The organism is Mesoplasma entomophilum (genome assembly GCF_002804125.1).
Classification (GTDB): Bacteria; Bacillota_I; Bacilli_A; order Mycoplasmatales; family Mycoplasmataceae; genus Mesoplasma; species Mesoplasma entomophilum.
In genome coordinates this window covers 1-57,671 of record NZ_CP024966.1, presented here as the reverse complement: position 1 = coordinate 57,671, position 57,671 = coordinate 1, and the positions used below count along the sequence as shown (strand labels likewise).

The following is a 57,671-nucleotide window of genomic DNA, read 5'->3' as shown; positions in this document are numbered from 1 at the left end:
TAAGTCTGAAACTAAAATTCTTCCATGTGGACCTGTTCCTTTGATTGTTGATAAATCAATTTTTTTGTCTGCTGCAATTTTTCTTGCTAATGGTGTTGCCTTAACTCCACTATTTGAAACTTCTACAATATTATTTGTTGTTGTTCTTGAAGCAATAACATCATTTGAAACTGGTGTAGAACCTACTACTGATGCATTTTCTTCAATTGGTTCATTTTTTGTTTTAACTTCAGCAACAGGTGTTGCTTCAGCTGCTCCAGATCCGTCATCGATTTCAATAACTACATCACCAACTTTAATTTCTTGTCCTTCAGAAATTAAAATATTTGCAATCTTTCCACCAACAGGTGCTGGAATTTCAGAATTAACTTTATCTGTTTCAACAAAAAATAAAGCATCTCCTTCTTTTATTTCTTGCCCCATTTTTACAAGAACCTCTGCAACTTTTCCTTCAGTAAGCCCTTCTCCAATATCAGCAAATTTTACTTTAAACATATTATTCTAATTCCTCTCTACTAAAATTTGTAGTCAAGCACTTTTTTAATTGCTTCTACAACTTTCTGTGGGTTCACTTGGTGGAATCCTTCTCCTCTGTCATAAGGAATAACAACATCATATCCAGTACATCTTGCTAAAGGTGCTTTTAATGAATCAAAACAGTTTTCATTAACTGTAGCAATAATTTCAGCTGGCACACCAAATGATCTAACAGCTTCACTAACAACTAATAATCTTCCTGTTTTTTTAACTGATTCAATAACCATTTTTTTATCTCATGGTTGAATTGAACGTAAATCAATTAATTCGATTGAAGCAGTTGGGTGTGTAGATTTAATCATTTCAACAGCTTTCATGCAATCTACTGTTTGTGCTCCATAAGTAACAATTGTTAAATCATTTCCTTCTTGGATTTTGTAACCTTCACCAATAGCTACTGTATAGTATCCATCTGGTACTTCTTGTTTGAATGCACGATATAACTTAGTTGGTTCTAAAACAATAACTGGATCTGGTGATTCAATTGCTGCTAATAATAAACCTTTTGTATCATAAGGAGTTGAAGGCATAACTGTTTTAATACCAGGAATGTGAGCAAAGATAGCTTCTAAAGCTTCTGAGTGGTGTTCTAAGGCTCTAATACCTCCACCCATTGGCATTCTTATAACCATAGGTGCTGTTCATTTACCACGACTTCTATTTCTCATACGTGAAATATTTGCAATAACATTTTGTAATGCTGGTAAACCTAATCCTTGAAATTGTAATTCAACAACTGGCTTCATACCATTCATTGCCATCCCTAGTCCAACACCAGCAAACATTGCTTCTGAAATAGGAGCATTAAAACTTCTTTCAATTCCATATTTTTGTTGTAATCCTTGAGTAGCTCTGAAAACTCCACCCTCTAATCCAACGTCCTCACCAAAAACAATAACGTTTTTATCACGGTCCATTGCAACATCAAGAGCTTCAGTAACTGCTTTAATATTATTAATAACTGCCATTAGTGGTGTCCTCCGTCTTTAGTTTCTGGGTATTTAGCAAAGAATTCTTTTGCTTCTGTTAATTGATTTTTTAAATCTTCTGTTAATTCTGCATATTGGTAGTTGAAAATATCTTCGATTGGGTAGTTTTTATTTTGTTCTACTCAAGCAAATTCAGCTGCAATATGTTTGTCTTGTTCCTCATTTAAAGCAGTTTGCTTTTCTTCACTTCAAATTCCTTTTTCTATCATATAAGCTTTTAATCTTATCAATGGTTCATAAGGAACTCTATCTTCAAATTCACCTTTTGGACGATATACATCTGGTGCATCTGATGAAGAGTGGGCTCCAAGTCTATATGTATCAAATTCAATTAATACTGGACCATTTCCGCTTCTTGCAAATTCAACAGCTTCTTTTGCAACTGCATAACTTGCTAAAAAGTCATTTCCATCAACTTTAATTGATGGCATTCCTGTTGCAATTGCTTTAACTGCAATATTTAATGATTTTGTTTGTTGAACAGTTGGAGTTGAAATAGCTCACTTATTGTTTTCACAAACGAACACAACTGGTAATTCATGTAACTTAGCAAAGTTCATAGCTTCATAAGTTTCTCCTTCACTCATTCCACCGTCTCCAGTTGTAGTAACTGCAACACCTTTTTTACCTTGGTATTTTTCAGCAAAAGCAATACCTGTTGCTTGAGAGTATTGTGAACCAATGATAATGTTTGGTGGTAATGAATTAACACCTTCTGGTGCTTTTGCTCCAGCTTCATTTCCTGCTCAGTATAGCATTATGTTTCTAACAGTTTGACCCATTGTTAATCATGCTGCATTGTTTCTATATCCTGAAACAAAAAAGTCATTTTTTGGGTCAATTACCATTGTGTATGCAACCTCACAAGCTTCTTGTCCTGTTGAGCTTAAGAAAGATAATAATCTTCCTTGTCTTTGCATTTTATTTTGGTAGTCATCTTGTCTTCTTGAAAGATTCATGATTGAATACGCTTTAATTAATTCTTCATCTGAAATAGATGGTGCTAATTTAGGATTGATGATTTTACCATCTTTATCCATTACGCGAACAACTTCATCTTTTTGCGGATCAAATTTTCCGATATATTTCATATATTTTTCCTTTCTTAATTGAATAATAAATTTAAAATATCTTCAGCTTCAAAGTTATCACCAAAAATTTCTTTTAACGAAAACTTATCTAAAATATTTTTTACTGCATGATAATCATAATCAGTATTTATTAGTGCAAATTCTAGTGCTTCTGTACCTGTATAACCAAGAAAATCACCATAAATTTTAATGTTAGTAATTTTACCTTTATCAACATTTGTTTTTATTTCAATTAATCCTTTTGTTTCTAGATACTTTTTATTTGAAATTTCAAAATCTTCATTTTTAGCAAATGTTCATTCTCTTGAACAATATTTTTCTTCGAATAATTCATTAATACTTTCTTTTTCTGAATCGTTAAATTCAATTCATTTAACCTCATCATTTTTGGTATAGCTATTAATTACATTTTCTATAAAATCATTTAATTCTATTTCTTTTTCATTTTCAGTCAGAATTGCTTTTATGTTAGCAACTCTAGCTGGTTTTGATTTAACTTTTTGATGCTTAATTTTTTCTGGATCCACATTTAAATATTTTAAAATTCTTGGTAATTCAACATCAAATAATAATGTTCCATGCTGAAGAATTTTTGTTATAGTTTTTAATTGTGCATTTCCTGAAATTTTATATCCATCAATTTCAATATCATTTCTTCCTGAGAAATTAGCATTTAACCCTTCACTTCTTAAATACTGAATGATTGGTTGTAGTGCAATTTCAAAGTTAGATTGAGAGTTTTTATCATTATTAACAATAAGTGAATAACATACGTTTCCCATGTCATGAAAAACTGTTCCTCCACCTGTATTTCTTCTTATAATTTTTACTTCGTCTTTCATTGCTTCAGCAATGTTAATTTCAGCATAAGTATTTTGATTTCTACCAACAACAATTGTATTACTATTTTGTCATATGTACAAAATAGGATCATTAGTTACATATTGGTAAGTTAAATACTCTTCAACAGCTAAGTTGTAAGCTGGATCATTTGACTTTGAAATAAATAGATTAATCATTTTATTTTTTAAAGTAATTTAACCCTAATACTTCTAAACCTGCCAATGTAACAAAATTATATGGCTTATTGAAGTGAGGTAAGAAGAAAATATCAACTAATGGTAATTCATCAATAGTTAATTCTTTTTGAATTCCTAATGAAAGCATGTACATGATTTCTGTATGGTTATTTTCACTACCTATTTGAGCTCCAATAATTTTTCTTGTTTTTTTGTCTCATACTAATTTAATTCAAGCTTCTTTGTAAGTTGACATAAATTCAGGACGATCTGAATCAGATAATAAAATTGCTTCATAATCTAATCCCATTTTTTTAGCACTTGTTTCGCTTACACCAGCTGAAGCCATTTTAAATCCAAATACTTCAATACCGTTTGCTCCTGTAAAGCCTGGTGATGCAAGTTTATTTCCATTAACAATATTTGCTGCTGCAAGAATTCCTGTTCTAACTGCAGTTGTTGCTAATTGAATTGGCATTTCCATATTTAATGCTTTATTGAAAACTGTTGAACAATCTCCAATTGCATAAATATCTGGGTTTGATGATTGACAGTATTCATTTGTTAAAATTGCTTTTCTGTCATTTAACTCAACTACACCTTCCAATTGTTTAGTTTGAGCAACTACACCAACTGAGAATATTACATAATCAGTTGCGATTTCTTCTTTGTCAGTCACAACGTGAGTAACTTTTCCATCAGCACCTTTAAATTCTTTAACACCTTGTCCTAAAGCCAATTTAACTCCAGCTTTTTCCATTCTGTCTTCAACATGCTTAGTAAATTCTGCATCATAGTAAACAGGCATAATTCTGTCAGCAAAATCTACTAATGTAACTTCTTTACCATGAGCAACAAAAGCATCAACTAATTCAACTCCAATATAACCAGCTCCTACAACTGTAACTTTTTTGATTGAATCATCTAAGTTTGCTTGTTGTATTTTTTTAGCATGGTCATAGTTTTTACAAATTTGTACACCTTTTAAGTCTAATCCCGGGATTGGTGGTAATAAAGGTCATGTACCTGTAGCTACGATAACTTTATCGTAGCTATCTTCAAATGTTTCACCTGTTTCTAAATTTTTAATTAAAACAGTTTTTTTATCAGCGTCAATTGAAACTCATTCGTGTTTCATTTTTACATTGATTCCTTCTGATTCTAAAATTTCTGGTGTTGCGTAAAATAATCCATTTGGATCTTTAACTTCACCTTTAACCCATAATGCAATTCCGCATCCTAAAAATGAAATAACATCGTTTCTGTCGTATGTTGTTACTTCAATTTCTGGGTTAAGTCTTTTTAATGTTCTAACTGCAGTTGTTCCTGCATGGTTAGTACCTAAAACAATAACTTTCATATTTATAACTCCTCTTAATAGTTTTATTAATATTGGAATAAATATCCAATAATTAATGTAAATTTATAAAAATTTGGAAAATTTTTCAAAAATAACATAAAAAAATAAAAAATATTCCTATGTTTATTATACTCTTAATGCCATAATAAAAAAGACTTATAAGGATTTAAGTATTAAAAAAATGGCTGAAAAAGCCATTAATTTACTCTTTTAAAGATGATTTTTTTATCACCTAATTTTTTAAAGCTAATTTCTTGTCAATTAATTAGTTTGTCAAAAGATAATTCAACATTTTTTAATCCGATCTGCTCAATCATATCTTCATAATTTTCTACTAAAATAGGTTTCAATAAAAAAATCATAATAGCTATATTGCGTTGCAGTGTTGCCATAACATTTTTTAGTTCCGAAAAATTTTCTTCTTTAGCTAAATTTCAGGGCATTTTTTCTTCAATATATTTATTACAAATATTACCTAGGTCTAAAATATTTCTAATAGCATCACTAATTTTATATTGATTCATATTTTCTATGTATGAATTAATTGTTTCAACACCCTTAACTGTTAATACTTCATCATACTTAATTTCTGAAACATTAACAAAACCATCAAAGTATTTTGTAATCATTTGATTAGTTCTTGAAATCAAATTACCAACATTGTTTGCTAAATGAGCATTGAATGATTCAATAAATAATTCATCTGTGAAGTTTCCATCTTTTTCAGTTGGCAATTCATACCCTATATAAAATCTCAAAGCATCAGCGCCATATTTTTCAATCATATCAATTGGATCAATAACATTCCCTAATGATTTACTCATTTTTGTATCCTTGCTTAAAATTCATCCGTGCCCTAACAAATGAGTTGGTTGACGTAGATCTAATGCTTTTAAAATTATAGGTCAATAGATTGAGTGAAAACGAATAATTTCTTTTCCAGCTAATTGTAAAATTTCAGTATTTTGATCTTCTCAGAATTTTTTAAAGTTAGAATCATCATTTTGTAAATATCCTAATGCTGTTATATAGTTTGTAAGTGCATCTAATCAAACATAAACAACATGCTTTGGATTTTGTTTAACTGGAATTCCTCATGTAAATGATGTTCTAGTAACTGATAAATCTTTAAGCTCTGGTTTAACAAATGAATTCAACATTTCATTTCTTCTGTAAACTGGGATTAAAAATTCACTACCTAAAACTTCTTTTTCCATAAACTCTTGAAACAATGAAGTTTTTAAAAAATAAGTTTCTTCCTTAACTAATTCTAATTTCGTGTTAGAAATTTTACACATATTATTTTCATCAATTTGATCTGCATTTAAAAACTCTTCACAACTTACACAATAAAGTCCTTCATAATTTCCTTCATAAATGAAACCTTTTTCTAACAGCATTGTGAAAATTTTTTGAACTGTTTCTTCATGATAAGAATCTGTTGTTCTAATGAATTTTGTGTAATCTATTTTTAAGGCTTTTCAAAGCGCTTTAAAACTTTCAACTTTTTCTTCAAGATATTCCATTGGAGAAAGTCCAGCTTCATTTGCTTTTTGTTCTATTTTTTGACCATGTTCATCACTTCCTGTTAAGAAAAATGTTTCATAACCTTGCATATCTTTATATCTTTTTAAAATATCTGCAAGAGTTGTTGTATAAGCATGTCCAATATGCAATTTACCACTTGGATAATAAATTGGGGTTGTTACGTAAAATTTTTTAGGCATATATGATACCTCTTTCTATAATCTCAATTAATTATAATTTTACCAAAAACAATGCTAAATAAAATTGCTTTTTATTTTATTTAAATGATACTATTAACTTGTAAGAAGGCAGAGGTAGCGAAAGCTTGAGAAATACTCTTAGAACCTGATCTAGTTAATACTAGCGTAGGAAGTCCTAAAATATTTTTTCTGTCTTTTTATGTAGGAGGTTCTTTTACATGAAAAGATATTTTTATTTGAAAGTTAAAAAGATTAATACTAAAGACATTGTTGTAATGGGATTAATGCTTTCTTTATACTTAATCTTGAATTTAATGACAGCATATTCATTTAGTCAGTTTTATTTATCGTTAAACATAAAATTAATTTCTATATTTGTTTTAGCAACATATACTGACTGACTAAGAACATTAATTGTTGCAATACTAGGAGGGATTATTGGTTTCTTTCTTCCAACAAATGCAGATGCAGGTATACCTTTAGCATATGTATTTGATTATTGAATACCATTACTTTTGGTAGCAATTTGTAGTATATTTTTACCAAGAAATTTTAGAAACAAAAAAGAGAAAGTTTCTAAAAATAAAAAACTATTAATGTCTAAAAGAGAAAAAAATAAATTGTGATTTGAAGAAAAAAAAGATTGATTTAAATGAATGGGTATTTGAATTATTGTTATCTCAATTTATGCTTTCTTAGGGTTTTGATCAAAAACATTTGCAGGTGTTTTATTTTACTCTGCTGGTGCTGTTGAAAAAAATCAAAATGTTTGAATATTTTCAATGAGTGTAAACAGTGTCAATTCAGTTTTTGATTGGGCCATTTATTTAGCAACAATACCTGTTGTTTGTTATACTATTTATCCTGTTGCTAAAAATATTTACTAAATATAAAAAAACAGCTGTGCTGTTTTTTTTATTGTATAAAAGCTGTTGCTACAAAATAAAGTATAAATAACACATCTAGCGCTCAAATTACAGGTTTTACTTCTTTTGTTTTTCCAACTCCAATAGATGTGACTGTATATGCTATTATTCCAACGGCAATACCATTTGCTATATTGTAAGTTATAACCATAAACAAAATACTAAAGAACGCTGATACTCCAATTTCTGGTTTTTTTCATTCTATTTCAGTAATTGATGAAATCATTATTGTTCCGATAAATGCTGTCGCTGCTCCTGAAATACAGTTTGGCATCATTTTAAAAAGTGGGAATAGCGGAATACTTAGTAAAAATAATAAACCTGTTATTATGTTTGCAAATCCAGTTCTTGCACCTTGTGAAATACCAACACAACTTTCACTGTAGCAAGCCATATGAGAAACTCCTAAAGCTGATCCTATAATTGTTGCACCTGCATCAATAATTAATGCTTTTTGAGGTATTTGTTTTTCTTCTCCAAGTGCTTTATTTAATTCAATGTTGATTGATGTCAAAGTACCTGTTGCGTCAAAGAAATTTAAAATAACTAAAACAAAAATTGAAACATACATGGTTGGCTTATTTCAAATTTCAGAATTTCCTATTTCTGCTAATGAATTTTTAATGTTTAAAGCAAATCCATTAAATAAGTGCCCAAAGTTTCATTCACTTCCTGATCATTTAGCATTTCCTAGTGAGTGTTTTATTGCTTCATTATCAACTGTATTTGCTAAAATTAATGCAACAATGAATCCACCAACCATCATTACAGCAACTGGCGCAAAGAATTTTTTATAAAACAATATAATTGAACCAAATAAAACAATTGAACCAATTATCATACCAGGATAATTTAATTTAAAATTTGATAAATCTGCAATTGGTAAATTTGAGTCTGTTTTTGAAACAAAACCTATGTTTGATATGCCAACATAAGCTATAAAGAAACCAATTGATACACCAATAATTAAATGAAGTGAATGCGGTAGAGCATTGATCATTAATGCTCTTAATTTTGTTATAGATATAATACAAAAAATAATTGATGAAATCATAGCGGCAATTAATGCACCTTCATATCCTATTTTTCCTGTTTTAGCTATGTTAAAAGCAAAAAGTGCATTTAATCCCATGCTTGGTGCTAATGCAATAGGAACGTTTGCACTCATACCCATAACAATAGTTGCAATAGCTGCAACTAGAGCTGTTGCCAAGAAAACGCCGTTACTATCCATTGTCCCATTTCCAGTAATACTTGGTGCACTTCCTAATATTGCTGGCTCTACTGATAAAATGTACATCATTGAAAGGAATGTACTTATTCCACCAATAATCTCTTTTTTAAATGTTGTATTTAAATTACTAAAGTTAAAATATTTAGCAATTGAATTTGTTGATTTTAAATAATTAAGTTTTTTATCTTTAACTTTAAAATTATCAATTTTTGATTTTTTCATTTTAAAACCTATTCTTCCTCTAAAGTATAAATTTCTGGAAGTTGTCTATAAAGATCATCAATTTCAAATCCATAACCTAAAACATATATGTTTGGAACTTCAAATAAAGTTCTATATTCATATTTAAAGTTCTTATGATTACTTTTCTTTGAAGCTAAAGTCAGTATTTCTAAAGATTTTGGTTTCAAAGAAAATATATACTCATATACTTTTTCCAAAGTTAATCCTGAATCAATAATATCCTCAACAATTAAAACATGTTGATCTTCAATAATTGGTTTTGTTATTTTTTTATGAAACACCAATTCTTTATTTGATTTAGTTCCTGAATAACTAGAAACTGTTATGGTATCCATTTTTATTGGCATATTTAGCGTTCTTGCAAAATCGGCAAAAAAGAATACAGAGCCATTCATAATTGTTACTAAAGAAAGTGTTTTCCCTTTGTACTTTTCATTATAAAAAGCGCCGTATTCTGCAATCTTATTTGCAATTTCCTCTTTAGAAATTAATAATTTCAAATTATGTTTAAATTCCATTATAAACCCCTTCGATAAATTTACCTAGGTGTAATTAACAGAATTGGGATGAAAGATCCAAGTAAGTTTAAACAGTAACTTATAGAGACTAAATAGGTTTAGCCGTAGATACACCAATCCATTATATTGGCTTATACAAATACTGTTAATTACATGAATTAATTATATAGGATTTAGAAAAAATAAAACTTTCTTTCGAAAGTTTTATTTTTATAATTCTTTAGTTTTCATAAAATTTTTGAATCAATCAAATGATTTCTTTTTAAATCTATTTCCTGTTCCTTTATGATAATCATCATAATCAACAAATATTAGACCATATCTTTTTGACATCTCATTTGTTGATAAACTGACAACATCAATTGGAGTTCACATTGTGTAACCAAATACATCTACTCCATCTTTAATAGCTTCATTCATTTGCTCAAAATGTTTTGATAAGTATTCAATTCTGTAATCATCTTCAACTGTGTTATTTTCATTTAATTTTTCAATTACACCTATTCCATTTTCTGAAATAAATAAAGGTAGTTGGTATCTATCTCATAATTCATTTAATGTTATTCTTAAACCAATAGGATCAATTTGTCATCCTCATTCAGTTGCTTTTAAGAATGGATTTTTTCCACCCAACATTAAATTACCACCTGCTGCATCTTTTAATTCTTTTGAAATTGTTGATGTCATGTAGTAACTAAATGTAATATATTGAATATTATTATTTTTAATTACTTCCATTTCTTCAGAGGTTGTTTCAAATTTAATATTATTTTCTTTGAAATATCTTTTTGAATATGATGGATAATCTCCTTTTACCATTACATCATAGTAGAAGTATCTTTGCATTTGTTGAGTTGCTAAATTTTCTCAAATATTTACAGGGTTACAGTCTGATGAGTATGTTGTCATGTTAGCAACCATACACCCCATTTTAATATTGCTTGAAATTGTTTTAGCTATTTCAATAACTTTTGCTTGTGCGTAAAATTGATTATGTAATCCTTGTCATGATGCATTTACATAGTCTTCTTCACTATTAAAGTCTTCTCTAAAAATACCTAAACCTGTTGTTGGAGCTAATGTAGCTACATTTATTTCATTAAATGGTAATCAATATTTAACTAAGTCTTTGTATTCTTTCATAATAACTGTTGCAAATTTGATATACAAATCAATAACTTTTTTGTTTGATCAACCACCATATTTTTTTGTTATTGGGTATGGAACATCGTAATGTTGAATAGTTAACATTACTTCCATTCCATTTTTTTTGCATTCTTCAAAAACATCTTTATAAAATTTAATACCCGCAGCATTTGGTTCTGCTTCATCACCATTAGGGAAAATTCTTGATCAAGCAATTGACATTCTATAAATGTTCATTCCTGCTTCTTTGAATAAAGCTATATCTTCTTTATATCTGTGATAAAAGTCAATACCTATTCTTTTTGGGTAATGTAAGTTATCTTTATTATCAATTGATTTTTCATAATCAGATCTTGTATATTTATTTAATTCATCTACGCTTTTTCTATCTAGGTTTGGATTGAACGGTCTCATTTCTGCAATTGTTAATGATTTACCTTCCGCATCAAATGCTCCTTCAACTTGAGAAGCTGAAGTTGCACCTCCTCATAAAAAATCTTTTTTTTCAAATTTCATATTACACCTCTTTATTTTTCAATTTTGTTTTAAATTCTTTTGGCATTTTATAAACAACTTTATCTTGTAAACCATATCCAATTTCAACACTGTTTAAGGCATTTGAATAAAGCTTTGAATAATTAGCCAATTCAGAAACTGTTTCTTGTTTTTGAATATAATCAATATATTTTTGAATAGTTAATTCATTTTGTTTTTTAGCTTTTTCATAAATTAAAACTAATTCAGCATTTTCTTTAACGTAATTTTCTCTTTCGTCAGTTATTTTTTGTTTTTCTTGTTCTAAACTATAAGAATTAAATTCAGCAACTGCTTTTTTAATTAGATCTGCATTTTGTTTTTTAGCTTTTTTTAATTTATTGACTTTATTAAATAATTTAGTTTTATGTTTTTCTTCTTTTTCTTCTAGTGATATTAATGAAGCTTCAAATTTTGAAATACTTTGAATGTATTTTTCATATTTTGAATATGCTTCTTTGTTTTCTTTAAACATTTCTGTAATTGCTAAAAGTTTTTCATTTATTTCTTTTTTATTTTTTTCTGATAATTTTGTATTTTTCAAAATTGAATCAATTTTTTTATTTAATTTTTGTGAGTATTTTAATTCATTTAATTTTTGTGAGTATGTCAAGAGCATAAGTCCTAAAGCAACTGCAGCTGTTATAACAAAGATTAGTGCAAGCAATAATTGGTTTGTCAATCCATCAACACCAAGAATATATAAGAAACCTTGTGCTGCACCTGGATTAAGTTGAGCAATACCAATAATACCTGAAATTGTTCCACCCACAAAGGCAGCAATACAACCTACTAAGAAGGGTTTCAACTTCGGTAAATTAGTTGAGTAAATAATGGGTTCTGTAATACCAAATATCCCTCCTGGTATAGCTCCTAATGCCACTCTTCTTTCCATCGGATTTTTAGTTAGCATTGCAACTCCTAAACAGGCTCCTACTTGACCAAATACGGCAATAGTTGCAGCAGGTAAAAATATGCTTGGTTCTTGTTGAGTCATTAACGGAATTAATAATGTCATGTAAACTCCTACGTGCACTCCTGTTAAAACAAGTGGTTGTCAGACCATCGCAAATAAGCCTACACCTATTCCAAGTGGAATGTATCCTAACCCTTTAACAACATATGTCATACCAAATTCGACTAATGATAAGGCAGGTCCAATTACAAATAAAACTGGAACTACTGTTAGAACAACAACTATTGCTGCTCTAAATACAATATCAATTGCTGATGGCATTCATTTTTTTACTCAAATGTCAATATAAACAGCCATTATACCTGCTGCTAGATAAGGTAGAACACTACCTTCATAAGATTTAATGACAATTGGATAATTTGAAATTGAGAATAAGTATCATCCTCTAGAACCGAATTGTGCATCCATTATAAATTTACCAAACTCATATTCTGATGGTTTAGTTATAGCATTTGATTCAGCACCTGTTCCCATAAAAAATCTAGATGCCAATATTAGACCTATTAACATACCATATAATGGGTCACCACCAAAGTATTTTGTTGTGTTATAACAAAAGAACACACCAATTAGTAAAATACCTGTTTTAGATAATACATATAATATTAATGACAGCATATCTGCTTCAATTGTTTTATCTCCACTGCCCAGATCTACTGTTACACCAATAGTATTCAATATTGAATAAATTGCAGCTATTATACCTGCACTCATCAATATAGGAATATTGGGTGCCATAATACCCGCAATAGCGGCAAATATTTTTTGTGACAAAGTTGAATATGCAACTTCTTCAGTACCTTCTGATGCTGTTTCAACTTGAATATTATCAAGTTTTAAAATTTCGTCTTTAACTTTGTAACATTCACCACCGATAATAACTTGTAATTCTGAGCCATTTCAGTTGATTCCTTTTACAATAGAATTTTTTTCTATTTGAGCTGAATCAACAAGGTCCTTATTTTTAATTTTGAATCTAAGTCTTGTCATGCAGTTATAAACTTCAGAGAAGTTTTGTCTACCACCAACTAGTTCAATGAACTCTTTGGCTGTTTTTGTATATTTACTTTCAAACTTAATAACGTCTTCATTTTCATTATCGATTTTAGCTTTTTCCTTTTTGTCAGATGTTACCTCAAAAACACAAATCAATTCGCCTTTTTTATAAGTTCCCTCTTCAAAGTTTTTAATTTTTAATTTTTTATCTGCACTTGTAAAAATTATAGGTGTCTCTGTTGAAAGGTTATTTTCTCTAACTGATTTTAAATCAACTGAAAAAATTTGATCACCTAACTTTACAGGCATATTTTGTTGTAAATTAGTTTTGAACGGTTTTCCATTTAAATTAACAGTGTCTATTCCACAGTGAATTAAAAACTCACAACCTTGAACTTCAAAACCATATGCATGTTTTGTCTCGAAAATCATTGTACATATTGCATTTTCAAATGGAGATGCGAAAACATTATTCTTGGGTTCAATAACGATTCCGTCACCTAACATTTTTTCTGCAAAAGTTGGATCACTGCATTTTTGCATAGATTTAACTTCACAATTTACGGGAGCATATATTTTTATTTCCATATTTTTATTTCCTTTCAATAATATTTTCCAATTTCTTGGACCATTTTAGAGAATGCAAAAAAAAAAAAAAAACAAGTCTTACTTTCTGTAAAGTACTTGCCTATATTAATATTTATTATAATACCAATTTATTTGCTATTTCATGGCACATCATCATAACAGACAAATTTCTATTAATGAAAGAATGATCCTGACTAAATTGTATTTGTTCACATTCAAATTTAACTTTATTTTTTTGTTTTTCACTAATAACTAAAAAGTTTTTAATTTGTTTTTTATTTTTATTTATTTCTTTCAAAAATATTTCCAAAGTTTCATTATCTCTTCCAGAGAAAAAAATAATGTTAACAGATGGCTTTGAAATTTTTGTGTTAGCAAACAAAACATTTTGATAAAGTATTTTAGAGTCTATGTCAAATGACAGTAGTAATTTATTCAATAAGCTAACAGACTCTTCAAGCTGATAAGAGCAAAAAATATTAACTTGTACATTCTTTACTTTAATTGCTTTGCATAACTGATCAATAAATTTATCCTGCAATGATATCCATTCTATTAAGCTAGAAAAATTCTTATTTTTTTTAGATATCTTTTTTGCAAAAAAAGAATCATGATCTTCTTTTAAAATGAATATCATTTCTCTATATCCAGAAAACCCCAAGTATTTACTAAACTTTGTGACAGTCGATTCACTCACAAAACATTCTTTAGCTAATTCCTTTGATTTTTTAAAATTTCCATTTCTAATTGATGCTAATAAGCTTACTGACATATTTTTATAAGCTGAATCAACATAACCCTTTGATAAATACTCTAATTTTTCGTAAAAATTTTCCATAATACTCCTTAAAAATAAATTTTAGATTAGTAAAGTTGTTTACTAAAAAATGTTTTTTACACATTTCATTAAATTAAAACTTATATTTAATTATATACAAAGAGGTTAACATATGAAAATACTAAAAGAAAAAGATTACGAAAGCATGACCAATAAAACAATTGAAGTTTTTATAGACGTACTTGAAAAAAATAAGCATAAAGAACGAATAAATGTTTCTGTTACTGGGGGTAATAGTCCAAAGCTGTTCTATGCAAAAATAATAAGCATTTTAAATCAGCTTACATATTTAGACAAAATACATTTCTATAACTTTGACGAAGTACCTTTCAGAAATGATCTTTCAACAGGTATTACAAGTAAAGATTTGGAAGAACTGCTTTTCAGTAAAGCAAAAATCAAGCAAGAAAATATTCATAGATTAAATGTTCTAAATTATAAAGAACATATGGATAAATTATATAAAGATGGTGGTCTAGACTTAGTTCTTTTAGGAATTGGGATTGATGGTCATTTTTGTGGAAACATGTCTGGTGTTACAAAATTTGGCGACAAAACAAGACTTATAAATAACTCTGATTTAGAAGGCAATATAAGTGTTCCAAAATTGGATATGAAATTATTTCATGATCAGTTCGTAACAATGGGCCCTAGAGATATTATGGCTGCTAGAAATATAATTATGATTGCAAACGGAAAAGGAAAAGCTGAGGTTATTGATCAAATTATTAATGGTCCAATTATTGAAAAAGTTCCTTCAACAATTTTAACACTGCATCCATTCTTTACTCTTATTCTAGACGAAGAAGCAAACAGCATTGCAAATGCATAAAGAAAACAAACCAATTAAGGTTTGTTTTATTTTTCAAAAATATTAATCTCTTGGTTTTAACTGTGGGAATAATAATACATCTTTAATTGATTCAGAATTTGTTAATAACATTACAAGTCTATCGATTCCAAATCCAATACCTGCAGTTGGTGGCATTGCATGTTCCAACGCTTCAATAAAGTCAATGTCCATTTCAGTTGCTTCATCATTTCCTGCTGCAGCTTCTTTAATTTGTTCATTAAATCTTTCATATTGATCAATTGGATCATTTAATTCACTAAATGCATTTGCATATTCTCTTCCGACAATAAACAACTCAAAACGATCAGTAAATCTTGAATCTTCAGCATTTGATTTAGATAAAGGTGATATTTCTTTTGGATGTCCATAAACAAAAGTTGGTTCAATAATTGTAGCCTCAACAAATTCTTCATAGAATAGATTAATAATATGCCCAACTGTATAATTGTGTTTTTCAACATGCACATTATGTTTTTTAGCTAATTCTAAAGCTTCTTCAACAGTCATTTCTTTTCAGAAATCTACTCCTGTCACTTGCTTAATTCCATCAACCATATGTAAGCGTTTAAATGGTTTTGATAAATCCAATTTATGCCCGCCATATTCTATAACTGATGATTCGTTAACAACAGCATTACATTTTCTGAACACTTCTTCAGTTAAGTCCATTAAGAAGAACATATCTTCATAGGCAACATATAATTCTAAAGATGTAAATTCTGGATTGTGTCTTGTGCTCATTCCTTCATTTCTGAATATTCTTCCTATTTCATAAACACCATCAAATCCACCTACAATTAATCTTTTTAAATGAAGTTCAGTTGCTATTCTTAAATATACATCAACATCAAGCGCGTTGTAATGTGTAATAAATGGTTTAGCGGCTGCCCCACCTTTTACACTATGTAAAATAGGAGTTTCAACTTCCATGTATCCACGTTCATCAAGAATTTGTTGCATAGTTCTAATAATTTTGGTTCTTGCTTGGAATACTCTTTTTGATTCTGGATTTGTAATTAAATCAACATATCTTCTTCTGTATTTTTCTTCAATGTCTTGAATACCAGCGTGTTTATCTGGTAAAGGTCTTAAAGCTTTTGATAATAAAGTATATTCTTTTGCTCTTAATGAAAGTTCACCATGGTTTGTTTTCATCATGATTCCTTTAAACCCAACAATATCTCCAAGATCTAGTTCTCTGAAGTTAGAAAATGCTGCTTCGCCAATTTCGTCTTGCCTTACATAAACTTGAATATCTGAATCTTGATCTTCAATATTTAAGAATGCTGCTTTGTTACCAGCCTCACGATAAAGTTTAATTCTTCCTGCAATACTGATTTCTGGTTGTTCTAAAGTTGTTAACTCATCTTTTTCATAACCTTTGTATAAATCAATTAATTGTTTTAATGAATGCGTTCTCACATACTTACTTACTTCATAAGGGTTAGTATTATTTTCAATTAATTTTTCAAGTTTAGCTCTACGAACTAATTCTTGTTCACTAAATTTTCTTTCTGACATTTTATACCTCTTTATACTTTTCTATGATATCTTCTAAATCACTAAATGTGTTAATTTTATTTGCTTCTTCTTTTAACTGATTTAAAATTTCTGTTTTTGGCAATACTGCAAAATATCAAGTTAAATGTTTTCTGAATTCTCTAATTGCACTACCTTCGTCTTGCTTATAATCTATTAACATTTTAGCATGCTTCAATACTGTTTCTTTTCATTCTTCAAAACTTGGCTTAGCTAATTCTTCACCAGTTTCTAAATAATGAGCTATTTCTCTGAATATTCAAGGATTACCTTGACAACCTCTTGAAATCATAACTGCATCACAACCAGTTAAGTCTAGCATTGCTTTTGCACTCGGACCATCAATAACATCTCCATTACCAATAACTGGGATATTAACAGCTTCTTTAACCTCTTTAATTTTTTCTCAATCTGCGTGACCTGAATAAAACTCACTTCTAGTTCTTCCATGAACTGTTATTGCACTAGCACCAGCTTTTTCAATTAACTTTGACACTTCAACAGCATTTACACTTTCTTTGTCTCAACCCAATCTAATTTTTGCTGTAACTGGTTTTGATGTATTTTCAACAACCGCTTTAACAATATCATAAATTAATTCAGGAGTTTTTAATAAACTTGAACCACTAGCTGATCTAACAGCCACTTTTGGTGCTGGACAACCAATATTTAAATCAATAATGTCACAATCAACATTTTCATCAATTCACTTAGTTGCAAGAATAAAAGATTCAACATCATTTCCAAAAATTTGCATACTCATTGGGTGTTCTTGCTTTTCAACAGCTAACATACTAAAAGTTTTTTTATTGTTGTGAGTCATCCCTTCAACAGAAACCATTTCAGCACATACTAAATTTGCGCCTTTTTCTTTTGATATTAGTCGAAATGGCGGATTTGAAACACCTGCCATTGGTCCCTGAACTAATTTTCCTTTTATTTCAACATTTCCTATTTTCATTATTAACCCATTCTATTATTGTTTACATATAAATTTTTATTAATTTCTGCAAACTTAACAGAAACTGTTATTCCATCTCCACCAAAAAAATCAGTTAAGTGCTTAACTAATGCTATTCTAGCTTCTTCTGGTCTTGCTAATCAATCAACTTCTACATAAACTCTTTTATTTGTATTTTCGGCAGCATAAATATTTCTATTGTTGTTCATCATTAGAATTGTTTCTGGTTTTGCAGTAATCAAATCAACAAGCTCATTTATTTTTTTTGAGTACTCTTTTATTTGCTCTTCAGTTGTTCCATTAAATTTTAAGATTGGCATAAAATCACTCTTTTCTTTTTTTATTTTAACAAAATAAAAAAAGAACCACAAAGGTTCTTTAACAAATAATTGATTATCCTTTTGAAGATCCACCAACATCACGCTTTGTAAGTCCGTTAATAATTCATTTATTGAAAACAATAAACACAATAATCATTGGTAAAATTGCCATGATTGAAGCTGCCATTTTAACGTTAATTGGATCTTGAGCTTTAAATATCTCTGGATTAACATCACCAGTTAAGTTCATTAAAGCATACAACATCATTGGAATAGTTCTTCAATTTGAGTCTTGATCCATAATTGTTATCGGTCATAAAACTGAGTTTCATGATTCAATGAATGAAATAATGAATGAAGTTAAAATTGTTGCACTAACTGCTGGTAAAGCAATTTTTACGAAATATTGGAAACTTGATAATCCATCAATTTTGGCTGCTCTTTTTAAATCTCTGTTTAACCCGTAAAAAGCATTACTCATTAAATAAATTGTGAATACATTCCCAATGAACGGAACAACTAAAGCTAGCAAGTTATTTTTCCATTGCATTTTAACTGCAATTCAATATCTTCCCAATATTAAAGCTTCTCCAGGAACCATCATAATTGAAAACATAATAATCATAAATACATAATTAAATTTTGTTCTTCAGTTATAGATAGCAAATCCAGCAATGACAGAAACTATTAATGAGAAACCCGTAGACATTAATGCAATAAACAATGAGTTAGTAAAGAATCTGTAAAAAGGAATTGACTTTGTTTGATTGTTTGAATCCAAGTAAGTAAACATATCTTTATAAGCTGTAAGTGTTCAGTGCTTTGGTCATAGAGTTTCTTTAACTCCTGAATCTATTTCTGAATAATCTTTAAATGATGTGATTATCATTCAATAAAATGGGAATAGCATAACTATTAACATAATAAATAAGAATGTATACCCTGAAACATTTGTTCAAATTCTCTTATACCAAACATCACCAGACATTTTTAAAGTTTTATTTTTTACTCTTTTTACATGTCTTAAATAAAAGAAGTGATTTATTTTAACTTTTTTAATTGAAACTTTCAAAAAGCAAGAAAGCATTAAATTCATTCAAAGCCTTTTAAATCAAGATCTTGTTATGATAATTTTTTGCTCTTTTTCATTTCGCTTTATTTCAATATTTAATAAGTCATTTTCATATTTTTCTTTTTGAATAGTTCTTTTTGATTTATTTTCTACTTCAATGATATTAGGGTCGAAATCAATAGATACTACTTCAACAGAATTTACATTTAAGTTATTTTTATTTTTCATATCTGATTCCTATCTATATTTTTTACTTAAGAATTTACTTAATTTTCTATTAACCAATGTTAATACAAGAATAATAGCCATTAATACAATAGCGGCTGCTCCTCCAGTTCCGTATGAAGCAATTCCACCTCCGGCTGCATTAACTCTTGAGAAAATAAAGTATACTGCTGTTTGAGCATCTGATTTAACAGCATCAGCATAAGTTGGGAACAACCCGAATGGCATAAATTTAAATGAACCAATAATACCTGTTGTAATCATGTAAATAATAACTGGCATTATTTGAGGTACTGATATTTTTCAGAACTGTTTTCATCTAGGAACTCCATCAATTGAAGCTGCTTGATACAATCTTTGATCAACTCTTAAAAGAGCTGCAGTAAACATAATTATTTTAAATGGTAGCATTCTTCATACTCCATAAATAATTAACATAATCATTGCATTCTTAGGCTCTTTTCAATCAACAGAATTAAGTCCTATTTTCGATAATAATTGGTTTAGAAGTGAATCTGAACTACTTGCAAAAAGAATTGAAAACGCCATAGCAACGGCTAGTGCTGAAGTTACATATGGTAAGAAAAAAGCTGATTGGAAAAAAGCAAATGCTTTTTTATTTAAAACATTACTTAATGCTTTTGCTGTTCAAAGTGCAATAATAAGTGATATTGGCACTGATACCATAACATAAATTAAGGTATTTCTTAACGCAATAGGAAATTCTTTTGATGGTTCTGTAAATAAGTGAGTAATATTTTTAATGCTTAATAAGAACACACCATTTGCTCCATTAGCGCTTAAACCATATTGGAAAATAATAAATATTGAAAAGTATGAGAATATACATACAAAGAAAATACCGGGTAAAACTCAAATTAATTGGTTGATAAAATCAAATTTACCTTTTTCCATATTTTTTGATTTATTACCTTTAAACACAGCTCCGTATTTAAGAATGAAACCTTTTGATTTTTTAGTTGTTTCTTTTTCTTGTTGTATAACTACTGGAGTTATTGGAGTTGCTTTAGAAGCACCGAATTTATTTTCTTTATTTCACTCTTGAGTTTTAACACTTTTTGATCACTCTTGAGTTTTAGATTTATTTTCAGTGTTTCTATTATTCATATGACACCTCTACCAGGTTAGTTTCTTCGTTAAATAAATATAAGTCTTCTTTTCTTGCATATAAATCAAGTCTTGAGTTATTTTTTAAAGTGTTTCATTCATGTGGTTCAAGAATAATAGTAACTTCTTCATTTGTGTTTAAGCGAACTTTAACATGGTTTTGTTTTCCTAATTGTTCTACAACAACTACGTCACCAGAACCGATGTATACTCTCCCGCTTTTTTTATCTAAAGTCAATCTTTCAGGTCTCACACCTAAAGTTCATTCAGCTTTATCAATATCCAGTTTCTTAAATTTTAAAACCTCATTTGATGGCAAAGTAATTTTTGATTTATTAACCCTAACATTTATAAAGTTAACATTTGGAGTACCAATAAATTTTGCAACAAATTTATTAACTGGTTTGTTATAAATTTCTAGAGGTGTTCCTGATTGTTGCAATACCCCTTTATTCATAACAAAGATTGAATCAGAAATACTCATAGCTTCTTCTTGGTCATGAGTAACAAAGATTGTTGTAATACCAACTTTTTGTTGAAATCTTTTAATTCATTCTCTAGTTGTTAAACGTAATTTAGCATCTAAGTTTGACAAAGGTTCATCCATTAATAATATACTTGGTTTTTTAACAATTGCTCTAGCGATCGCAACACGTTGTTGTTGTCCTCCAGATAATTCACTTGGTTTTTTATTTAATTGAGTTTCAATTTCAACTTGTTTAGCTGTTTCAAAAACTAATTCTCTAATTTTTCTTTTTCTTGAATATATGTTTTTTCTAATTTCTTCTTCAAGTTCTTTTGTTTCAATAGTTTTTGATTTAATTTCTAAATCTTTTTCTATAATATTTGGTAAAGTTAAGAATTTATTTTCTATTGTATTTTCAATTCCTGAAACATTGTTTGCTAATAGTGAATCTACAAGGTATTCTTTTTGAGCAAGGTAATCAGCATAAATATCATTTCCTTCTGAGAAAATTTCAATTTCTGCTCCACTCAATAATTCTTTAATCTCTTTTTCAGCTTTTTCTTTTTGTTTTAAAATTATGTCGTTGTTGTTTTTAAAGTTTAGTATTTCCTCAACTTCTACTTCATAATATTTTGTTAAGTTACTAAAATCAGTTTCTTTTAAATTTGAAAGTAAATCTAAATATTTTGCTTCTAGATTACTTACCATTAATTGTTCAATTGCATTGAATTCAGATATAACAACACTTTCCAAAGCAATTTTAATTTGTTCTTTTATTGAAATGTTTTTAGGCAAAATTTTTGTTTGTTCTTTAATGAATCCATTTATAAGCTTTGTGTTTTGCGAAATATAATCTTTTTTGAATCGTTCAATAATTTTACTAATTTCTTTTAATGTTAATTCAATTTTATTTCCAGCAATAATAGGTTCTTTAATTTTTTCGATAACAGTTGTAAAGTAATCATTAATTTCATCTGCAATAAGAGTTATGTTTTTTTCAATAAAATTTTCTGTAATAGCATTTTTTTCGTTTAAATAATTTTCATATAAATCATTTGAATTATTGCTAAAGATATTTAATTCTAATCCTAACGTTTTCTCTTCTTTTATAATTGATTTCTTAGTTGTTTTACTTGTTTTAATTAATTCATTTAAATGTTTCTTATTTTTTAATAAGTTATTTGAATTAGTAATTGCATAATGCTTAATAGTATTTTTAAATCTCATATCTAAATGATGCATCATAACTGCTTTATAATTATCTGCGATCATTTGTTCAACAGTTGAAGAAATTTCGTTAAACTTAATTTTTAATTTATCGTATAAATAACTAACTAAATGATTTTTTATTATTTTTGTATTTTCTTGATTTGCAAATAAATCTTCAACATAGTTAACAATAGAATCTTTGTGTTCTCTTAAAAATAAATCTTCCAATTGAGAAATTTTATTATTAGTTTGTTTTAAGAAAGATGCTAAGTTTTTAGTGAAATCATTTTGTTGTTTAATTATTAATTCATATCCTTTTGATTCATTTAAAGATTTAAGTCTACTTTTGTATTTGGCATTATCAATTGATAATTCTGATTTAAAATCTTTTGAGTGATATAAAGGATAAGCAATGTTTTTAAATACGCTCATATGTGTGTATAAAGCATAACTTTGGAATACTAGTCCAATATTTCTTTTTTGACTTGATTTATGTGTTACATCAACTCCGTCAAAAAGAATTTGCCCTTTTGTTGTATTAATCAATCCAGCAATAGCATTTAATGCTGTTGTTTTACCACAACCTGATGGTCCCAATAGTGAGACAAGTTCCCCTGAATTTATACTTATATTTAAATCATCTACTGCTAAGAAATTACCATAATCTATTGTTATATTTTTTAATTTAATACTCATTTTCTTTACTTCCTATTTTTTCTTTTTCATTGATATATCTATTTGTTTAAACATATCTGTTCCTGAGTTTTTGTTTATTCAGTAACCAATGCTATAATAATGACCTCTTCTTCCCTCATTAGAAACAAGGTCCTTAAATTTTCTATTTGTCTTTTGACTTAAGTCAGTAACTGTTCCTCTACCAACTGTTGACTTATCAATTGCTGATCTTACTTCTTGGCCAAGCGGATTTGGAGTTGAAGAAACTAATAAAGTTTTCGAACTTAAATCTTCAAGATCACGCTTTAATGTCTTGGGCATTAAGTAATCATCAATCAATCCTGCATTAACCGAGTTAACACTTGCTCTTGAATCAGCTTTTTCATCTTTTCCTGTTCCAACACTTAAAGGTTGAAATACTGACATAACTTGTTCTTTTGTTGCAGTTTGATTAATATGCAAAATGCCTTTAGTCGCTAATTGAATTGATTCGTTATTAATCAATTTATCATCATAATATCGATCTTTATTCTTAAAAGCTGTACTGTTATTAAATGTTCCATTAACATAATTTTGATATACAGCCATCCCTTTTTTAGAAGTTGGCATATAGTTTGTTCTTAATCCAAATTTAGCTGAAACTTGTGGTTGAACCATATATTGTAAAAACTGTGTAACTGTTTTTTCTTTTTCTGCTGCATTTGGCCCGTTCGATTTGAACCAGCAATTCCTGGTCCTTGAGACATAAATGCATTTCCTGTTCCAACTCCCGAAGTTGAAGGCGCAGTTATAATATCTGCATTTTTAACTCCACTATATGTTATATCAATATTTTTATCTGCATTTATTCCTCATTCATTAGGCTTTTGATCATTTATATAAGAATTTTTTGTAAAGTTATATGATCCTGCTGAAGATCCTGCTGCCATAAATGTAGTACCATTTGCAAAATATGTGCTTGTATATATTTTTTTAGGTTCTGAAACACTTGTTGCAAAAACCCCATCTCATTGTTCAGTAAAAACAGAAGAGTTTTTTCAATTTTTATTTGCATAAGCTATATCTCACATACCATCAAGATATTTAAGTGTATTCTCAGATCCTTCTCATTCATTGTTTAAAATAAGTTGAGCTGATTGCTTAGCATACTCAACTGAATAGAAAAAATTATTATCTTTATCAGTTGTGTTGATTATTTCATTACCTGTTTTTGCAGAATAATCCATCAAAAATTTATTAGCTAAACTATCAATAGCAAATGCATAATTTTTATTAATTGATTTATTACCTTGGACAACAACACTTCCAGATTTAGGATTATCTGTTGTTTTTTCTTTTCATGTCGCATCTTTAATTTTCACATCTATTGCATTTTGATTTGGATGAGTTTTAACATATTGATCCAATTTATTATAATCAGATGTAATTTTTAAAACTTTATCAATATCCTTAAAAATTTCTCTTATTCCACTTATTAAATCTACATCAGTTTTACCAGCTAAGTCTTTCGCTCATTTTGCTGGCCCTTCATTTCTTGTAGTTTCAGGAGTAATTTCTAAAATTTTTCTAGATAGACTTTTATTAAAAAAACTGATATCAGAAACTTTACCTTTTGAATTTGTTAAGGCTGCTCTATTATTTTTATTATAATCTTCATAATTGCTTTTAATAGTTTCTGCTGCGTTTTCGTCGTAAATACTTAGATAATCTATAAACAAGTTAACGTTAATTACAGAAACATCAAATGATTTTCCAAAAGGAAGAACAAGTTGTTCATTGTTATATTGCCCTTCTTTTAAGAAAGACGGGGAAATTAAATCATCATTAAAGTTATTTCATGCATCTATGCCTTTTTTATCTTGATCATTACCAATCATAGAAACTTTCATGTCTCTTGTTTTATTTGCTAGCTTTGTACTTTTATATAAAGCTGCTTGGTCAGGATATGAAACATATAAATCAGGAAGATTGTCACCTGATAAAATTGCTGATTGAATTGTACCTGAAGGTTTTCAAACAACTTTTACAGGAACAAAATTTTCATCATTTTCATGGTCCTTATTAAATTGATTTGCTATTTCTCTATATGCATCTTGAATATATGTAGAACCACTACCAATTGATTCTCCAGGTAGCAATAATATAACTTCTTTTTCCGGCTTAACTGTACAAGATACAACACTCATACCTGTTGTAGCCAATATTAATGTCGATGACAAAGTTAATAATAGTTTTTTCATTTTAATTTCCTTCTTTAGCGTTTTAAAAATTTTATATTTTCTTTAGTTCCTACAGGTTTGCTATAGTCCAAAAGAAAACTCTCTCTTATTAGCAAAAATATTATATTATAAATATCTTTTACATATATATCAAAAAAAATGATATATTAATTTTTATTATGTTATGATTATTTAAATTATTTTCTGGTTACTTTTATGTCTTTAAAAAACTCAGATTCATTAGTCAATATTCATTTTTCAACCAAATAATATTGTTTTCTGTTAGTGAACTTATCAAGTATTTCAGAAAATTTAATATCCTTCCAATTTTTTAAATCCATAACTCCATTATTTGGATCTATTGAATTTTTTAATGCTGTTCTGATAAGATCTGTTGACGGTAAAGCTTTTGATGAAACAAGTAAAGTTACATCATCGCTACTATTAAGTTGTTTGATTTCAGATTCTATCTTTGGTTCTAGATATTCTTTTATGAAGCCTGTCATAACTGGACTAACAGTAACCTTAGGATCGGGCTTACCTTTTGAATTTTTTACTTGATAGAAATATTCATTAATATCATCATCTGTTATTACATCATTTGGTCTTTTTTCAATAATTTTTACTGCTTCAACTAAATTTTCTCTTCCTTCTGGCACAATTCCTGTTAAGTTGTTATAACTTCCATTAACATAATTTTTATAAATCTCCATTCCTGATTTAGTAGCCGGAACATAACTAGTTCTTAAAGCAAATCTTGCTGTTGGTTTAGGCTGCATAATATAATTTAAAAATCCTGTTACTGACTTTTCTTTTTGTGCTGCGTTAGGCCCATTGGATTTAAAACCAGCAATACCTCTTCCCTGAGACATGAAAACATGTCTGTTGGTATTATTTTTATTAGTTTTTGGTGCTGTTAAAAGATCTGCTTTTTTATTAGGAGAAAAATATGTTGTTACTATTTCATCTTTTCCATTTATTTTAACTTTATCACCAACTCTTTTTTGTTGTTGCGCAAAATATGGATCATTGGCAGAAGATGCTGAGCCCATAAACATAGTGCCTTTTATAAAGTCACTAGTTATTCATGATTTTATAACAGGAGAATCATATCTGGCTACTGAAAAAACTCCATTTCACTGTTCTGAAAAAGTTGCTGCATCTGTGTTATTATTTGATTTTGCTATTTCTTTCATTCCGTCTAAATATTCTGCTGTTTCCAAAAAGCTAGATGATTTAGTATTAAATTGTATTTTTGTTTGATTTGATTTGTACGTTGAATTATACCAAAAATCATTATTAGGATCTTCAACATCTATTAACTCTTTGCCATCTATATTCGACGATGCATAATCCATAAAAAATTTGTTATCAACTGAATCAATTCCAAAGCCAAAGTTTGTTTTTTGTGTGTAATCTAATCTGTTATCTGCATTTTCATTATTTAATACATCCATTTCTTCCTTGCTTAACGTCTTGCCTTCAAATGTAACTGAATCTCTATTTTGAATTTTTACCTCAATTAAACCTTCTTGCACTATTGCATTCATAAATTTAGTTATTAATAACACGTTATTTGTTGTTGCAAATACATCCTTAATAGCCTTTTGTACATCTCCATTTGATTCACTAAAATCAGATTCAGATTGAGCAGAAACTCCGGCCGTTTTGAGACATGTATCTATTATTATTTTCAAATTATTATAATCAGCTGATGTAATTCCGTAATTGGCAAATGAACTATCTTTTATTACTAATTTATTGCTAAAAATTTGATTGTTAGAAGATTCTGTATCTCCACCTAATTCTAAATTTCTTTTTGATTTATTGAATTGATTAAATTTTTTTTGAAGATTTTTAGCAGCTTCTGTATAACCTTCAACGTGTGAAACAAACTGTATTCAAGTATTGACATTAATTACTGATATATCAAATGATTTTCCAAAAGGTAAAACTATTTGTTTATCTTGATATTTACCTTCATTAATAAATGCTGGTGTTATTAAATCTTCTGTGAATTTTTGAAAACCTTTTTCACCCATGGATACTTCCATATCTCTGACTTGATTTCCAATTTTTGTTCCTAAATATGTTGATGCAGCATCAACATATGAAATATATAAATCAGGTAAGTTATCACCTACCATAATTGAATTATTTAAATAATTAGAATTTTTTCATTGAACTTTTACTGGCACAAAATCTTGTTCATTTCTATGAATCTCATTATAATCATCAGCCATTTCTTGATAAGCACTTACTTTTTCTAAATCACCAGAAGATTGAGTAGCACCTCCAATGATAGCAAAAACAACATCTTTTTCTGGCTTTATTCCACATGAAACAACACTCATACTTGTTGTTCCAATAATTAATAAAGAAGATAGTATCAATAATAGTTTTTTCATTTTATTCTTAACCCTTTTTACTTTGTATTATTTTAATTGTAAATGTTTTTCTAAAGAAATACAAAAAAAAGAACCACTATAGGTTCATTTTCTATGATCACTCAATAGTTTTCGGATCTGCTGGTTTTGAGTTTTTCTCTAAACTATCAATTAATCCATTTTTAATGTGAATTACTGTATTAGCAATTTTCGCAATGTTAGGGTTATGAGTAACAACAACAACTGTTGTTTTTTGTTCGCGGTTAACTTTTACTAAAATTTCTAAAACTTTACGTCCCATTTCTTCATCCAATGCACCTGTTGGTTCATCAGCAAATAAAATTTCTGGGTTTTTAGCTAATGCTCTTGCGATAGAAACCCTTTGTTGTTGACCCCCTGACATTTGGTGAGGATATTTATTCATTTGTTCTTTCATTCCAATTGTTTCAAAAATTTCTTCAATGCTCATACCTTGCTTATTTTTGTTTGCAAGGTTTTGACCAACTTCAGCATTTTCTTTAGAAGTTAGGTTTGTTAAAAGGTTGTATTGTTGAAAAATAAATCCAACGTTTCTTCTTCTGAATTTTGTTAAGTGTGAATCTTTTAATAGTGATAAGTTTGAACCTAAAATAAATACATCACCTTCGGTAGCTTTATCTAAACCTGAAATAACATTTAAAAAAGTTGTTTTTCCTGATCCAGATGGCCCTAAAATGACAATGAAATCACCTTTATCTAGTTTAACATCAATGCCTTTTAAAATAGGTGTTTCTAAATCTCCTGTAATATAAGATTTTTTAACATCTTTTAATTCTATGATGTGTTCTAATGTGTTAGGATGACAATTTGTTGTTGTTACAATTGCTCCCTCACTTAAAATTTCTTTAGAATATTTGTTTGTTAATTGTTTTTGGTATTTATTTTTTTGTTTTAAACCTTTAACACCTTTATCAAAGTTAATTTTAGGTTCTAATTCAATAAATTCTCGTTTAGCTTCTGATTCAGCTGTTACTTCAAAAACTTCAGCCTCTTTAACTTCAACTGTATTTGCTTCTTTAAATTTTTTATCTTTTTTTGATAAAACTTTAGTTTCGTCAACTTCTGGTTTTTGTTCTGGTGATTTTTCAGCTTCTACTTTTTCTTTTTTTGAAGATACTTTTTTAGCTTCAGCCTGTTTTTCTTGTTCAGCTTTTACAGCAGCTAATCTTTTTGCTTCGTCAGCAATTTTTTTGTCATTAATTAATTTTTCTGCTTTGGCTAGTTTTTCTGCTTTTTCATTTTCTAAAGCTATTCTTTTTGCTTCAGCTTGTTCTGCTTTTTTAGCTGCTTTTTCAGCCTTAACTTGTTCAGCTGCTATTCTTTTTGCTTCAGCTTCTTTTTGAGCGTTAGCTAATTTTTCTGCTTTTTCATTTTCTAAAGCTAATCTTTTTGCTTCAGCTTCAGTTTCTTGTTTAATTTTCAATTCATTTGCTTGTTTTTCTAAAAGAACTCTTTCTTTTTCCAATTGTATTTGTTCTTTATAAATTAATTTAGCTTGTTTTTTATTTTCTTTTTTAGACTTTTTATCTTCAGCTAATTTTTGTTTAATTATTTCTTTTTTGTTTAACTTTTCAATTAATTTTTCTTCTTTTTTACTTAAAGTTTTTTCTGCTTTTGGAGCGACTTTATGTTCTGCAACTTTTTTTGGAGTAGGTTTTTTAGTTGCTTCTTTTTTATCTACTGGATTTGCTTCAGCAACTTTAACTTCTTCAACTTTAGTCTCTGCAACTTTTTTTGGAGCAACTTTTTTATTTGAAGAATTATTTGTTGAATTTATAGCTTGTTTGTATTTATCAACTATTTCTTTGTTGTATGCAGCTTCAGCTTTAACTTGAGTTGCTTTTTGCGTATTAACAGTTTTTGTATTTTCTGCTTTTGATCAAGTATTAGAGCTAGCATTTTTTTTATTATTTGCCATTATCTATTCCTTTTCTTTCCTTAAAAATTTTAAAATGTTAAAACAATATCTTTATGATTTTATCATTAATAGAAAAAAACAAAAAGATTTTGGTCTAATAAATTAACTTTACCTTTTGCTTTTATTAAATTAAATCTTTAAGTTCTTCATTTTTAACAATATATTCTTTGTTACAAAAATCACAAATAACTTGAACATCTTCCTTGTTTTTTATTAACTCTTCAATGTCGTCTTTACCTAGTAATTTAACTGAATCTAATATCTTTTTGTCGTTGCATGTACATTCAAAAATAATTTCTTTACTTTCTAAAATTGTTGCATCTTCAAAAATTTCTTTAATTACTTCATAATAATTTGTTGATTTCATTAAAATCTCACATATAAAGTTAGTGTTTCCCAATTTTGATTCCAATAATTCAATATCTTCTTGTGTGTGTTCTGGTAGTAATTGAATTAATATTCCAACAACTTTTTGTACTTTTAAATCGTCATCTAATTTTACATCACTTGTTAAAAGTGAACCAACCTGATTACTATCTCTTAAAAAATCCATTCAAATATGATCCATATTAGGTGAATCTGTGTTTATTGTTGAAACATAAGGTTCTTTTAAACCCATGTCTCTACTATTTAAAAGCTGTCCTTGTGTTCCTACTGTTGCAAAAACAGGGTTATTACTTAATCGTGGTATATATTCTTTGATTTCAAAATCTTTAACTTGAGCATATGCTCTAACTTTATTGTTTTGAAATTCTGCAATCATTTTTTTAACTGCTCCATTATTTGAAATGTAATTAGAATTAATTTTTGCAAGCTCTTTATTATCTAATGAAATCAATGTATTACCAACAGTAAATTTTGATAAAGCAATACTTATAAAGGGGTTTGTTTGTTGCAAATTACAAATTTCTCTCATACTTTCACTAATATCAACTATTGCTATTTTTGCATTATGTTTATGGCTTATTGCTCTTATTTGTAAATCCATTTTGTTATCTCCTATACATTTTTAAATTTTACATTATTTCTTTAATAAATAAACAATTATGTTTTCTCTACGACAAGAATAGATTTTTTATATATGAATTTGTATTATAATTTTATATAGTAATCACTTAAGTGAACTTGGAGGAAAAATGTTAGACATAAATTTTATTGAAAGTAATTTAGTTAAAGTTAAAGAACAACTAAATAAAAGAAGCGGTGAGTACACATTGATTCTTGATGAAGCTGTTGAATTAAATATTCAAAGAAAATCAATTTTAAAGGAAGTTGAAAATTTAAAAGCAAATAAAAATAATTTATCAAAACAAGTTGGTGAATTAATGAGAAACAAGCAAGTTGAAGAAGCTAACAAAATTAAAAATGATGTAGCATCTATTAATACAAAAATTGATACACTTGATGAAAAATTAAAAGAAGTTCAAGAAGAATTAACAATTAAATTACAAAACATTCCTAACATCCCTAATGATGATATGCCTGTTGGTAATGACGACAATGATAATGTCGAAGTAAGAGTTTGAGGAAATGAATTTGTTAAAAACCATGATACAGCTCACTGAGATATTGCTGACAAACTAAAATTAGTTGATTTTGAAGCAGGACCTAAACTAAGCGGTTCAAGATTTGTTGTTTATACTGGTTTAGGATCTAAGTTAGTTAGAAGTCTAGCAAATGTTATTTTAGACTTACATACAAGCAAAGGCTACAAGGAAATTACTGTTCCTCTTCTTGTTAATCCACAGGCAATGTATGGAACAGGACAATTACCTAAATTTAAGGAAGACGCGTATATCACAGCAAATGATCAATACTTAATTCCAACAGGTGAAGTTCCATTAACTAATTTACATGCTGGTGAAATCTTAGATGCAAATCAATTGCCAATTCACTATACAACATATTCTCAATGTTTTAGACAAGAAGCAGGTAGTGCTGGTAGAGATACAAAAGGTTTAATTAGACTACACCAATTTAATAAGGTTGAATTAGTTAAACTAACTGATCAAGAATCAAGTGAAATTGAGTTACAAACAATGGTTAAAGATGCAGAGGCTGTTCTTCAATTATTTAATTTACCATACCGTGTAGTTGAATTATGTACAGGAGATGTTGGGTTTAGTTCAACAAAAACTTATGATTTAGAAGTTTGATTTCCTGAGCAAAATAAATATCGTGAAATTTCAAGTTGTTCAAACTGTACAGATTTCCAAGCTAGAAATATGCAAACAAGATATCGTGACGCAAATGGGGAAGTAAAATTAGTTCATACATTAAATGGTTCTGGAGTTGCTATTGACAGATTAATTGCAGCAATTTTAGAGAATTATTGAGACGGTGAAAAATTAATTATTCCGACAGTACTTAAGCCCTACTTTGGGAATCAAGAATTCATAAAATAAAAATCGCTTAACTGCGTTTTTTATTTTGTTTTTTCACTTTTTGTTTTTTTCCTTTACAATTATTTTTAAACACATAATCAAGTAGAAAGGTTAAAAAAATGAACATCAAAAAAACTAAAACTAAAACGTTTGAATTTTTAACTCTTTTTGTAATGGTTATTGGAACTGTAATTGGTTCTGGTATATATATGAAAAACAGTGAATTATTAGATCAAACAAACAACCCAATTATTGCTTTAATTCTTTGATCATTTGTTGGAGTTGTATGTATTATGTCAATGATTGTTTTTATTGAGATTTCTTCTTCAACAAAACATTTTGGAAATGGTACATTAGGTAATTGAGCAAAAATATTTATCAATAGAAAAACAGCATCATTTTTTTCAATTATGTATGGATGAGTTTATATTCCTAGTACACAAAGCGTATTTGTTGCTGGTGCTGTTAACTATCTGCTTTTAGCTATTGGTGCTCCAATTACACCTTATCAACAATTAATTATTTATTTATTAGTTGGATTTAGTATATTTATAACTTGTACGATTTTATCTATTTATAAAAGATTCATTAATAGAAGAATACAAATAATTGGGATTTTAATAAAATTTTTACCTCTACTAATAGCATTTATTGCAGGTTTTATTTTAATTGATAAAACTGGTGGGACAAGCGCTATGTGACCTACAGATCATAATAAATATGGTTGATCTCCTTTACTTTTCTTAGGTGGATTTGGTGGTATATTATTTGCATTTGATGGATATGTTTATATTGCTAATGCACAGAAAACAGCTACACACAAAGATGTTGTTCCAAAAGCATTATTTGCTGGAATGATATTTGTTGCAATATTTTATGTATTAATGGCACTCTCATTATTTATGGGTTCACCAGACGGTTCAATTGTTAAGCTATTTGAAAAAATGTTAGGTGGAAAAGATAGTAATGCTGCTAGAATTATTTCAAACTTAATTTTAATGACTATTTGTCTATTAGGTTCAAGCATATTTGTTGATATTGCTATTGTTGATTTAGCTTCTGATGCTAACAACAAAACTATTTATACAAAAAAAAGAAGTATGTCTTACAAAGAAGCTGGAATAATCCAATTGTTTATTTTTATGGTTGCTTATACTTTCTTAATAACTATAGGTATTTGCACAACAAGAGAAGGCTGAGATGGATTGTCTTCAGTTGCAGGTTCTGGAAAAGTAGTTTCAATAGAAGCATTGTTAAATAAACCAGCTGATTATATTAATTGATTTTCTTCAGGGACAAGCGCGCTTGTCTTTATAATGGTATTGGCAGTTATGATCGCTGGTGTTGTAAACAGATTTACAAAGAAAGTTAAAGTTGAACAAACAAAACTATTTATGATTTGTGGAATTATTTCATCTTTCTTTATGACTATTTTTATTTTCTTTGGAATATTTGCTTTTATATGAGAGCCAAAAAATATTGCAGAAGGGAATTGAAAAATAACTAGTTCAGGAATGTGATTCTTAATTATCTTAGTTATTTCACTTACTATTAATGTAGTAGTCTTTTTAATTCAGGAATATAAATTTAAAAAAGATCCTTATGTTGATGGTTGAGATGGTGAAATTAACCCAGATGTTAAAGTTGAAGATAATTTAAGTATTGTTGCTGATATTAAAGCTTTAAAACAAAAAATTTTTAACAAAAAGTAACACAATGAATGATTAATGAGCACTTTGATGCTCTTTTTTTATATAATCTTTTTACTTATTAACGAGAAAGGATAAAAAATGAAAAATGATTTTAAAATAAAAAATCTTTTTAGAAAAAACAAAAGTGTTCCAAATGAGCAAGAAAAAAAACAATTTAAAATGCTTTCGGCTTTTACTATTCTTTTATTAATTATTGCATTCATCATTTTCATAAGTTGAATTCTAAAGTGAAGTGGTACAACAGTACATATTAGTGAAGCAAACGATGAGCTTGGAAATAAAATTCCAGCTCATGACGAAAAAATTGTTGCGCTTGGTATATTTGATTTATTTTTAGCACCTATTAATGGATTTGTTAATGGCGCTGAAATAATTGTATTCTTAGTTGCGCTTGGTGGTTTTTTAAATATAGTTATTTGCTCTAAAGCTCTTGAAGGTTTTTCACAAAATATAACAACAGCTTTAAAAGGAAAAGAAATATGAGCAATTATTCCATTAATGATTTTCTTTTCGATTATCGGTAGTACAGAAGGAATGGCAGAAGAGTCTTTAGGGTTTTATATGATTTGTATTCCACTTATGATGGCTGCTGGTTTTGATAAACTAACTGGATTTATGATAGTTTTACTTGGAGCTGGAGTTGGGGTTATGAACTCAACAGTTAACCCTTTTGCTGTTGGAATTGCAGTAGACACAATTCAACAGCAAAATTCAGGAATAGAAACATCTGTTGGTGATGGTTTAGTTTGAAGGCTTATTTCTTGATTTATTATGACTTTTACTGCTATATCATTCGTTATGTGATATTCTTGAAAAGTTAAACTGAATCCACAAAAATCAATTGTTTTTAAAACTTTGGAAGAAGATAAAAAATTTTTTTTAAGTGAAGCTGCAGATAAAATTGAAATGAACTGAAAAAGAAAATTAACATTAACGATTTTTGCTTTAACTTTTATATTAATGATTTTTTATATGATCGGTTGAGATAGCATTTTAGGATTTAAAAATGATAAATTGGATGAAAGTACATGAGGACCTTTTTATAAATTTGATTTATGAATAAAAGAAAACCTACCTTACTTATCAAGTCAAGCAGAAGGATTTGGAAATGGTGGATTTATTGTTGTTTCTGCAATGTTTTTAGTCTCTGCAATAGTTCTTGGTTTTGTTAACGGACTTGGAGAAGATGGATTCTTAGATCAATTCATGATAGGTGCCAAAGATTTATTTGGTGTTTGTCTAGTTATCGCTGTTGCTGGTGGGATTGGATGATCACTGGAAAAATCATTAATACAACAATTAGTTGTATCTGGCTTAGCTAGTTCAATTGGTGGGATTAATTCTTCTATTGGAATTCTGATAGTACTATTTATATTATTTATTCCACTATCATTATTTATTCCTTCTACTTCAGGATTCGCAAAAGCAATTTTTCCATTGCTTGCATCAACTGGTGGTATCATTACAAAAGATCCTGAGGTGCTAGCTAGTGGGTCTGTTACTGCATTTGTTATGGCTAATGGGTTTATTAATTTATTTACTCCTACCTCAGGTATTATAATGGCTGCTATGGGGATTGCAAAAATAGATTATCCTAAATTTATTAAACTAATGTGACCTATACTAACAATATTACTTATCTTATCAATAGTTATGATTTCAATTGGTGGAGCTATTGGTGGTAATATTGCTTAATTCAATTAGATTCTTCGGAATCTTTTTTTATTGTTAAAATAGTATAATAAGTAATAAAGACAGGAGATCTACATGAACAATTTAAATCAAACTATAGTAGCACCAACAACTAATATATCAACACAAGCTATTTCTTTAATCAGAATTAGTGGTGATGACAGTTTTAACATTATTAATAAATTATTAAAAACAAAAATTAAAGAAGAAAAAAATGTTTGAGTTAGAAAAATGTTTGATGGTCAAGAGTTGGTTGATGAAGTTGTTTTAACTTCATTTGTTTCTCCTGCAAGCTTTACTGGTGAAAACGTTGTTGAAATCGCTTGTCATGGGGGTATTTTAAACACTCAGAGAATAATCAATTTAATTATCAAGAGTGGTGCAAGAATGGCTAACAAAGGTGAATTTAGCCAAAGAGCATTCTTAAATAATAAAATAGATTTAATTCAAGCAGAAGGAATTAATGACTTAATCTTTGCTAAGAATGAATTAGCTTTAAAAATTGGTGTTAACAATATGAGTGGTGCTCATAATCAAAGCATTATTAACTTGAAAGGGAATCTTTTAGATATTATTTCTAGAATCCAAGTTTCAATTGACTATCCTGATTATGATGATGTTGAGGGCAGCAGTATTTCTGAATTAACAAAAGCCTTATCAGACATAAATGAAGAAGTTAATAACTTATTAAAAAGATCAAAAATGGCTTTAAAAAATACCAATGGTATTAAGACAGCAATTGTTGGTAAAACTAACGTTGGTAAATCTTCTTTATTGAATGCATTACTAAATGAAGATAAAGCAATAGTTACAGATATACATGGAACAACTAGAGATATAGTTACTGGAGACATTAATTTAGAAAATATTAGCTTAAATTTAATTGATACTGCAGGTATTAGAGAAACAGCTGATATTGTAGAGGGTCTTGGAATTGAAAAGTCATTAAAAATGATTGATGATGCAGAATTAATTTTATTTGTAATCGATTATAAAGCAATTAATGACAAAGAAAATAAAATGATTTTTGATAAGTTGAAAGGTAAAAACCATATTTTGGTTTTTAATAAAAGTGAATTTATTAGCGAGGAAGAAAAAAATAAAATTAATAAAGAACAAACAAATTATGTTTACACCAGTGCAATCAATAACGACATTGATAACTTAATTAAAAGAATTGAGGAAATGCACATAAATGAAGAATTAATAAAAAATGATTCTTTAATACTTATTAATCTTGAACAAATTTCACTTGTTGAGCAAGTTAAGGACAGACTAGATAGATCACTAAGAGCAATCACTGATGGAATGCCAATTGATATTGTCAATGTTGATCTTCATGAAGCATGAGATTATTTAAATCAATTAATTGGTGAACAATATGATGAAGAAATAATTGATAATATTTTTAAAAAATATTGTTTAGGTAAATAAAAAAGAGGTTTATTAAAAATAAACTTGCCATAAAAAAGAAATCAGTCAGAAAAAAATAACATTAAAAACTAATTTTACAAATTTTGACTATAATAATTTAGTTAACATATTTAATCAAATATATAGAATGTCTCGTAAATTTTAAGCTGTTTGTGAGCTAAAAATTTACGAGACATTATGCTAGAAGTGCTAGACTTCCATATATAGTTTATTGTTTTTAAAGATAAAAAACATTTTTTGTTAATAAATCACTTTTATTAATTTTTAATTTTTTTTAAGCGTTGCTCATTTCTAAGATCGCGTTTAATTTTTGCCAGTTCTTGAGTTTTTTCACTTATATAAGCTTCTATTGGTTTAAATGAATATTCTTCTTTATAATTATAATCAATTAATAAACTTTCAACAGCATTTTTATAAATAGGAGTAAAATCAATTTCACTTAATTCTTTATAATTTAAAGTAAAATCTTTTACCAATATTGAAATTTTGTTTTCAATATTTTCGTATTTTTTTTCCAATTCTTTAATATTAACTTTTGATTTGGCTAGTGCCGCCTTTGATTCTAAAAATTGCAATTTATTGAAATCATTTAAAGATGAAATTTTTAAGGCTATTTCTTTAGCTTTATCATATTCCCCTTTTTTCATAAAATGTTTACCTTTTTTAGATAATTTTAAAGTTTGTTTCTCCTGTTTTTTTAAAAATTGATCTATATCAAATTTTGCTCCATCACTTTTTAAAATGCTTTTTTCTTCTCTTTTAATAGATTTTTTTTCAGCATTTTCAATTATTTTTTTTGATTTAGATTTTAGTTCTTTAATTTCAGCACTATTTATTAATTTAATTTTTTCTTGTTTTTTTAATGACAATATTTTTTGTTCAATTTTTAAAAGCTTGATTGATTCATTGAACATTTTATTAATTAAAGTTTTTTCTGAAACCCTTTCTTTATAAATAAGCATTGAAACAACAATAGCAACTCCAAATGCAACTGCTGAAGCTAAAATAAACATTAATCCATTCATGACATTTGATAAACAACCTTCTTGTTCTAAAATACTTGGTTGAATTCCTATTGGCGGAGAGAAGAAAGCTATAAATGAATAGAGTCCTCCTCATGCACTAACGCCTCTTAAGGTAACATTCGTTCAAGAAATTATTAAACCACCAGCAAACGCCCCGATCATTCCTGCGTATAATGGTCGTTTTTTAGGAAAATTTACTCCGTATAACATTGGTTCAGTTATACCTGCAATTGCTCCAACCATAAACATTTGAGTTCCTTCTTTTTTTAATCTTTTATCGCCTGTAACTATTATTACACCTAATAAAGCTGCAAGTTGAGCTCAAATACCAATGGCACTTGATATTGTCAAACGAGCTACGCCACCATGAGTCATTGTATCAACATTAAATACAACTCCAATTACTTGGTGTAATCCGAAAACAACAGTAACTTGATGAATTCCAGATAGTAGACCCATACCAATTCCTAAAGGGAATTTAGTTACTAATAGTACAAATAGTCCAAATATACCTTCAAAAATATTTCAAATAGGTCCATAAATAAAAAACGCTATAAATGGCATAAGAGTTAATATCATTAAGTTTCTGCATATAAAATCAATACTTGTTGGCATTCATTTTTTGATTCAATCATCAAAAATTTTTGCTGTATATATTGTTAATAGTAATACACCTATTTTTGCTTGCATAGGCGTTACATTGATTTGTAGTATTCTTTGAATCATTGGATTTGAAACTTCTGCAAATCTAAACAATACTCATCCTTCAATGTATGTTTCTGGATCATATTGTTGCCCTAACATTGCTGGTCCACCATTTCCTCACAAAATTGGTGAACAAATTGTCATACCTATAGCAAATGCTAAAACAAAGTTTCATTTAAAATAGATTGCTGCCGAAACACAAGTTCCTATTCCCATCCAAATTGTCGATGATTTCGAAATAACAAATATTATCACAAATAAAATATTTAAATTTGGATTAAATATATAGTAAATATTTTTCGTCAAATCTTCATTTTCTTTAACCAATGTTATATTTGGCATTACTCCAAACATCATTAATAACATCATAACCAAAGAAAAAACTCCGGCCCCCAATAATATAGGAATTAAAGGAACACCAACTGCTGGGAAAACTTTTATTATTCTGTTAACCAAATTAGCTTTATCTTGTGAGTTTTTAGCAGTAGCATCATTCTCTTTATAAATTATGTTTGTAATTTCGTCTTTTACTTTAGGTACTTCCTGTCCAATAATGATTTGCATTTCATTACCATTTCAATGAATACCTTTTACACCTTCAATTTTTTTTATTGCTACTTCATTTACTAAATCTTTTTTCAAAATTTTTAGTCTAAGTCTTGAAAAACAATTATAGTGTTCATCAAAGTTTTTTATTCCTCCAACATTTTGAACTATATTTGATGCAAGTTTTTGATTTTTTCCTTCCCCTCCAAAAATTTTTTCCAAATCAAGATCATTATTATGAATTTCTTCAGTGGTTATTTTGCATATAAACTCTCCGGCTTTATATTCTTTTTCAATAAAATCATGCACCTTAATTTTGCTATCTTGACATGTAAATACTATTGGTGTTTCATTAGAAAGTTTTTTTGAATTTAGTTTGTTTAAATCAACATTAAAAAGTTTTTGCCCTTTACTTAATTCATCTCCAACTTTTGTTTGAACTTCAAAAGGCTCACCCGCTAACTGAACAGTTTCAAGGCCACAATGCAATAAAGCTTCAATTTTTCCTAAATTAAATCCATAAGCGTGTTTTGTATCAAAAATAAGCGTTACTTTAGCATTATCAAAAGGGCTAAAAAATTGACTTGACTTAGGTATTATTAAAACACCATCTCCCAACATTTTGTCAGAAAATGTTGGATCACTGCATTTTGTTATTTGCTTAACTATACAATCAACTGGAGCATATAAATTAAATTCCATATCGTTTCTCTTTCTTTCCAATAATATTTTCCAATTTATAGTGTTAAAAATGGTAATTTTTTTTACTAATGAAAGTACTTTACTAATATCTTAATACTTTACCTTAAAATAAAAACTGCATCAACTAATTATGATGCAGCATTAATTATTTATTTTTTGTGCTTATTATTGCACATTTTATATTTGCTTTTCGCACATGACTTTTAATTAAATTATAATTTCTGACATTTTTATATAAAATTTGAATAGTTAGAAATTAATCATCAATATCGCTATTAGCTAAGCTAAATTTTAGTTTTTTGTAAATTTTAAAATATAAAACAATATTGCTATTTTATATAGGCCTATTATTTCTTCTGTACAAACAAGAAAAATTTTTTAATCTATGAATATTAAATTTCTTTTGTTTTTAAAAAGTTTTTAAATCAATTATACGATTTCTTTTTAAATCTATTTCCTGTTCCATTATGATAATCGTCATAATCAACAAAAATTAATCCATATCTTTTTGACATTTCATTTGTAGATGCTGAAACAACATCAATTGGTGTTCACATTGTATAACCAAATACATCTACTCCATCTTTTATTGCTTCGCTTATTTGTTCAAAATGTTTTCCTAAGTAATCAATTCTATAATTATCTTCAACAGTATTATTAGCATCTAATTTTTCTAAAACACCAATACCATTTTCAGATATAAATAACGGCAAATGATATCTATCTCAAAGTTGATTTAGTGTATATCTAAGACCTATTGGATCAATTTGTCATCCTCACTCAGTTGCCTTTAAAAAAGGATTTTTACCGGCTTTTAGACCATTTGCTTCGGTTAATTCTCCTCCTGATTTAGATGTGGTTCCAGACATATAATAGCTAAAAGTAATAAACTGAATTGGGTTTTCCTTTAAAATTTTATCATCCTCAGGATTTTTATTAATTTTTATGCCATACTCTTTAAACATCCTTAAAGCGTACCCTGGGTATTCGCCATTTACCATAACATCATAGTAAAAGAATTTTTTCATTTGTTCCATTTTTAAGTTTTCCATCACATTTTCTGGATTACAATCTATTGGGTAAGAAGTAGAATCAGCAACCATACATCCTACCTTTATATCTTTATATTTTTTTGCATATTGAATTACTTTAGCTTGTAAAACAAATTGAACATGTAAGTCATTATAAGATGCTAAAACGTTTTGTAGCATTGAATTTTTATTTTCGCTTAATAATGATGTAGTTATAACAGCACCTAAATTTATTTCATTAAAAGGCAGCCAATATTTTACATATTCATTAAATTCATCAATTACCAAAAATGCAAATTTTAAATAACTATTTTGTAATTCATTATCTTTTCAATTTAGATTTTTTTCAATAATTCAGTAAGGCAAGTCAAAATGGTTTATAGTTACCATAACCTCTAATCCCTGCTTTTTGCACTCTTTAAAAACATTTCTATAAAATTCTAATCCTGCTTTATTTGGTTCTTCATTACTTCCATTAGGAAAAATCCTTGTTCATGCAATTGACATTCTAAAAATTTTCATACCTGCCTCTTTAAATAAAGCAATATCTTCTTTATATCTATGGTAAAAATCGATACCAAATCTTTTCGGAAAATGTAAACCTGCTTTATTTTCAATAGAATCAGCAAAAGTTTGTTTATTTGTTAGATGTGCACCTGAAGAATGGTTTTTTCTATCAGAAATTTCTCTGAAAGGTATCATTTCCATCAATGATAAAGTTTTTCCATCTACATTGTATGCTCCTTCTATTTGATTTGCTGCTGTTGCTCCCCCTCAAAGAAAATTTTGAGGAAATTCTAATTTTTTTGTCATATTTTTTCTCTTTCTAATTTAGTTTCTAATAAGGCTAATCCTCCATAACAAGCAGCCTTATTTCTAAGTACAGAAATTTTAAACTTATCCTCAATTTCTGTATTTGTTTCAAATTTTCTTCCTTCTCATTCAAAGGTTTTATTCTTAGTTATTGCCTCGTTGAGCATTGAAACAAATTGTTTATTTGAACTAACTGCTCCACCCAATGTTATTAAGTCAAGATCCAAACAAAAATCTAAATTTATTATAAATTTAGAAAGTTGATCAATTCATTCATCAACTAATTTAACACATAAAGGATCATTATTATTATATTTTTCAAATAATTCAAAACCTGATAGTTTCTTTTCAGATTTTGTAAAGTACTGATGTTTAAACAATAAAGCTCCTAACCCTGTATCTAAAGTTACAGTAAATCCATCTTTTCCATAAATATTTGATCTCATTTTCCCAACTTCGCCAGCTCTAAAATTTTTCCCATGAAGAATTTTCTTATTTATTATAAGACCACACCCAATGGCTGTACCAATTGTCAAATGAGCCATGTTTTCAATTTTATTTTTTTTTGTTCTTTTAATGAATTCACCATATGCAGCAGCTTTAGCATCATTGTACAGAATAAACTTTTTAAGATTTTTAAATTTAGAAAAATATTTTTCTAAATCTATATTTGTATCAATTATTGAAGAATCAGCTAAAACTTTCTTTTTAAAATGGTCAACCGGTCCTGGAATAGCAATAGCCAGATTAAATTCATTATTTTCATTTTCTAAAATTTGAGATATTTTTTCTAAAACATCTATCAGTTTTGTCTTTGTTTGTTCGTTAGGGGTACTTTTAGTATCTATGTGATATTCTTTTATTTCATTTTTATCCTCAAAAACAATACACTTAATTCCTGTTCCACCTATATCAAAAGTATAATTTAACATTTTTATTTACCTTCCTTTTGAAAATAGTTAACTATGTTTAAATATTTTCACCGTTTACTTCAATTAAATTTTTATATCAATAATAGCTATCTTTTTCAATTCTCTTCATGTCTTTTAAATCAAATTCATCTCTATTAACATATATGAATCCGTATCTTTTAGATATTCCTTCATGAGTTGATACTAAGTCAATCGCGCTTCAAGGCATATATCCAATAATTTCAACTCCATCAGAAATAGCTTCAGCCATTTGTCTTATATGTTGCTCGTAGTAATAAATTCTATAATCGTCATGAATTTTCCCATCATTTGTTAATTCATCTCTAGCACCTATTCCATTTTCGGTAATCATCACAGGTAAGCCATATCTATCATAAACTTCTCTTAGTGTATTTTTGAATCCAACTGGATCAATTTCTCAACCAAATTCAGTTTTTTGCAAGTTTGGATTTTTCGCTGCCATTCCAAAACCAGGTATAACAAGACCTTTTTGTTGATCAAATTTTTCTTTGGTTTCTTTAATAGATTCTTCCGTTGGCATTTGTGCTGTCATCGTTGTATAGTAATTAAAAGCAATAAAATCAGGTTTGCCTTTTGATAGAGTATCCAAATCATCTTTAGTAACTTCAAAATCTATTCCCATTTTTTTAGCAAATTTAATGAATATATTACTATATTTTCCTTTGCAAACAGCATCAAGATAAACTCAATTTCTAATCATTTCAACATTTAATTTAGCTGTATAATCTTCAGGCTTGCATGTATTTGAATAAACTGTTGCTATATTTGGTGCAGGTCCTATTTTAGCATTTGGACAAATTTCTTTGCACTTAATTATTGCCTTTGCTTGAGCTAAATTTAAATTATGCAAAACTTTCAGTTGTTTTGATAAATCTTGTTTTTCTAAGACTTCAAAGCCGTCGGCCATCATTACTAAAATATTTAATTCGTTTATTGTTAATCAATAATTTATTTTTGTCCCAAAATTTTTAAGTAAAACTTCAGAGTATAATTCAAAATGTTTCACAAAATTTTTGCTATGAACCCCACCGTCTTTCATCACAAACAACGGAATATCAAAGTGAAACATTGTAACAATAGGTTCGATCTTATATTTTAGTAATTCATCAATTAAATCGTTATAATACTTTATTCCTTCTTGATTAACACTACCATTTTCGTCTTTAATAATTCTTGGTCAAGAAATAGAAAATCTGTAAGATTTTAAACCCATTTTTGCCATCATTTCAACATCTGTTTTTCAATATTTATAATGCTGACTTGCTTCCTTAAAACCAGTTATTCCCTTTGGGTAGCTTGGTTTATCACCATATAAATCCATTGTTGAAGTAACTTTTCCGCCTTCTTCTACACATCCTTCAATTTGGTAAGCACTAGTTGACGCCCCCCATAAAAAATTTTTTGGAAATTTGTTCATATTTACTCCTTTTGCTATCAAATTTTCTTATTTGATATAATTATTATCTAATTTAAAGAGCACTACTGAAAGAGGCAACTGAATTAAAAAAAATACTTTCTTTATTTGAAAGTATTTTTTTACAATTTTTTATAAATTTCTAACATTAAAAGCTGAGAAGCCACATTTCTGTGTAAACCATTTGAAAAATCATCCTTCATATCATACATTATGTTATGAGAATCGCTTATTTCAACTAATCCACTTAATTTTGATGCCATAGTAAAACTCTTTGAATTTACTTGTTTTTTTGCTTCACTGTGAATTTTTTTAAGTGTTCTGTTATCTTTACCTGATATTAAAAATACATTTATTGAATTATCTAAAAAACCAACATTAACTTGATTATGGTTTATTATAAAAGCCTTTTTATTTTTTTCCAGCAAAATTTCATATAAAACTTGCGCACTATTTGCAAGTTCCCAAGAATAAAAAATGTTTATTTTTTCAGCTTTAGAAACCTCTTCAACAAAAGTATTTATAAATAATCGATTTCTAAAAATTCATTCTTCAAGATTTTTAAAATTATTTGTTTCTCTAAAACTTTGCTTATTTTGGGAAAATGTTAAGAATTCATTTTTAAAATGAAACATCATTTCTCTATATCCGGAAAATCCAATAGTCTGAGAAAATTTAGTAACGGTTGAAGCACTTACAAAGCAAATTTTTGAAATTTCATTTTGATTTAAAAATTTTCCCTTCATTAAATTTTCTAGTATTGTTTTGGAAATTATTTTGTTAGTTGTATCATTTGAGTCTTCAGACATTTCTATTAAATTTTGAAATGTTATTTTCATAAAAACCTCCATATTCTTATTTAATTATAAAAAAAAGAGCATAACTTTTCATGCTCTTTAGATATTTTATTTATAATCCATAATTTTGCAATAAAGAATTTATACTATAATTATATTCTTGTATATAAGTTGATAAATCAATTTTTTGTGTTTTTTGAACTAAATCAAGTGTTTTTCTAATTAACTTCTCTTTTTCATTTCTTAATTTAATAATTCCTTCAAAATCAATTTTATTTCTTTGCTGATCTTTTTCAACCTCTTGTGTTGACAAATCAATATTTGATAACTCATCTATTTTTGATTTAATTTTTAATGCTTTTTCCTGTTTTTGATTTTGAATAGCTTTTTTTCCTTTTGCAAAAAGTTTTTCAATTAAAGCATCATTTCTTTCAATCTTATTATTAATTTTCGTAGATATTTTTAAATATTTTTGAATTTCTTTTTCTTGTTCTTTTAAATATTTCATTTCATCAGCAGAATATATTTTGTTTAATTGTTTTAAAGTATTTGATATTTCATTAGCAACATCTTTATTTAGGTCTTTATTTTTAAATATTTTGTTTATTAATTTTTTAGTTATTTTGTTAACAAGTGTTGACTCATCAATACGTTCTTTAAAAATTAGCAATGTTATAATTATTCCTAAACCTAGAGCAACCAAGGCACCCAAAATAAAGAATAGTCCATTTGATAATGTTCCCAAAGGAGCAACACCTCCAAAAGGTGGCTCAGAAAAATAACCTAATATGGCAAAAATACCCATACCTGTTGTAAGTCTACCTGAAACTTTTAACCAATTACATAAAGCACCCGCAATGAAAGCTGCAATTATACCTGCGTAAAGAGGTCTTTTCTTTGGTAAATTAATTCCATAAAGAATTGGTTCAGTTATCCCAAGAACTCCCATAGGAACCATTCCTCAAGCTTGTTTTTTTAATACACTATTTTTTGTGATTATTGCTACCCCAATTAATGCACCAAGTTGTGCTCAAACTGAAAGACTTGCAGCAATAAATAAGTAACCCCATCCACGATTTGCAATATATTCTATTTGACCCAAAATTGATAACGGACCATGAACACCAAATATAACACAAACTTGTCATAGACCCACTGCTAAACCTACACCTATACCAAAAGGTGCTTTAGCTAAGTAAAAAAATAATGAACCCAATAAGGCTTCTATAACATTTCACATAGGTGTAAATAAAAAGAAACCTACTATTGATGGAACCAAAAATACTATAAATGGTCTGAATAATAAATCTAAACTTACCGGCATTCATTTTCTAACTCATTGATCTACTTTTTGACCTATATATATTATTGGAATGATAACTAAAAATTTTGTTCCTAAAGGAACTATTCTAAAAATTTTTGTAATACCATTGAATGGTATATTTTGAGTATTTAAAGTTCCTAAATCTCATCAAACTTTTTCATATCCAATTCCGTTTTGACCTCCATCCAAGAAAATTATTGGAGCACACATAATAATACCAATACCAATACCAAGCACAGGATTTAATTTAAAATATTCAGCCGCTGTGTAAGCGATAGCAATACCTGTAAAAAAGCCAGCTGTTCTACCAATTACAAATAAGACAACTCAACCAACATTAAGATTCGGATCGAAAAGAGAAATTGAACCAGAACCTGCAGTTTGCGAAGTAACAATATTTGGCATGACTTTACATAAAACTAAAATTGCAATTAAAGCTTGCACTATACCAGTTCCTGTCATTATTGGTATAGTTCTAACCATTGTTGCACCAACCATCTGAAAAAATGATTCAGCTACTGATTTGCGTTCTTTCGAACTTACAACAGAGCTTATAAATTGATTTTGGCTAGATATTTCCTCTCTTACTTTAAAAACATCTTGTCCTATTATTATTTGAAGTTCATTACCATTTCAAACAATTTGTTTTACAATATCTAACGCAAGTAACTCTTCTTCATTAACTAATGATTTATCAATTATTGTAAATCGCAATCTCGTCATACAATTATACACTTCTTTATAGTTTACTTTTGAACCAACTAGTTTATTAATTTCAAAAGCTACTTTTTCATATTTATTTTTAACATTAAAGAAATCATCTATTGTTTCAATTTTTATTTCTTCTAACTTATCAAGAAGTTCAATTGAACAAACAAACTGACCTTTTTTATAGTTCCCTTCTTTAAAATCTTTAATCTTGACTTGCTTATCAAAAACAATTGGTGTTTCAGAAGAAATGTTTTTTTCAGTAAGATATTTTAAATCGACATCAAACATTTTTTCACCTAATAAAATTTTTTGATTACTTATCAAAGTTGTTTTAAATGGTTTTCCTTTAAGCGAAACAGTTTCCAAGCCACAATGAATTAGTATTCCTAATCCATTAATATCAAGACCATAAGCATGTTTTGTGTCAAAAACCATAACTACTTGTGCTCTATCAAACGGTAAAGAAAAATCACCTTTTTGTGGTTTTACTAAAAAACCGTCACCAAGCATTTTTTGTGAAAATGTTGGGTCTGAACATTTATCTACACTTTGTATCTCACAGTCAACGGGAGCGTAAAATTTTATTTCCATTATTGTATTTCCTTTCATAACTATTTTCCCATAAATGTTTTTACATAGAAAAATAGAACACAACTTATGAAGTATTTTATTTTTTAGAAAGTATTTCATAATAGTACATTCATCAACGCGCTCCTATTTTTTAGATTTACCAGCATAATTTAAGTTATTAAAATAATTTGGAGCAGTTTAAACTAAATATTAGTATCATTTAAAACATATTAAATTATTTTAATTGGATATAAAATTCGCTCTCTACACTCTTTTATCTATTAACTCTTAAATTTCTTTTTAAAACTTTTAAACATTAATGTTAACTACTTTAGTTTTCAGTACATTAAAAAAACTATAATTCTTATGAGTTTTTCATAAAAATTACAGTTCAAAAATTTATTTCGAAAATATATTTCCTTTAATTTTAATCTTCTTCGAATTCTTGGTTTTCTTCTCCGTGTTTGCGATACTCAAGCATTACTGCTTGTATTTTATTGCCTTCACTTAAGCGAATACCTCTAACTCCAGCTGCAGCTCTTCCTAAAACAGGAATATCTGATGCTTTTGTTTTAATTAAGTTTCCATCAGTTGAAATAATACATACTAAGTCAGTTTCTCTAGCTGCAATAATTGATTTAAAGTCACCTGTTTTTTCGTTTAGGTTCATTACTTTAATTCCTTTTCCATTACGACCAGAAATTCTATATTCATCAATATTTGTTTTTTTGAAACTTCCTTTTGATGAAATAGTAGTAATATTTTCAATGCCAAATGAAGTAACTGCTCCAACCACAACATCTTTATCATCAAGTTTAATAGCTTTAACTCCTGATGCTGTTCTTGAAAGTGGTCTAACAATATTTTCTTGAATTCTAATAACTTTTCCTGATTTGTTAGCAACAAAAATTGTATCTTCACCAGTTGTAGCAAATACTGTTACTAATTGATCATCCTCTTTTAAGTTAATAGCTATTTTACCATTCTTATTGATGTTATCGAATAATGAAATATCTGTTTTTTTAATCATTCCTTTTTCAGTAATGAAAGTTAAGTAATTCATTTTTTCTTTTACATTTCTTAATGGAAGAATAGCTGTAATTTTATCATCTGCTGTTAGCCCATTTAAGAAGTTAACGATTGGTAATCCACGTGCTGTACGTGAGTATTGTCTAATGTTGTATGCTTTTGTTCTAAATACTTTACCTGAATTAGTAAAGAATAGTACTCAGTCACGCATTTTACCCATTGTTGCAATTACAATTGGATCCTCATTAGATGAGTTAACACTAACTCCTCTACCTCCACGTTTTTGCACTCTAAATTCTTCTGGATCAACACGACGAATGTATCCTTCCTCGCTTAAAAGAATCATTGTTTTAACATCAGGAATTAATTCTTCATCTTCGATGTCCATTAATCCTTCATCAATAGTTTCAGTTCTTCTGTTATCACCAAATTTTTCAGCGATTTCAGATAATTGATTTTTAAGTACATTGTTTTGTTCTGTTTCATCTGAAATTAATAATGTTAAATAATCAATTCTTTCCTTGATTTGAGCCATTTCTTGTTGAATTTTTCCACGTTCTAATCCAACTAAACGTTGTAATCTCATATCTAAGATAGCTTTGTTTTGTTCTTCATCAAATCCAAACGATTCTGTTAATTTCATTTTAGCTTCGTTTGACTCTGGTGAGTTTCTTAAAATATTAACAATAGCATCAATGTTATCTAATGCAGTATCTAAAGCTTCTAAGATGTGGAAACGTTTTTCAATTTTATCTTTTTCAAAAATTGAACGTTTAATAATTACATTTATTTGGAAATCAACATAATGTTTAATGATTGATTTTAAATCTAATAACACAGGAATGTTATTGTGTAATGATAATAAGTTCAATGAGTATGTTGTTTGTAAGTTAGTAAATTTATATAACTTAGATAAAACAACATCTGGATTTGAATCACGTCTTAATTCAATAACAATTCTAATACCTTCGTAGTTAGATTCATCACGAATATCTGAAATACCTTCTAATTGTTTTGTTTTAACCAATTCAGCAATTCTTTCAATTAATTTAGCTTTATTAGTTTGGTATGGAATTTCAGTAATTATAAATCTTGCATGACGATCATTTTCTTCAAGAGCTACTTTAGCACGAATAGTTACAGCACCTCTACCAGTTTTATAACCTTCACGCATTCTGATTCCATTTGTCATTAACGCACCTGTAGGGAAATCTGGTCCCATAATGTGGTTATCTAAAATTTCATCAATTGTAATATCTTTATTATCAATGAAAGCGTGAATTGCACTAATTACTTCTCTTAAGTTATGTGGTGGAATACTTGTTGCCATCCCAACAGCAATACCCATAGCTCCATTGGCTAATAAGTTAGGGAAGTATCCTGTTAAATAAGCAGGCTCTCTTTCACTAGCATCATAGTTATCAACAAAAGGAACGGTGTTCATATCAATATCTTTAATGATGAAGTTTGATACTTTAGCTAATCTAGCCTCAGTATAACGCATAGCGGCAGCTCCATCACCATCGATTGAGCCGAAGTTACCATGTCCATCAACTAATGGGTAACGGTATGAAAAGTCTTGAGCCATTCTTACCATTGAATCATAAACAGCTGTATCACCATGGGGGTGGTACTTACCAATAACTTCCCCAACAATACGTGCTGATTTTTTGTGTGGTTTATCTGCAGTAATACCTAAGTCATTCATCGCATAAATAATACGACGGTGAACAGGTTTTAAACCATCCTTCAAGTCTGGAAGCGCACGACTAACAATAACAGACATTGAATATTCTAAAAAGTCTTTTCTAACCTCAGCAGCAATATCAATACCCTTGATAATACCGTGGTTATGCTCTAAGTTTTTTTCACTCATTTAAATTCACCTTTTCTATTCTTTGTCTAGAAGTCAATGTTTTCAACAAACTCTGCGTTTTCTTGAATATAATTTCTTCTTAGTTCAGGGTCTTCTCCCATTAAATCTGAGAAAACCTCATTAGCGATTGCAGCATCTTCTAATTTAATTTGTAACATTGTACGTTTTTCTGGGTCCATTGTTGTTTCTCATAATTGGATTGGATCCATTTCTCCAAGCCCTTTATAACGTTGGATTGTAAATCTTGAGTCTTTAAAGTCACCAGCTTTTAATTCTTCAAGTTCAGCATCACTATATGCATAAGCAACTTTTTTACCAGCTTCAATTTTATAAAGTGGTGGTTGAGCAATATACACGTGACCATCAACAACCAATTGTTTCATGTATCTGTAAAAGAATGTTAGTAATAATGTACGAATATGAGCTCCGTCGACATCGGCATCAGTCATAATAACAATTTTTCCGTATCTTAATTTTGATAAATCGATATCTTCTTTAATACCTGTACCAATTGCTGTAACAATTGATTTAATTTCATTATTTGCAAAAGCTCTAACTTCGGCAACACGTTCAACGTTTAATACTTTCCCTCTTAAAGGTAAGATAGCTTGGAATCTACGGTTACGTCCAGTTTTTGCTGAACCTCCGGCTGAATCCCCTTCGACTAAGTAAAGTTCAGCAATTTCTGGATCTTTACTTTCACAGTCTGCTAATTTACCAGGAAGTGAGAATGTATCAAGAGCTGATTTTCTTCTAGTTTCTTCTCTAGCTCTTTGCGCAGCTATTCTTGCTTTTTGAGCATTTGCATTTTTATCAATAATTGCTTTTGCATCTTCAGGTGATTTTAATAAGAATTCTTCAAATGCATCACCAACAACCGCATCAACAGCTTTTTTAGCATCAGGGTTAGCTAATTTTGTTTTAGTTTGCCCTTCATATTGTGGATCAGTATGTCTAATTGAAACTATACATACCATTCCTTCTTTAATATCATCTCATGAATATTTGGCAGCTGGTTTGTTACCAGTTGCGACTTTTTCAGCATAACGGTTAATAACTCTAACTAAAGATTGTCTTAAACCATCTTCGTGTGTTCCACCTTCATGAGTATTAATATTGTTAACAAATGTAATTAAGTTTTCTTGATATTCAGCATTATATTGTAATGCAACTTCTACTTCAATATCATCATGTTTATCATCAACATAGAAAATGCTTGGGTTAATTTTAGGTTTTGTTTCATTTTTTTCTTTTACATAATCCAAAATACCGTTTGGGAAGTGGTACTCTACATGTTTATCAATTCTTAAATCGTTTAACTCGATTACTAAACCTTTATTTAAATATGAAAGTTGTTTAACTTTGTTTCTAATTGTTTCATAATCAAATTCAGTTCCTTCCAAAAAGATTTCTGGATCTGGTTTAAATCTAACAGTTGTTCCAGTTTCATTTGTTTCACCAATAATTTCAATTTCAGTTTGTTGAGTTCCCCCACCACTAAATACTTGATGATGAATTTTACCTTCACGCTTAACTTCAACATCAACGTATAAAGATAAGGCATTAACTACTGAAGCACCAACCCCGTGTAGTCCTCCTGAAATTTTATATGAATCTGAGTCAAATTTTCCCCCAGCATGTAACTGAGTAAAAACTAATTCTAAAGCTGATTTCCCTGAGTCAGCTTGAATACCAACAGGAATACCACGTCCATTATCTTGAACGATGATTTCTCCTTCTTTAGTAATAGTTAAAATAATTTTGTTCGCAAACCCTGCCATTGCTTCATCGACTGAGTTATCCATAATCTCTCAAACTAAGTGGTGTAGACCTGCTTTAGATGTTGATCCAATGTACATACCTGGACGTTTTCTAACAGCTTCTAAACCTTTAAGAACTTTAATCGATTCAGCACCATAATTTTGTTCTGCCATATAATTTGTTCACCCGCTTCTTTCTAAGTTTACTTAATATATATTATATATTAATTTAGCCAATTTTACTACAAAATGGACAGTGAACTTAAAACCCATAAAAAGTACTGATTTTTAACAAAATGCTTAAAAAATACCTTTAAATTGCTTTATTTTGAGTTTTATAGAATATTTGAAATTAAAAATAATTTAAAAACTGCTTTTATTTAATTTGTATATACATTTTAATGAAATCTTCTAATCCTATAACTTCAGGTCTTAAATTTTTATCAATTCTTACAGTATCAAGAATTTCATTTGCCTTTGTTTTATCATTTGTTACATTTGATAAATTATTTAAAATTGTTTTTCTTCTGTTATTAAATATTTTTCTTAAAAAAGTTAAAAATTTATCTTTATCTTCAATTTGATCAGTGTATTTATTATTGAAGGTTAAAGAAATTATTGCAGAATCTACTTTAGGCACTGGGAAAAACATGTGTTTTGGTACAGTAAATTCATATTTTTTATCAGCAAAAAATTCACAAGCAACTGAGAGATTATTATAGTTATTTTCACCTTTGTACGAACAAACTCTAATAGCAACTTCTTTTTGCATCATGAATACAGCTTTTGTTAGCATATTACTAACATTCAAAGTTCTAAAAAGAATTTCACTTGTTATATAATAAGGCATGTTTGAAATTACTGAAACTTTTTGATTGTCGTGTTGTTTTTTTTCACTTATTAATTTTTCGAAATCAACTAGAAGTACATCAGAAAGAAATAATTCAAAATTATCACTTTGAACCTCTTTTTTTAAAATTGGTTCCATATCCGTATCAATTTCAATAGCCACAACTTTGTTATACTTTTGTGCAAGTAATTTAGTTAATGCACCTGTTCCTGGCCCAATTTCAATAATTAATTGATCCTCATCATCACCTAATATTGAAACTATTTTTTTAATTAAGTTTTGATCACTTATAAAGTTCTGACCGAACTTTTTCTTTGCTTCAACTTTCATTCTACTCTCCTATTATTTTTTCTATGTTTTCTACATTTAAATTCATTCAATTTAGTCATTTAAATAAGCTTTTTGAACTCATTTCATCGTTTAGATTAAAATGAGATGTTATTTTTACTCGATTAACTTTTAAATAAAAATCATTATTAACATATTCATCTCAAGAAATTGAATTATTATTTTTATTATATGTTATTAAATTATTCAATGCATTTTTTATAGCCTCATCATTGGCTTCAGCAATTCCAATTTTCTTAGAATTTTTATTTATATCTTGTTTTAAAATAAATGCATTAAAAACATCTGTATCTAAAAACTCAATTAAAGTTTCTCTTATTTTTTTACCTGGTCCATCTGGGTCTGTAAATATAATGATCTTATTAATTTTACTTAATTCCTTAATTAAATTTAATTTTTTACTATTAAGTCCAAGGCCATTTGTTTCAATTGTTATTAAATTTTTACCATATATTTTCTTTAATTTTTGTGAATCTGATTTACCTTCAACAATAATTATCTCATTTACCATTAATTCACCTATATCTAACATTAAGTTTATTATATACTATAATTAATGTGAGAAAAGTGAGGAGTTTTATGAGTAATAAAAAAATAGGAATAGTTTTTGGTGAAGAATTTACAAGAATAATTTCATCTGATAAAGGTAAAATATATGATGATTTTAGTTTAGTTTGTTGAAATGTTTTAACAACTGAAATTGTTTTATATGGTCGTGATGTTAAAAATACTATAGGCAGACTAGACGATCCTTTAAAAGTTGTTAACATTCTTGATAAATATGTAATTCAAAATTTAGAAATTTTTAAACATTACGCTACCATCCTTGTTGAAAGATTTAAAGAAGAATTTGATGGAGCCAAAATTGTTATTTCTTGCCCAAATTCTGATAATGATTTCATTCAAGAATTCTTTAAGAATTTATTCAATGAAAACACAAACTTCACTTCAATAACTTTTGCTCCAAGAATAATACTTTCTGCTCTGGGAGCTAATGCTGATATTAAAGATGAGTATGGAGTATTGATTTTAGACATTAATCAAGCTTATGCTAAAGTTGCTTTAATTGTTGAAGGAAAAATAATTAATGAGAAAGAAACAATTTATGCTGAAAAGTTTTTAGATGAGTCTTTAAATCAATTCATAAAGGAAGAATATTCTATTTCAGTTGATAGTGATATGATTGAAAAAATAAAATGATCATTAGGAACAATTATAAAATTAAGAGACGAGTTAGAGTTAAGTATTGTTGGTAAAGATATTATTACTAACGAAAGAAGAAGTGTAGTTTGCGTTAGTGAAGAATTTAAAAAGATATTTATTAAATCATTTACAAACTACAAATCATTAATAACTTCAGTTTTAGAAAATTCTTCAGCAATAATTAGAAGTGGTGTTGTTAAAAATGGTTTATATGTAACTGGTGAATTGGCTGGAATAAGTGGGGTTAAAGATTTCTTTGAAGATTTCTTTAACTTCCCTGTAACTATTTCTAAAAAACGTGGTTATTCAGATATTGAAGGTACATTGAAACTATTAAATTTAAAAAAATAAAATCAGGATATTTCCTGATTTTTTTTATTATGCATAAGTTGGTAAAACAACTTGCTTTAAATCACGTTTTTGGGCACCAGTTATCAACACAGGTTTATTTTGTGAATTAAATGTTAAATGAACTAACTGATCATCAAATGTTCTAATTGCTTCAATTAAATATTTTGTGTTGAAATTAATATTTAAATTAGTTGTTCCTTCATATTTATATTCTGTAAATTTTTCTTCATATTTTGCTGTTTCAACAATTGTTGTTTTTAATATAATTTCATTTTGGTTAATTTCCAAATTTACAACAGATGTTATATTTTGATCATTTGTCAGTTCAAATCTACTTAATACTTTTAATAATGTTTTAGCTTTTAATTCAAGTCTAATTTCATGTGTTGTTGGAAATGCAGAATGAACATTAGGATATCTTCCATCAATCAATGTTGACTGTAACAAATCATTGTCTAACTTAAAAGTTGCATTAGAATCATGAATTATTATTTTAAACACCTTAACACTATCTATTAAATTTCTTAATTCAATCAGTGTTTTATAAGGAATAATAATATCAACTTCTTCAGTTGTATTTTCAGGTAGACTAATTTCTTTTAAACTAACTCTAAATAAATCTGTTGTAACAAATGAAAGTTTATTATCTTTTATTTTTAAATTCATACCTGTTAAAACAACTTTTTGGTTTCATTCGTTTATAGAATTTATTGTTTGTGCTAATGTAGTTTTAAATTCTTGAGCATCAATAGTTAACTCTAATCCATTTTCAACAAATCCAATTAAAGGAAATTCATCAACATTTAAAATTGAAACTTTAAGACTTGATTTGTCTGTAATGATTTCCAACTCATTTTCTGCAAATGTAGAAAGAGTTACAAATTCACTATCTAATTTTCTTAACAATTCTAATATAAACTTTGGTTTAACTAATATACGACCAGGCTGTTCAATTATCAAATCTGAATTTTCATTATTAAGTTCTGCTTTAAAAGAAGTTGATGTATTTGAAGAAATAATTACAAGTTTATCAAAACTAGCTTCCATGTAAACACCTTGTAAAGCAGGGTTTACATTTTTAACTTCTATTAATTTACTTGCCTTTGTTAGTTCATTTAAAAGAACTGATTTATTTATACTTAATCTCATATAACACCTCTTATTTCAATATATATTATCTCATATTTTAACTTTAAAAACAAAATAAAAGACGTGCTTTTTTATATATTATATTATTGTTTATATAGGTAATATTAATAATAGAGTTGATATGTGGAAAACCATAAAATAACCTATATAATAGGGGTTACCAAATAATTATTACCAACAACTTTAAAACTTTTTCCACACAAAAAAAAATAGATCGTAAAAACAACCTATTTCCCTATTATTTCATTTTTTAATGACTCTACTATTTTTTTAAATTCTTTTTCTTTATAAATCAACTTTTCAATACGTGAAATAGCACTTAAAACAGTACTATGATCTCTTCCTCCGAATTCAGCGCCAATCTGAGTAGAAGTATGATTTAAAATTATTTTCGCAAAATACATTGAAAGATGTCTAGCATTTTTAATTGCTGTTGTTCTAGCTTTCCCATCAATAGCTTTTAATGTAACATCGTATTTTTTCCCTACAATTTCTTTTATTTTTTTAACATTCAGTAAACCTAAATTAGCAGAAGGAGTATCCTTGAATAAATCAACAACATCTTCTAAATCAATAATATGTCCTAAATCATTTTGTATACCGAAAAATAATAATCTATTAACTAAACCTTTAATTTTTCTGACATCATCGCTAAAATTTTGAGCTAAATAAACAACTGCGTCTTCTTTAACTTTTTGCTTAAGTCCTTGTTTTTTTATTTCTCATTCAATTATTAATTTAGCTGTAGGAATGTCGAGTGAATTAATTGGTGTTGAAAGACCAGAGTTAAATCTAGTTATCATTCTTTTGTCAAAACCATTAAGTAATTCTGGTGTTTTATCACTTGAAAAAACTAATTGTTTCCCATTTTCAGTAAAATTATTAATTATATTAAAGAAAAATTCATTTGTTTTGTCTTTTTTACTAAGAAATTGAACATCATCTAAAATAAAAAAATCATTAGAATTTATTTCATTTTTTAATTCCTCAATTTCGTTTAAATCGCCTTTATTTAAAGCATTAACAACTTTTTTTGTAAATTCTTCAGAAGTTAAATATAAAACTTTTTTATTACTTAAAAGTGCTTGATTTTTAATAGCCTGTAAAAGGTGAGTTTTACCTAAACCAGAATCTCCATAAATGAATAATGGGTTAAATGAAGAACCAGGATTTGCAGCAACACTTTTTGCAGCTAAATTTGCTTGTTTATTGCTAGATCCAACAATGAAATTATCAAATGTTAAAGAATTCTCAGGTAAAGAAATAATTAATTTTTCCTTTTTTTCTTCTTTTTTACTAATTTTCTCAAATACTTCTTTTGTTGAAAACTCAACAGAAACATAATCATTTAATAGTGTTTTAAACTCATATATGAATACTTCTTTAAACTCATTTAAAATTGTTACACCAAGATTTGATCTTACAAGAATTACAAATTCTTTATCAGACATTTTTAATAATTCAGAAGTTACAATGTATTCTTCAACTATGTCTTGATCTATCAATTTTTCTTTGCTTAGTTTATTAACTATTTGCTCTCACAATAATTTTGTTTCCAT

General features: G+C 28.0%; 41 protein-coding genes and 2 riboswitches (1 of these 43 running past the window's edge). Of the genes, 7 read left to right on the top strand and 34 right to left on the bottom strand.

Features of this window, described 5'->3' with window-relative positions; genetic code table 4:
* The 6 genes from MENTO_RS00205 to metG all read right to left on the bottom strand — a co-directional run.
* A protein-coding gene (locus MENTO_RS00205) for a dihydrolipoamide acetyltransferase family protein (protein ID WP_099650903.1) crosses the window boundary here: on the bottom strand, window positions 1–495 show its 5' portion. 774 nt of this gene lie to the left of the window's left edge; the window shows 495 of its 1,269 coding nt (coding positions 1–495); its start codon is at window positions 493–495; its stop codon lies off the left edge, out of view.
* A 20-nt stretch (window positions 496–515) separates the two neighbouring features.
* Window positions 516–1,505, bottom strand: coding sequence for an alpha-ketoacid dehydrogenase subunit beta (locus MENTO_RS00200; protein WP_099650902.1), 990 nt, complete (start codon window positions 1,503–1,505; stop codon window positions 516–518).
* Window positions 1,505–2,617 carry a pyruvate dehydrogenase (acetyl-transferring) E1 component subunit alpha gene (pdhA, locus tag MENTO_RS00195; RefSeq protein WP_099650901.1) on the bottom strand — a complete coding sequence of 371 codons (1,113 nt, stop codon included), beginning with the start codon at window positions 2,615–2,617 and terminating at the stop codon, window positions 1,505–1,507. Before pdhA ends, MENTO_RS00200 begins: the two co-directional genes overlap by 1 nt.
* A 14-nt stretch (window positions 2,618–2,631) precedes the next feature.
* On the bottom strand, window positions 2,632–3,636 hold the full coding sequence (locus MENTO_RS00190; RefSeq protein WP_099650900.1) for a lipoate--protein ligase: 1,005 nt from the start codon (window positions 3,634–3,636) through the stop codon (window positions 2,632–2,634).
* 1 nt (window position 3,637) lies between these two features.
* Window positions 3,638–4,996 (bottom strand): FAD-dependent oxidoreductase, encoded by a 1,359-nt coding sequence (locus MENTO_RS00185; RefSeq protein ID WP_099650899.1) that lies wholly within the window; start codon window positions 4,994–4,996, stop codon window positions 3,638–3,640.
* Between the two features lie 197 nt (window positions 4,997–5,193).
* On the bottom strand, window positions 5,194–6,723 hold the full coding sequence (gene metG, locus MENTO_RS00180; RefSeq protein WP_099650898.1) for a methionine--tRNA ligase: 1,530 nt from the start codon (window positions 6,721–6,723) through the stop codon (window positions 5,194–5,196).
* Window positions 6,724–6,823: 100 nt separating this feature from the next.
* A riboswitch (TPP riboswitch) is annotated at window positions 6,824–6,912 on the top strand.
* 29 nt (window positions 6,913–6,941) lie between these two features.
* Between metG and MENTO_RS00175 the strand changes: the two genes are divergently transcribed.
* Entirely contained in the window at window positions 6,942–7,610 is a 669-nt protein-coding gene (locus tag MENTO_RS00175) for an energy-coupled thiamine transporter ThiT (protein WP_099650897.1), read from the top strand.
* A gap of 28 nt (window positions 7,611–7,638) precedes the next feature.
* On the opposite strand, the gene MENTO_RS00170 is transcribed toward MENTO_RS00175, so the two are convergent.
* The 5 genes from MENTO_RS00170 to MENTO_RS00150 all read right to left on the bottom strand — a co-directional run bounded on the left by MENTO_RS00170 (window position 7,639) and on the right by MENTO_RS00150 (window position 14,722).
* Window positions 7,639–9,105: an NCS2 family permease gene (locus MENTO_RS00170; RefSeq protein WP_099650896.1), complete on the bottom strand. Its 1,467-nt coding sequence runs from the start codon at window positions 9,103–9,105 to the stop codon at window positions 7,639–7,641.
* A gap of 8 nt (window positions 9,106–9,113) precedes the next feature.
* On the bottom strand, window positions 9,114–9,644 hold the full coding sequence (locus MENTO_RS00165) for a phosphoribosyltransferase (protein WP_099650895.1): 531 nt from the start codon (window positions 9,642–9,644) through the stop codon (window positions 9,114–9,116).
* 62 nt (window positions 9,645–9,706) lie between these two features.
* Window positions 9,707–9,803: riboswitch (purine riboswitch) on the bottom strand.
* A 51-nt stretch (window positions 9,804–9,854) separates the two neighbouring features.
* Window positions 9,855–11,306, bottom strand: a complete 1,452-nt coding sequence (locus MENTO_RS00160; protein ID WP_099650894.1) for a glycoside hydrolase family 1 protein — start codon at window positions 11,304–11,306, stop codon at window positions 9,855–9,857.
* 1 nt (window position 11,307) lies between these two features.
* On the bottom strand, window positions 11,308–13,884 hold the full coding sequence (locus tag MENTO_RS00155; protein WP_099650893.1) for a glucose PTS transporter subunit IIA: 2,577 nt from the start codon (window positions 13,882–13,884) through the stop codon (window positions 11,308–11,310).
* 115 nt (window positions 13,885–13,999) lie between these two features.
* The gene (locus MENTO_RS00150; protein WP_099650892.1) at window positions 14,000–14,722 is read right to left on the bottom strand and encodes a MurR/RpiR family transcriptional regulator; all 723 of its coding nucleotides are present in this window, start codon (window positions 14,720–14,722) and stop codon (window positions 14,000–14,002) included.
* A 112-nt stretch (window positions 14,723–14,834) separates the two neighbouring features.
* On the opposite strand from MENTO_RS00150, the gene MENTO_RS00145 reads away from it, so the two are divergent.
* Entirely contained in the window at window positions 14,835–15,554 is a 720-nt protein-coding gene (locus MENTO_RS00145) for a glucosamine-6-phosphate deaminase (protein WP_099650891.1), read from the top strand.
* Between the two features lie 42 nt (window positions 15,555–15,596).
* Here MENTO_RS00145 and lysS read toward each other — a convergent pair whose 3' ends face one another.
* The 11 genes from lysS to MENTO_RS00090 all read right to left on the bottom strand — a co-directional run bounded on the left by lysS (window position 15,597) and on the right by MENTO_RS00090 (window position 30,721).
* Window positions 15,597–17,096: a lysine--tRNA ligase gene (gene lysS, locus MENTO_RS00140; RefSeq protein WP_099650890.1), complete on the bottom strand. Its 1,500-nt coding sequence runs from the start codon at window positions 17,094–17,096 to the stop codon at window positions 15,597–15,599.
* 1 nt (window position 17,097) lies between these two features.
* Window positions 17,098–18,075: a tRNA dihydrouridine synthase DusB gene (gene dusB / locus MENTO_RS00135; RefSeq protein WP_099650889.1), complete on the bottom strand. Its 978-nt coding sequence runs from the start codon at window positions 18,073–18,075 to the stop codon at window positions 17,098–17,100.
* 2 nt (window positions 18,076–18,077) lie between these two features.
* Window positions 18,078–18,395, bottom strand: coding sequence for a DUF1904 family protein (locus MENTO_RS00130; protein WP_099651519.1), 318 nt, complete (start codon window positions 18,393–18,395; stop codon window positions 18,078–18,080).
* Between the two features lie 73 nt (window positions 18,396–18,468).
* On the bottom strand, window positions 18,469–19,695 hold the full coding sequence (locus MENTO_RS00125; protein WP_099650888.1) for a carbohydrate ABC transporter permease: 1,227 nt from the start codon (window positions 19,693–19,695) through the stop codon (window positions 18,469–18,471).
* 9 nt (window positions 19,696–19,704) lie between these two features.
* Window positions 19,705–20,820, bottom strand: coding sequence for a carbohydrate ABC transporter permease (locus MENTO_RS00120; protein ID WP_167372660.1), 1,116 nt, complete (start codon window positions 20,818–20,820; stop codon window positions 19,705–19,707).
* Entirely contained in the window at window positions 20,813–23,191 is a 2,379-nt protein-coding gene (locus MENTO_RS03945) for an ATP-binding cassette domain-containing protein (RefSeq protein WP_099650887.1), read from the bottom strand. Before MENTO_RS03945 ends, MENTO_RS00120 begins: the two co-directional genes overlap by 8 nt.
* A 12-nt stretch (window positions 23,192–23,203) precedes the next feature.
* Window positions 23,204–23,827, bottom strand: coding sequence for a hypothetical protein (locus MENTO_RS00110; protein WP_157769387.1), 624 nt, complete (start codon window positions 23,825–23,827; stop codon window positions 23,204–23,206).
* Complete coding sequence (locus MENTO_RS00105; protein WP_099650885.1) at window positions 23,791–25,410, bottom strand: hypothetical protein; 1,620 nt, start codon at window positions 25,408–25,410, stop codon at window positions 23,791–23,793. The genes MENTO_RS00110 and MENTO_RS00105 overlap by 37 nt, the downstream gene beginning before the upstream one ends.
* 176 nt (window positions 25,411–25,586) lie before the next feature.
* Complete coding sequence (locus tag MENTO_RS00100; protein WP_099650884.1) at window positions 25,587–27,797, bottom strand: type 2 periplasmic-binding domain-containing protein; 2,211 nt, start codon at window positions 27,795–27,797, stop codon at window positions 25,587–25,589.
* A 91-nt stretch (window positions 27,798–27,888) separates the two neighbouring features.
* Entirely contained in the window at window positions 27,889–28,755 is an 867-nt protein-coding gene (locus tag MENTO_RS03975) for an ABC transporter ATP-binding protein (RefSeq protein ID WP_407657520.1), read from the bottom strand.
* A gap of 1,102 nt (window positions 28,756–29,857) precedes the next feature.
* Window positions 29,858–30,721, bottom strand: a complete 864-nt coding sequence (locus MENTO_RS00090; RefSeq protein ID WP_099650882.1) for an Hsp33 family molecular chaperone HslO — start codon at window positions 30,719–30,721, stop codon at window positions 29,858–29,860.
* A gap of 148 nt (window positions 30,722–30,869) precedes the next feature.
* Between MENTO_RS00090 and serS the strand changes: the two genes are divergently transcribed.
* The 4 genes from serS (at window position 30,870) to mnmE (ending at window position 36,955) form a co-directional block, all read left to right on the top strand.
* A complete protein-coding gene (gene serS / locus MENTO_RS00085; protein WP_099650881.1) occupies window positions 30,870–32,138 on the top strand; it encodes a serine--tRNA ligase in 1,269 nt (422 codons plus the stop codon).
* 98 nt (window positions 32,139–32,236) lie between these two features.
* Complete coding sequence (locus MENTO_RS00080) at window positions 32,237–33,829, top strand: APC family permease (RefSeq protein ID WP_099650880.1); 1,593 nt, start codon at window positions 32,237–32,239, stop codon at window positions 33,827–33,829.
* A 78-nt stretch (window positions 33,830–33,907) separates the two neighbouring features.
* On the top strand, window positions 33,908–35,524 hold the full coding sequence (locus MENTO_RS00075; protein WP_099650879.1) for a YfcC family protein: 1,617 nt from the start codon (window positions 33,908–33,910) through the stop codon (window positions 35,522–35,524).
* A 72-nt stretch (window positions 35,525–35,596) separates the two neighbouring features.
* On the top strand, window positions 35,597–36,955 hold the full coding sequence (gene mnmE, locus MENTO_RS00070; RefSeq protein WP_099650878.1) for a tRNA uridine-5-carboxymethylaminomethyl(34) synthesis GTPase MnmE: 1,359 nt from the start codon (window positions 35,597–35,599) through the stop codon (window positions 36,953–36,955).
* Between the two features lie 257 nt (window positions 36,956–37,212).
* On the opposite strand, the gene MENTO_RS00065 is transcribed toward mnmE, so the two are convergent.
* From MENTO_RS00065 to rnmV, 10 genes are all read right to left on the bottom strand, one after another.
* Window positions 37,213–39,933, bottom strand: coding sequence for a glucose PTS transporter subunit IIA (locus MENTO_RS00065; RefSeq protein WP_099650877.1), 2,721 nt, complete (start codon window positions 39,931–39,933; stop codon window positions 37,213–37,215).
* 392 nt (window positions 39,934–40,325) lie between these two features.
* The gene (locus MENTO_RS00060; RefSeq protein ID WP_099650876.1) at window positions 40,326–41,777 is read right to left on the bottom strand and encodes a glycoside hydrolase family 1 protein; all 1,452 of its coding nucleotides are present in this window, start codon (window positions 41,775–41,777) and stop codon (window positions 40,326–40,328) included.
* The gene (locus MENTO_RS00055; protein WP_099650875.1) at window positions 41,762–42,709 is read right to left on the bottom strand and encodes an ROK family protein; all 948 of its coding nucleotides are present in this window, start codon (window positions 42,707–42,709) and stop codon (window positions 41,762–41,764) included. The genes MENTO_RS00060 and MENTO_RS00055 overlap by 16 nt, the downstream gene beginning before the upstream one ends.
* A gap of 37 nt (window positions 42,710–42,746) precedes the next feature.
* Window positions 42,747–44,147 carry a glycoside hydrolase family 1 protein gene (locus tag MENTO_RS00050; protein WP_099650874.1) on the bottom strand — a complete coding sequence of 467 codons (1,401 nt, stop codon included), beginning with the start codon at window positions 44,145–44,147 and terminating at the stop codon, window positions 42,747–42,749.
* A gap of 119 nt (window positions 44,148–44,266) precedes the next feature.
* A complete protein-coding gene (locus tag MENTO_RS00045; protein ID WP_157769386.1) occupies window positions 44,267–44,983 on the bottom strand; it encodes a MurR/RpiR family transcriptional regulator in 717 nt (238 codons plus the stop codon).
* A 70-nt stretch (window positions 44,984–45,053) separates the two neighbouring features.
* Window positions 45,054–47,567 carry a PTS glucose transporter subunit IIABC gene (locus tag MENTO_RS00040; protein ID WP_099650872.1) on the bottom strand — a complete coding sequence of 838 codons (2,514 nt, stop codon included), beginning with the start codon at window positions 47,565–47,567 and terminating at the stop codon, window positions 45,054–45,056.
* Between the two features lie 406 nt (window positions 47,568–47,973).
* Window positions 47,974–50,451: a DNA gyrase subunit A gene (gene gyrA / locus MENTO_RS00035; protein ID WP_099650871.1), complete on the bottom strand. Its 2,478-nt coding sequence runs from the start codon at window positions 50,449–50,451 to the stop codon at window positions 47,974–47,976.
* Between the two features lie 26 nt (window positions 50,452–50,477).
* A complete protein-coding gene (gene gyrB, locus MENTO_RS00030; RefSeq protein WP_099650870.1) occupies window positions 50,478–52,385 on the bottom strand; it encodes a DNA topoisomerase (ATP-hydrolyzing) subunit B in 1,908 nt (635 codons plus the stop codon).
* Between the two features lie 202 nt (window positions 52,386–52,587).
* Window positions 52,588–53,391 (bottom strand): 16S rRNA (adenine(1518)-N(6)/adenine(1519)-N(6))-dimethyltransferase RsmA, encoded by an 804-nt coding sequence (gene rsmA, locus MENTO_RS00025; RefSeq protein ID WP_099650869.1) that lies wholly within the window; start codon window positions 53,389–53,391, stop codon window positions 52,588–52,590.
* Window position 53,392: 1 nt separating this feature from the next.
* Window positions 53,393–53,920 carry a ribonuclease M5 gene (gene rnmV, locus MENTO_RS00020; RefSeq protein ID WP_099650868.1) on the bottom strand — a complete coding sequence of 176 codons (528 nt, stop codon included), beginning with the start codon at window positions 53,918–53,920 and terminating at the stop codon, window positions 53,393–53,395.
* Window positions 53,921–53,988: 68 nt separating this feature from the next.
* On the opposite strand from rnmV, the gene MENTO_RS00015 reads away from it, so the two are divergent.
* Window positions 53,989–54,963 carry a rod shape-determining protein gene (locus tag MENTO_RS00015; protein ID WP_099650867.1) on the top strand — a complete coding sequence of 325 codons (975 nt, stop codon included), beginning with the start codon at window positions 53,989–53,991 and terminating at the stop codon, window positions 54,961–54,963.
* Between the two features lie 27 nt (window positions 54,964–54,990).
* Here MENTO_RS00015 and MENTO_RS00010 read toward each other — a convergent pair whose 3' ends face one another.
* Both MENTO_RS00010 and dnaA read right to left on the bottom strand, forming a co-directional pair.
* A complete protein-coding gene (locus tag MENTO_RS00010) occupies window positions 54,991–56,112 on the bottom strand; it encodes a DNA polymerase III subunit beta (RefSeq protein WP_099650866.1) in 1,122 nt (373 codons plus the stop codon).
* A 227-nt stretch (window positions 56,113–56,339) separates the two neighbouring features.
* Window positions 56,340–57,671, bottom strand: a complete 1,332-nt coding sequence (gene dnaA, locus MENTO_RS00005; RefSeq protein ID WP_099650865.1) for a chromosomal replication initiator protein DnaA — start codon at window positions 57,669–57,671, stop codon at window positions 56,340–56,342.